Genomic DNA, 53,095 nt, shown 5'->3' on the forward strand with positions numbered 1-53,095 from the left:
AGTGCTTGGGGGAGATTGGCTAGGCAAGAAGCTGGGGTAATACTATTGTTTATAGAGTGGTGCGGTGTGGAAGTTTCATTTAGCTTTATTCTGTAAATACGTAAAAGCGTAAAAACGGAAATGTGCAAAAAAGGAAAAGGCTTTATGTCGTTAGAGGCGTTGTGGTTAATGATACGCAATGTATAGGGATCGTGTTTTCGAAGGTAGGAAGAACAACATAAATGGAAGGAGTGGCTTAGAGGAAGCGTGTGAAGAGAGAGAAAATGGGGAAGGCTGTATGGGAAATGCATAGAGTATGAAGTGTGGGGCAGTGAAGCATGTTGTGAATGGTGAGTGAAGAATGGAGAAGGTTTTTGAGAAAAGGAAGGGCTTCTGTCGTGGGGGAGTGGTGTTTATCTGAAGGGCGCATGTTTAAGGTGTGGAAGGTGAGGAAAAGTTGGAGGGAGGATGATTGTTCGTAAGTTGTGGAAGGATTAGTCAGAGGTGTTGGGAAAATGCTTTAGGGGAAAAAATTAGCGTAATTTCTTGTCACACTGAAACCAAAATCATCATAAAAATTGAAGGAAATTAGCGGGTAAAATTGGTGGAAAAAAAGTTTTGATTCTTAAGGTGTGGGATGACGTTTTTTGAGAGCATGGAAGAGTAAACTTGAAAAACCTTTCCCTTTTTGTGGAATTTTTATTCACAAACTTAAGAAAATAGGGTATGAACGCTGGAAATAACGCGCAGCTTAACAAAATATGTGCACTGTAAAGGAAATGTTTGTTTATGTCAAAAGAAGAAGTTTTAGAATTTTCTGGTATCGTTACTGAACTCTTACCTAACGCGATGTTTCGTGTGAAACTGGAAAATGATCATGAAATTATTGCCCATACCGCTGGTAGAATGCGGAAAAATCGTATACGGGTGTTGGCCGGTGATAAAATCATGGTGGAAATGACGCCTTATGATTTGACAAAAGGGCGTATTACATATCGCTATAAGTAGCATCGTGGGTGGCTTGCACTTTTTTCTAAAAGCTATCATATTATTTCTATTATTTTTTAACAGTTTTTTAGCTTGCTTTTCATCAGTGAAAAAAGAGGAGTGTTTGAAGAGCCTTGAAAAACTGTAAAATCGTTTCGGAAAAAGGATAAGGAGATCAATAGCGCTTAAAAGGGAGCGCTAAAGGGGCGCTTAAAAAGGGGGCGCTAAAGGGGGTGAGAGGGAAGTCAATTGTGAAGGGGTGGAAATGAGAAATATAAGAGAGTGCGGGGAAAAACGTTTGGCAGATACTCTTACAGAAGAAATTCATTTGGTGCTTGCCTCCGCTTCGCCAAGGCGTTTAGCGCTCTTGGCACAAATAGGGATTGATCCCCAGCAGGTTTATGCAAGCGATATTGATGAAACGCCAAAATTAAAAGAACATCCTGCAAACCTTGCCAAACGTTTGGCAAAAGAAAAAGCGCTGAAAGCCCAAAAAATTTTGCGCTGGTACAGTCAGAATGGTCAAGAAAAATTACCTGGACAGAAAATGATTATCTTGGCGGCTGATACGGTGGTGGCTGTTGGGCGGACCATATTCCCCAAACCAGAAAGCGAGGATGAGGCTTATGAATGTTTACGATACCTTTCTGGGCGTTCGCATAAGGTCTATGGTGCCATTTGTGCGCTCAATGAACGTGGAAAAATAACCGTAAAATTGGTTGAAAGTCGTGTTCGTTTTAGACGCTTAACCTCTGCCATGATGAAGGCTTACCTTGCTTCAGGAGAATGGCAAGGGAAAGCGGGTGGCTACGCTATCCAAGGAAAAGCAGGGGCTTTTGTTGTCCATATCACGGGTTCTTATTCTAATGTTGTGGGATTGCCTTTGGCTGAAACAGCCGATCTCTTGACCGCTTATCACTATCCACTTTTCACTCACTGGGCTGAACAAACGCATTAGAAAAACTTTAAGGTAAGATCACTGCAAGGTGAAAAGCAACAAAAAGAGAAATGCAAAAATGAAAAAAAAGCAACAGAAGAAAAGTTAATGAAGAAGCCAATGACAAAGGTGTGCCAAGAACAAAAAGAGCTAAATTTGCAAAAAGAGACCCGTCCTCCGCATCCTTGTCCTATTTGTGGTCAGATGTCACAAAAATCTTCTTATCCTTTTTGTTCCACACGGTGCCGAGCTATTGATCTTAATCGTTGGCTTTCAGGCTCTTATATTTTACCACCCCCACCACAAGTAAGTGATGAAGAAGAATAAAGGGGATATTCCTCTTGAGAAAGAACGCTAAAGCGTTTTTTGTGTGGGAACTGAAGGGGAGGCGCGCGGGATTATCCTATATCAATCTATTTAAGAGCTGGATTAACGGCTTGCTTATTATCGTCATTCGCAAAGACGCAGATTAAGTTCAATCAACGATGGAAGTTTTAATACATATCTAAGACTTATTCCCAAAGGTTTTGTTTACCATGGATAATTATAAATTGCTTTGTTGCATGAAGGTCGATGGTGCCTTGTTGCAAGAAGGTTGTTGGTGCCTTTAGGGTGTGAGGAAAAATTGATAGTCCAATCAGTATTGCTAAGGAAAAAGAGGGGCGCGTGTTTTGGTGCAAAGAGACGGGGCAATAAAAAATCGCTTGTTGGTGCTTTTGCTGGGTAATGGTATGGTGTCATTTGGGGGCTGGATTGATTATATCGTGATTTTGACCGTATCTGTGTTCACGTGGAAAGCTGATCAATATGACGTCGCTTTGATTGGAGCGGCAACATTATTACCTGGTATCGTTCTGTCTAAGCCAATTGGAATGTTGGTAAGTCACCGTTCTATGATCCATTGGTTGCGGGCGTCACTGCTGTTACGGGCACTCTGTACTGTCGGTTTATTGATGGCGACGAGTCTGCAAGGATTTATTATACTGGCAGTTATTCGAGCGACATTCAACAGTCTAGCCATGCCTGCAATTTCTGTTCTTAGTGCAAATTCGGTGCCTGAAAACGGACGGACTCGTTACTATTCTGTGCTTAACATGATCAATAGCGCAGCAAAGATGATAGGACCTGCTTTGGGGAGTACGCTTTGTCGCGTTTTTATCAGATACATATACTTTATTGTTTTCTGGATTTTTGACATTGCTAGGCTTTATCGTGTTTTGTTGTCTTGGTGCACAACCTGTCTCGTCACTCATGATAAAAACAGCGAATACCATAAAATCAAAGCATAGGCTTTATGGGACAACTTGGTATGCCTATGTGGCGGTGATGTTTGTATATTTTGCCATGATCTTTATGGTGAATAATCAGTTGCCTGTTATTCTTAGTGCAATGAAAATGAATAAACAAGCTCTTAGGATGCTGGTATCGGCTTCGGCAATCGGTAATTTTCTCTATGGGTTTTGGAGTGTGAAACAATCTAAGCATAAACCCCTTACAGGCAAAATATCAGAGTTGTTAATGCCGGCAATGTCAACAATGATTGGTTTTTTCATGATCTCAGTGTGCTTTTTTTACTTTGATTTACTCCGGATTGAGACTTTGTTGCTATGTTTTTTCCTTATTGGAATGGTTAGCGCTTACTTTTCCATATCTTCTAATGTTTATCTGGTAAGCAATTTCAATGAACAGATTGGGGTGGCTTCCGGATGGGTGCAGTCTATACAAAATTTAGCTATGTTGGTGGCTCCCTTTGTTGGAACGTTTGTTTTAGGTCACACTTCGGCTGGAAAATTGTTCCTTCTTTCTGGATTGAGTGGATTATTCTGTTTATTGGCTATCAGGATATTGGTGAACCGTTCTTTGTTAATTGTTCGATCTCAATGATTGGCTCATCAATGAAACAAATGTTTTAAATCATTTTTCTGAGATTTAGAGGACGTGGAGATAATCCAACATAGAGCAGCTTTTTCAACGTCATAGATTCAATTTTTGATTTTTACTTAGCCGCTTATATGTTTTTTTCGGGGCTTTGCCTTCTTGATACGGTTCCACTGTCTCGTAAACGCAATAGGGGGCATGGTTTTGAGCGACAATGTCATTTTTGTTTAACTCCGCTTTGCTACGAATAGTCAAACTTAAAAACTCAGCTGCCAATCCTTAATCAGCTTGACTTGAAGCAATAATGAAAACAGAAAACGAGGAGCTATAGTGTGAATTATCTTATATGCCGTAAAATATCATTCTTGGAGGTATGGTGATATCAGGTATGGGAAACTTTAGGCAGGGGGTATGTTAATTGTTGCTCTTTTTCCTAATCAGAAATCAACCACAAGATTGCTTTTTGTTTTTTCGGCTGGAGCTCTCTAAAGTTTTTCAAAAGAGTGTGTTCTTTTTCGCTATAGGTGTATTGGTCGTGGTGTAAGAGAGTTTCTTTTGTGGGAAGATCTTCTTTTGTGGCAATGTCTGCATAAAAAAAGCTTATAGGGATATCCAGTTTTTGGGCGATTTTGAGTAAACATCCTGCGCTTACACGATTGAAGCCTTTTTCATACTTTTGGATTTGTTGGAAACTAACGCCTAAATGGCTTCCTAATTCTTTTTGGGAAAGGCTCATTGAAATGCGTCTGTGGCGGATTCTTTTGCCTATCAGAATGTCGATAAAATTTGGATTTTTAGTTGGCACTTCAAGCCCCCCTCCGGTTGCGAGCGCCCTCGCATTGGTATTCCGGGAGTCAAAATACTGAGCTCTAGTCAGTTTTTTTGCTTTTAGTGCGGAAACGCACCTGGACATGGCAAAAACTCCCGGAATTCCGGGATACCCACAAAAGTGGGCTCATTTTACGCTAGAGCTTAGGGTTTTTGAATCCCTCTTGATCGCTGCGTAGACGACCAAAATTACACTTTAAGTGATAAAGTAATTTCAGGAGATTGGCAAGAAAAATGAAAAATTTTCTATTCTGTTATACCGTAAAACGGCGCTATTTGAAGGAGGAGTGAAGAGCTTGAATATTCAGGATAGGGCTTAATTTGTTGAGCCTGGTGAAGTGCTGTCTTTTTTGGGGGGTGGAGACTGTAAGGGTACTAGGCAAAAAGCTGGATTCGTTTTCAGAACAGTGTTTACAGAGCAGCGCGGGTGGTGATGTGGAAATTTTATTTGGCTGTTTTCTGTGAATGTGTAAAAACGTGAAACGTATATTCGTCAAATAATGCGGAGGATTTGTACTGTGTGTATGCTTTTATCATGGCGTGGAATATGGTCAGAGAACTAGGGGACGCATTTGTGAATGGAGCGGGGAAAGCTGGGATGAAAAGGGGTGTTAAGTGCGTTTTCTGGAGAAAAGTATGTGGAGAATATTGGGAGGAAGGGCTTATTTGTCTTGTCTGATAAAGCGCGTCTTTTGAGGGGTGGTGATAATTATATGAAGTGATCAGTAGTCCTTCCCTAGATAAGAAGCTGGATTGTTTACGGACCAGTGTTTATCGAGCGGTGCGTGGGGTGGTGAATCTTTCGTTGGCTGTTTTCTGTGAATGTGTAAAAGCGTGAAAATGTGAATCTGTAAAAGTGAAGCGGAGGATTTATGGATTTATGTATTGTGCGTGTTTTGGGGTCACGTTGGGCTTTTGTCTGGCATGGATGGGGTGAGATAAATGGGGGGAGAACGAGCTTGTTAATCGAGGAGGGAAGCTGGAATGAAGAGTGCTGTAAGTCGTAAATGTTTGATGGGAGAGAAAAGGGGGGGCGTGGAATGGAGAGAGTGCCTATGGACAAAAGGAGGGCGTGGATAAGAGGTGGGGTGGTGTAAAGGATGCGTGAAGGATGGTGTGAGGGTGATAGAAGAGGGAGGTGAAGAGATAGAGAGGAAAGGGTGTGGGGCTTTGAAAGGGGGTGAGAATGGAGAAAATGCCCTGGAAAGTATGGAAAGTATGGTGATGTGGTGAGCTAAAGGGGATGAGAGCAGGGCTCGAAAAAATAACTGGGAAAGGGAGCCGTGGTGGGGAAATGAAAAAAAACTTCCTCACCCCCCAGTTGTTTTCAAAGGGGAGTGAGGGGGCTTATCAAGAAGAAAAAAGCTAGTTTCTTTTCATAATTTTCCAAGTTTTTCCATCAGACATATACATAATCTTTTGACCTGTGGTTATCTTTTGTGTGCCGTGAGTGGTGTGAAGCGTAGAACTGGAAGCCGCTAGATGATCTATAAAGATTGATTTCCACTTAAATAAATCAGGAGATGGCAAAAAGATATTGGGTGCCCAAGAACGATTTTTTGAACGAATAACGACAAGCTCTTTTTGTTTCAAAACGTTAGAAATTGTTTCTGCAGACAGATCTTTCCCATTGGAAATGGGTATTTCTGGTTTAGCAGTAGGCGAGGCTAAACCTCCAAAGTCGCTTATACTTGTCATGCAAAAGTTGGATGTACATGATGTTTGGATGAAGTCAGAATCTTGACACTTTCCTTGATTAGAAGCTTTCAGAATCGTTTCGTGTATCTTGTTTTGTTTTATGCCTTGAGGCTCAAAAAAAAATCGAACTTTGCGGACTTAAATCATAACAGGAGGAGAGATGTCTCTTCCAACGAGAATGGTCTTCAACAAAACTTGAAGATTTACGGAATTGGCCAAATGTATTTGGTACTTCTATGGTCCCAATATTCACTTGTTTACCCGTTATAAAATCGACTACTGTCGCTGTAACTAGATTTCCATTTTGGAATTCAAATTTATTTCCCCAGAAATAGATGGAGTTAGGCCCACCATCGTAATTTACTTGCTGGGTGAAAACAAATACATCAAATGATGCATTTTTAAGCCATTCATGCTCTATTGTAATAACTTTGCCGGCAAAAATGGCATAGCTTGGTTTACTTATCAGAAGGAATAAAAATATTAAAAGAATTTTTTTACAGTATTGTACATACTAAAACTCCTTTATCTTGATAAAGACAGTGTAAGTTTATAAGTATTAAAGCTTATATTTAATGTTTTGTTAAGTAAAAATAGAAAAATACTTTTGATTTTTACTCTAAACTATAGGCTGTAAAGACTGCTTTGTTTGAAATGTTTTTGCATGCTCCTTTCTGCTGTTCAAATTTAAGTTTTAATAGTGGAGTTTGTGGGTGAGAGTTTAAAAAGGGGAGTGATGATGTGGGGTATAAGAAAAGTTGCGGTTTTTATTTAAAATGATAGCGTATTTTTTTTCTCCCTCTTGCTATGAGGCTTGTAGAAACCCATATTCTTTTTAGCACTATGGTTCTTCTTCATGCTGCTTTTTTCGCGGTGTTTTTAGAGGATGGATAATCCTTTCTGGATGTTTCTTGTGTGGAATATTGGAGAGGTTAAAGTGTGGTGGTGGCTTGAGATTTAAGGAAAAAAAATGAACTTGGAAAAATATAGCGAACGCGTGCAGGGTTTTTTACAATCAGCACAAAATAGCGCTCTTGCTTCTGATCATCAGCAGTTTATGCCGGAGCATTTCCTGAAAGTGTTGTTAGATGATTCTCAAGGATTGGCTGCATCGCTTATCCAAAACGCTGGTGGTGATCTTACTCTTATTCAAAAGGCGCTAAAAGAAGCACTTAATGCTTTGCCTAAGGTGCAAGGGGGAAATGGACAGCTCTATCTTTCGCAGCCATTGGCAAAAGTTTTCGCGCTGGCTGAGGATATTGCGAAAAAAGCCGGTGATCAATTTGTGACCGTGGAGCGCATGTTACAAGCGCTGATCATGGAAAAGACCGCAAAAACAGCCGATATTTTAACAAGTGGAGGATTGACCCCGCAAGCGCTTAATCGGGCAATTAATGCGCTGCGGAAAGGAAAAACAGCAACAAGCCCCCATGCCGAAGGACAATATGATGCCTTGCAAAAATATGCCCGGGATCTCACAAAAGATGCCCGTGAAGGAAAACTCGACCCTGTGATTGGGCGGGAAGAGGAAATCCGCCGCACTATTCAGGTGCTCTCACGGCGGACGAAAAATAATCCCGTGTTGATTGGTGAGCCTGGGGTGGGGAAAACAGCTATTGTGGAAGGGTTAGCTCTGCGCATTATCAATGGCGATGTGCCTGAAACTTTGCGGGATAAACAGCTTCATGCGCTGGATATGGGAGCGCTTATCGCTGGTGCAAAATATCGTGGGGAATTCGAAGAGCGCCTTAAAGCGGTGCTGGCAGAGGTGCAAGCTGAAAATGGACAAATTATCCTCTTTATTGATGAATTGCACAATCTTGTTGGCGCTGGAAAATCTGACGGTCCTATGGATGCTTCTAACTTGTTAAAACCTGCTCTTGCACGCGGAGAACTCCATTGTGTGGGCGCTACTACGCTCGATGAATATCGAAAATATGTCGAAAAAGATGCTGCTTTGGCACGCCGCTTTCAACCTGTCTTTGTACCTGAACCCTCTTTGGAAGATACTATTTCTATCTTGCGCGGTATTAAGGAAAAATATGAACAACATCACAAAGTGCGCTTGGCTGATAGTGCTTTGATTGCGGCCGCGCGTTTGTCTAACCGCTATATTACGGATCGCTTCTTGCCGGATAAAGCTATTGATCTTATCGATGAAGCGGCGGCGCGGTTGCGCATGCAGGTCGATTCAAAGCCGGAAGAACTCGATGCTGTTGATCGGCGTATTTTACAGTTGAAGATCGAACGGGAAGCTTTGAAAACAGATGTCGAGCCAACAGCAAAAGAACGTTTGAAAAATGTGCAGGAGGAACTGAAAACATTGGAACAACAGTCCGCTGAGATGACAAGTGCTTGGCAGGCTGAGAAACAAAAATTAGGGCATGCTGCTGATTTGAAAAAACAACTCGAAGAAGCCCGTAATGCTTTGGCTATTGCACAGCGTGATGGACAATTCCAACGCGCTGGAGAGCTCGCTTATAGCGTTATCCCTGAACTCGAAAAACAATTGAGTATCGCGGAAAATGATGACCAACAAAATCATCTCGTTGAAGAGACGGTCTCTGCTGAACATGTGGCGCGGATTGTTTCGCGCTGGACCGGTATTCCTGTTGATCGAATGCTGGAGGCAGAACGGGAGGCGCTGTTGCGGATGGAAGATGAAATTAGCAAACGTGTGATTGGGCAGGGAGAGGCTGTTCAAGCTGTTTCTCGCGCTGTACGCCGTGCGCGCGCAGGGTTGCAAGATCCTAATCGGCCCCTTGGATCTTTCATGTTTTTGGGTCCTACCGGTGTGGGGAAAACCGAATTAACCAAAGCTCTTGCCGCTTTTCTTTTCCAAGACTCCAATGCCATGTTGAGCATCGATATGTCGGAATATATGGAAAAACATGCTGGGGCGCGGCTGATTGGGGCACCTCCTGGATATGTTGGATATGAAGAGGGGGGGGTGCTGACGGAGGCTGTACGTAGAAGACCTTACCAGGTCATTCTGTTTGACGAAATTGAAAAAGCACACCCTGATATTTTTAATCTCTTGTTGCAAGTGTTGGATGAGGGGCGCTTGACCGATAGTCAAGGGCGTACCGTTGATTTTCGCAATACCTTGCTGATTATGACCTCAAATCTTGGTGCTGAGTTCTTAACTGCTTTGCCTGAAGGGCAAACCGTTGATCAGGCAAAAAATGATGTCATGAATGTCGTCAAAGCCGCTTTCCGTCCGGAGTTTTTAAATCGTATCGATGAGATTATCCTTTTTCAGAGGTTGCAACGCAAGGATATGGAGGCTATCGTTGATATCCAGATACAACATTTGCAAAATTTGCTCAATGAACGCAAAATAACTTTGCAAATCGAGCCAGAGGTGAGAAAATTTCTTGCCGATAAAGGCTATGATCCGCTCTATGGTGCGCGTCCGCTTAAACGGATTATTCAAAAAGAAATTCAAGATCCACTGGCGGAAAATATCTTATTTGGAAAAATTCACGATGAGACAACGGTGAAAATTACAAAACAAGGAGATCGGTTGGAATTTTTGCCTGAAGATTAAGTGTGGAAAAATTCACGCTATAAAGGGCGGTGATAATCTTATTATGCGATAAAACACCGCTCTTTGAGGCGTGCTGATTTAGAAAAATTCACGATGAAACAAGCGGTGTTTTATTGCAAAGCAAAGGGAGTGGTCGGTGTTTTTGCATGTTAAATGAGTGTTCTCGAATATCGTAGGATTCTTTTACTTCTGGTTGTAGTGAAAGCTATTTTCTTGCAATGTTATAAGTGAAGTCACAAGCGGGATTGCTTTATTGCTTTGTGCGTAAAAGCGTTAAAGAGAAATGCCGTTTATCCGCCGTAAAACACTGCTCTTTGAAGGGGTGTGGGGGAGCTGGTTTGAATTTGACTTAAGGATGTTTTGTTGTTTGATATATTAGCAAATAACGTTGATCGTTGCTCTTTTTCCTAATCAGAAATCAACCACAAGATTGCTTTTTGTTTTTTCGGCTGGAGCTCTCTAAAGTTTTTCAAAAGGGTGTGTTCTTTTTCGCTATAGGTTTCTTGATTGTGGTGTAAGAGGTTTTTTTTTGTGGGAAGATCTTCTTTTGTGGCAATGTCTGCATAAAAAAAGTTCATAGGAACTTCTAGTTTTTGAGCGATTTCCAGTAAACATTTGGCACTTACACGATTGAAGCCTTTTTCGTATTTTTGGATTTGTTGGAAACTGACACCTAAATGGCTTCCTAATTCTTTTTGAGAAAGTCCCATTGCAATGCGTCTATGACGGATTCTTTTGCCTATCAAAATGTCGATAAAATGTGGATTTTTAGTTGGCACTTCAAGCCCCCCCTCCGGTTGCGAGCGCCCTCGCATTGGTATTCCGGGAGTCTAAAAGTACTGAACTCGAATCAGTTTTTTTGCTTTTAGTGCTGAGAAGCACCTGGACATAGCAAAAACTCCCGGAATTCCGGGATATCCGCAAAGCGGGACAAATTCATGTACGAGTTTTCGGGCTTTTAGCTCCCTATTTGACCGCTGCGTATACGATCAAAAACACAGGTCAATTCATAAGGCAATTTCAGAAAATTGGCAAGAAAAATTAAAATAATATCAAAGACTATAAGATTGGGTACTTTTTAAAAAAGTGCGAAATATGGATTTTTAGTTGGCACTTCAAGTCCCCCTCCGGTTGCGAGCGCCCTCGCATTGGTATTCCGGGAGCCTGAAAGCACTGACCTCGAATCAGCATTTTGCTTTTAGTGCCAAAGCACCTGGACATAGCAAAAACTCCCGGAATTCCGGGATATCCGCAAAGCGGGACAAATTCATGTACGAGTTTTCGGGCTTTTAATCCCTATTGATCGTTGCGTGGACGATCAAAATTACACTTTAAGTGATAAAGTAATTTCAGAAGATTAGCAAGAAAAATCAAGAATTTTCTATTCTATTATGCCGTAAAACACTGCTCTTTGAGGGGTGTTGGTTTGAATGTGACTTAAGGGGAATATGAATGGAATAATGTTGATTAGTGCGCTGTTGCTTAATCAGAAATCAACCACAAGATTGCTTTTTGTTTTTTCGATTTGAGCTCTCTAAAGTTTTTTAAAAGGGTGTGTTCTTTTTCGCTATAGGTTTCTTGATTGTGGTGTAAGAGGGTTTCTTTTGTGGGAAGATCTTCTTTTGTGGCAATGTCTGCATAAAAAAAGTTCATAGGAACTTCTAGTTTTTGAGCAATTTCCAGTAAACATTTGGCACTTACACGGTTTGAGCCTTTTTCATATTTTTGGATTTGTTGGAAACTGACACCTAAATGGCTTCCTAATTCTTTTTGGGAAAGCCCCATGGAAATGCGTCTATGACGGATTCTTTTGCCTATCAAAATGTCGATAAAATGTGGATTTTTAGTTGGCACTTCAAGTCCCCCTCCGGTTGCGAGCGCCCTCGCATTGGTATTCCGGGAGTCTGAAAGTACTGAGCTCTAGTCAGCTTTTTGCTTTTAGTGTTGAGAACACCTGGACATAGCAAAATCTCCCGGAATCCCGGGATACCCGCAAAGCGGGATAAATTTATGTGTCAAGTCTTCGGGTTTTTAATCCCTATTGATCGTTGCGTAGACGACCAAAATTACACTTTAAGTGATAAAGTAATTTCAGAAGATTGGCAAGAAAAATCAATATGCTATAAAACGGTGTTATTTGGAGGGGGGATGATATCAAGTATATCAATTTCCACATTTAGGTGTTTTTTAGAGTGTGTGGTGAATATTTTTGGCTGGGCTTATCTTGTCTGGTCTGATGAAACAGTCTCGTTTGAGGGGGACGTCTGAAGACTGTAAGGGGTACTAGGCAAAAAGCTGGGTTCGTTTATAGACTATTGTTTATAGAGCGGTGCGGGGTGGTGAACCTTTCGTTGGCTTTGTTCTGTAATGATGTAAAAGCGTAAAAATGTGAATCTGTAAAAGTGAAGTGGGGGATTTGTGGATTATATATTGTGCGTGTTTTTGGTCACTTTGGGCTTTTGGGGGCGTGGAATGTGGTGCGAGAATTGGGGGGACGTGTTTTCGTCAATGGAAGTTTAGAGGAAGAGGGGTGTTAAGTTGTTAAGTGTGTGATGGGAGAGAAAAAGGGGAATGGAGGATGAAGAGAGTGTGCATGGATAGGAGGAGAGTGTGGGTAAGGCGGTGGCGCAAAGAGATGCGTGAAGGATGGCGAGGAGATAGGGCTTGATTTGTTGAGCCTGACGAAGTGCTGTCGTTTGAGGAGTGGTTGGGTGCAAGCTTTATTTTGTGGGGAAAGCTGCTTTTTGACGTGGGATTGTAGACTAGTGCTGGTTGGGAATTTTCATTCTTTGAGACGTGGGGTGGAGGTCAATGTAATAATATGGAAGATTGTGATCTAATAGTTTTTACATTCTTTCTTTTTTTAAAGATATTACTTGATATTAGAGTAAATGCTTATATCAATAGGAGTATTTCTTTAAAAATTTTCACTTAACTTATTAAGCGATTTATTAGAATAAAAGACTCTTCTGAAGTTCATATCACCAATTGTATCGAAGGAAGTGTAACTTTAAGTGTAGCAAAGTTTAACATCGGATGGTTGATATGAATTTGTTTTTAAAAAAGAGTCCTTTAGCTCTTTTTTGCTCTCTCTTTATTTCTAAAGTTGGTGATTATGCTTATGAAGTTGTTTTTATTTTACTTGTCTTAGAATTAACAGATAACACCTTTTTTACAGGTCTTGTGTATTTTTTTCGATTTATCCCTTTTCTCTTTTTTGGCCCTATAGGAGGTTGGTTAGCGGATAATTTTTCTTTGAAGAAAAATATGATCTTAAGTGAAGTTGTTAGATTATTAGCTTCATTATTCGTTCTTATAACCACTATAACAGGAACTGCGCATATCATTGTTCTTATTTTTGCAGCAATATGTACAACGATAGGAAGAAGTATTTTCCAACCAAGTTTTCAAGCTGCTATTCCCCGAATGTTTTCAATAAAAGATCTTACAAAGGCCAATAGCATTGCTCAAATTATCATGGAAACTGCATCCGTCATTGGCCCTTTGGTTTGTTCCCTACTGCTTTTTTTAGTAAATAAATCGGCAGTACTCATTTTTGATTTTTTTACCTATTTTATATCTATTATCGTGTTATTTAATCTCGTGAATTTAGATTCAAGCGAGAATAAGCCTTTCAATTTTATAAAAATTTATCGAGAAACCGCTTCCTATCTTCAATATATTTCTACTGAAAATAAACATTTATTCATTACGCTCGTTGGTTCGTCGTTTGCTATTCTCTTTACGGGTGCAATTTTAAGATTTTTAATTCCAGCTTTTATTCTTTCTGTAGGTGGAGAGGAAAGATTTGTGAGTTATATTTTTTCTCTCATGGCTGTTGGAACTATTGTTGGTGGTTTGTTCTATAGTAAAATTATATTAAATGTTACATCGTTGAAGCTCATGATATTTTGGCTTCTTTATGGGGTTATCCTGTTTGTTATGCCTTTAGCTGCTGGACTTTATTTAAAATTCCTTCTCGTGTTAGCATTTGTTCTAGGATTTATTGGTGCCTTTGTGGATATTGGTTTAGTCTCAGCTATTCAATTATATTCTCGTCGTGAAGATTTTGGTAAGAGTTTTGGAACCTTTTCAACGTTAGCGAACTCTGCGGAAGCAATCTCTGGCTTTATTGCTGGACTTTTGGCTCTCGTGGGATTATTAAGCTCTTTTTTAGCTATGTCCGCATTAATTATTTCCACCGGAATTATTGGCGTTGTAAAAATTAAGAAAAATAAAGATGTAACACCCCTCAACACGACAGTCGATGACGACCATTGATATATTTGATATCTCCATGCCGTTTCTTTTTTCTAAAGACGGTTCGCTAATTATCTTATTCATGAGATAAAAACACAGCTCTTTGAAGGGGGTGATCTGAAACGAATGAGTGGTCAGTGGTGGAAACTTGCTAGGCAAGCATTTGAATTCTTTACAGACCGTTGTTTATAGAGTGGTACGGGGCCGGTGAACCTTTCCTTGGTTTCGTTCTGTAATGATGTAAAAGCGTAAAAATGTGAATCTGTAAAAGTGAAGCGGAGGATTTATGGATTTATGTATTGTGCGTGTTTTTTGTCATGATATGGAGGGGTGAGAAGGATTGGGGGAAGTGTCTTCGTAGGAATGGAGGGGAAATGAAGGGTGCTGTGCGTTGGTTTATGTAATGCAACACACCATGAAAGTAAGTATACATATACTATATGTATACTACATGCTTTACATGTGTTTTTTCGTACTTTTAACATATATATTTTGTGTCTTAAACATAAGCTTTGAGTACTATGAGAGATGGTGGTCGTTTTTTTAACAAGCGAGAAAGTGATTAACTAATGCTTGATAGTAAAGCAGTATGTTGTTAAGGCTATTCTTTGAAAGGAGGCTCTTATTTCTGGTGTAGGAGCTTTTCAGAAGAGAATGCAATTAATAGGGGAGTTAAGATGTCAAAATATTTATTTCCGTTACCGCTTGTATTGGTGGCTGGTTGTGCATCTATCAGTAATTATTCATCAAGTTATGTCAGTTCAAATATTACGAAAGATGATGTAAAATTAATTGCTAACGATTTTGTTCGTAATCTTAAAAAACCTTTACCGCCCGCTACAACAACACTTATTGTGAAAAAAAATAAAACAGAAGACAACTTTACTCCTGTATTTATTGATCTCTTGCGACGGAATGGATATAACGTAATCTATACAGATCAACCAAACAAACAGCAAAATGGTGTAATCTTGACTTATCAAATAACGCCAATAAAGACAGGTATCCTGTCTATGGTTTCTTATGATGAGGTTGGAGTAACGCGTTATTATATCCGCACTTATAATAGATGAAATCCCTTTGCCGGTTTGTCTCAAAGAAGTAGATAATGAAGAAATGTGTTTCAGGGGAAGTGTTGGGATTGAATTAATCAATAAAAATTTGCAGATGTGAAATTGCATATTCAGACGATAGTTATTCGTAGTCTCGTTTACAATTTCAGTGTTGTAACGAAGAAAGATGTCGTTTTATCTGTTTGCAATTCTTCATGTTCTGTCTCAGTTATATAGCGCTTTTATCGTTTCTGTCTTATAGAAAATTACTTTCTGTTCTACGGCTCTATATGCCAATCTAATAGTCAGATCTGATCAATCAAATTCATATGAGCTCTCTACAGAAATCTGTTGTTTGAGATTGTTGTAAAGGTGTTTTGTTTTTATCAAATTATCGCGTGGTGGTTTGGGAGTTTCCTTTGGCTGCGTTCTGTAATGATGTAAAAGCGTAGAAATGTGAATCTGTAAAATGAAGCGGAGGATTTGTGCTTTGTGAGAGCTTTTATCATGGCATGGAATGTGGTGGGAAGGATTGGGGGAAGTGTCTTCGTGAATGGAGGAGAAAGTTGGGATGAAGAGTGTTGTTGAAGTGCGTTTTCTGGAGAAGAGTGTGTGGGGAATGGCTGTGAACAGATTGCAGAGCTGATGTGTAAAGAGATGTGAAGAGAGAAAAATCTCGTGGTGGGCGTTTATATTCTATGCGGAGCTTAACAATTATAGTTGCATCTATATTTGTATGGGGGATATCCGTGAAATGGGTGTGAGAAGCATTGAGAGGTGTTTTTTTAATAAGTGGGTGAATGAGCAATACAATGAAAGCCTATTTAGGGGGAAGCCCATTTAGAGGGGGAAGGCTATTTAGGAAAAATCCTATTTTAGCTCTTGTTGTTTTAGACATTGTGTTTTGTATGAGGGGAATTTTGCAGGAAAGGGTGTTTTGAGGGATGTGGCTTCCTTAAAGAAAAACACAAAAATATAAAAACTTGACAAGGTAAATGTAAAAAGGTATCATAATGATACAATCGGAATTGTGCGTTTAAATCAGAAGAGTCTTTTGATAAGATTCTGTGAGAGGGGTGGGGATGTTTTTCCAAGGTTTTGGTGTTTGTTATCCTATGATGTTGTAAACCGGTGCCTAAACCGTTTTTTGAGATATGGTGGTATCAGGCGGGCAAGGCTTTAGGCTGAGGGGAATATTGGCAACGGATGTCGATTGATGGGCTTTTGCTTAATCAGAAATCAACCACAAGATTGCTTTTTGTTTTTTCGGTTTGAGTTCTCTAAAGTTTTTTAAAAGGGCGTGTTCTTTTTCGCTATAGGTGTCTTGATCGTGGTGTGAGAGATTTTCCTTTGTGGGAATATCTGCTTTTATCGCAATATCGGCATAAAAAAAGGTAATGGGAACTTTTAGGATATTGGCAATTTCTTGTAAGCGTCCCGCGCTTACACGATTGAAGCCTTTTTCATATTTTTGGATTTGTTGAAAACTGACGCCTAAATAGCTTCCTAACTCTTTTTGAGAAAGTCCCATTGAAATGCGTCTGTGACGGATTCTTTTGCCTATCGAAATATCATTGAAATGTGAATTTTTAGTTTGCACTTCAAGCTCCCCTCCAGTTGCGAGCGCCCTCGCATGAGTATTCCGGGAGGTTGAAAGCACTGAACTCAAATCAGCTTTTTGCTTTTAGTGCTGACAAGCACTTGGACATAGCAAAAACTCCCGGAACTCCGGGATACCCACAAAGTGGGGTAAATTAATGTTTGAGTTTTCGGGCTTCAACTCCCTATTGATCGCTGCGTAGACGATCAAGGCACCTTTTGAGTGATAAAGTAATTTCAAGGGATTGGCAAGAACAATTAAAAGATTTGGAAAATGAGAGCATTTTTTTGTATCTTAAAAACTGTCTCATTATCTTCTTATGCCTTATGCCTTATGCCTTATGCCTTATGCTGTAAAATATTGTCATTTGAGGTAGGGTGAGATGGGGGCATTAGAGGCAAGGATATGCCGTCGACGGATCTTCAAGCATATCAATAATTCGGGCATATCAATAAGGTGCTTTTTGTGAGAGTGTCTGGATATTTGAGGGTAGGGATTATCTATCCGTGTCTGGTGAAACAGTATCCTTTGAGGGGTGGTGAGGGGTGTTTTCCAAGTGCAACTGTACGCGATAAAAATTGAATTGTTTACAGACTCTTGTTTATTGAGTGGTGGGCTGGTTTGGAAATTTCATTTGGCTACTTTCTGTAAAGATGTAAAAGCGTAAAAACGTGAATCCGTAAAAGTGAAGTGAAGGATTTATGCGTTGTATGTTTTTGTCTTGACATGGAATGTGGTCGGAGAACTAGGGTGCGCGTTTGTGAATGAAACGGTGATCTGTGAAGTCAATAAGGGGTATTTGGTTGGCAAGAGGCTGGATTATAGTTTACAAACTGGTGCGGGATAGAAGATTTATCCAGTGGGGAAATCTGTTTTTTGAAGTGGAATTGTCGACTCGTACTTATAGGAATTTTTGCTCTTTCAGGTGTGGTGATCTGAAATCAGTAAGAAAACCCGCTGGATAAGCTAGCTGGATTGTTAACAGATCAGTGTTTACTCAGTGGTGCATGGGGTGCTGATGTGGGCGTTTCGTTTGGTTTTTTTCTGTAAATATAGAAAAGCGTAAAAACGGTGTCCGTAAAATGAAGCAGAGGATTTGGGCTTTATATGGGCTTTTACTTAATCAGAAATCAACCACAAGATTGCTTTTTGTTTTTTCGGTTTGAGTTCTCTAAAGTTTTTTAAAAGGGCGTGTTCTTTTTCGCTATAGGTGTCTTGATCATGGGGGAGAGCATTTTCTTTTGTGACAATATCGGCTTTTATCGCAATATCGGCATAAAAAAAGGTAATGGGAACTTTTAAGATATTGGCAATTTCTTGTAACCGTCCTGCGCTTACACGATTGAAGCCTTTTTCATACTTTTGGATTTGTTGGAAACTGACACCTAACTGGCTTCCTAACTCTTTTTGAGAAAGCCCCATTGAAATGCGTCTGTGACGGATTCTTTTGCCTATCGAAATATCATTGAAATGTGAATTTTTAGTTTGCACTTCAAGCTCCCCTCCGGTTGCGAGCGCCCTCGCATGAGTATTCCGGGAGGTTGAAAATACTGACACTCGGATCAGCTTTTTGCTTTTAGTGCTGAAAAGCACTTGGACATAGCAAAAACTCCCGGAATTCCGGGATATCCGCAAAGCGGGATAAATTTATGTACCGAGCGTTCGGGTTTTCAACTCCCTATTTGACCGTTGCGTGGACGATCAAAAACACAAGCCTATCAGTAAAGTAGTTTCGGAAGATTGGCAAGAACAATTAAAAGATTTGGAAAATGAGAGCATTTTTTGTATCTTAAAAATTGTCTCATTATCTTCTTATGCCTCATGCTGTAAAATATTGTCATTTGAGGTGGACTGAGAAGAGGCTATTAGAGCAGGGATATGTCGTCGAGGGAGCTTTAAGCATATCAATAATTCGGGCATATCAATAAGGTGCTTTTTGTGAAAAAGTGTGGGGAATATTTGGGGGTAGGGCTTATCTATCCGTGTCTGGTGAAACAGCATTCTTTGAGGGGTGGTGAGGGGTGTTTTCCAAGTGCAACTGTACGCGATAAGAAGTGGGATTGATCAGTGCTAAAATTTTGTTCTTTGAATGGCGGAGAGAGCAAAAATATTCAGGGTGAAAGTTGCTTATAGAGCCTTATGAAATACTGTCCTTTGAGGTCTAGTGATCTGAAATTAGTAGGGGAATCCGTTAGAGTGAGAAGCTGTGTTGTTGACAAATCCGTGTTTACAGAGCTGCGTGGGGTGGTGGTTTGGAAATTTCGTTTGGCTACCTTCTGTAAAGATGGAAAAGCGTAAAAACGTGAATCCGTAAAAGTGAAGTGAAGGATTTATGCGTTGTATGTTTTTGTCTTGACATGGAATGTGGTCGGAGAACTAGGGCGCGCGTTTGTGAATGGAGCGGAGAAAGCTGGGATGAAGAGGGGTGTTAAGGTGTTGACTGGAGAAAAGTGTGTGAGGGAATATTTTAGGGCAGTGCTTATCTGTCTTGCCTGATAAAATTGCCTTCTTTGAGGTGTCGTGATCTGAAGCTTATATTTTAAGGGTGTTGGATATATTGGTGAGGGATGTTGACGGGTGCGCTTTTGTCTAATCAGAAATCAACCACAAGATTGCTTTTTGTTTTTTCGCTTCGAGTTCTCTAAAGTTTTTTAAAAGGGCGTGTTCTTTTTCGCTATAGGTGTCTTGATCGTGGTGTGAGAGATTTTCCTTTGTGGGAATATCTGCTGTTAAAAGGTCCGCATAAAAAAAGTTCATAGGAATCTCTAGCTTTTTGGCAATTTCGAGCAAACACCCCGCGCTTACACGATTTAAACCTTTTTCGTATTTCTGGATTTGTTGGAAACTGACACCTAAATGGCTTCCTAATTCCTTTTGAGAAAGCCCCATTGAAATGCGTCTGTGACGGATTCTTTTGCCTATTGAAATATCATTGAAATGTGAATTTTTAGTTTGCACTTCAAGCTCCCCTCCGGTTGCGAGCGCCCTCGCATAAGTATTCCGGGAGTTTGAAAGCACTGAGCTCAGTCAGCCTTTTGCTTTTAGTGCTGACAAGCACTTGGACATAGCAAAATCTCCCGGAATTCCGGGATACCCGCAAAGCGGGATAAATTTATGTACTGAGCGTTCGGGCTTTCAAATCCCTATTTGACCGTTGCGTGGACGATCAAAAACACAGAACTATCAATAAAGTAGTTTCAGGAGATTGGCAAGAAAAATTAAAATGTTTGCTGTACGGTTATACTGTAAAATAGGGATGTTTGGGGGCGGTAATCTGATGTTAGTAGGGAATTTATTGGGTAAGAGGTTGGATTATAGTTTAAAACCGGTGCGGGGTGGAAGCTTTATTTAGCAGAGGAAAATTTGCTTTCTGAAGTCGAATTGTAGATCAGAGTTTATCTGGCGTGTTTGATGAAACACCATTCTTTGAAGTGTGAGATAGCCATATGAAATAATCAGCAGGGGAATCCGTTAGAGTGAGAAGCTGGGTTGTTGACAGACCCATGTTTATAGAGCAGAGCGGGGTGGTGATGTGGGCGTTTCGTTTCGTTTTTTTCTGTAAAGATGGAAAAGCGTAAAAACGTGTATCTGTAAAATTATGCGGAGGATTTGGGCTTTATGTGGGTTCTTGTCTTTTAGGGTGTGGTCTCATTTTTTATTGTTGATGGCTTGTTAAATTTTGTTGCTGATTTTCATGTCATTTTTTGTGTTTGAAGTATTGGTTTTTCTTTAGTTGGAAGGAACATGATGATGGTAGATGAACATTGTCTTCCCTTACGTCGAAAAGGGCGTAAAAAAACAACTTTGAATAAAACAACAAAGCGATTTAATGAAGCTCTTTTGACAGCCGCTGAGCAGGCTGGATATCACTATGGTGAGGATGGGCTGGTGTCTTATCTTCAATATCATGCGTTGAATAATCCTGTTCCTTTTTTTTCGCTGCTGGCAAAAGTCTTGCCTCTTCAGGTTACGGGAGAAGCAGGGGGAGATGTTAAAACAGTTTCGCGTATCGAGATTGTACCAGTGAAGCCCCAAAATACTGAACCGGAGAAGCCTGATACTTCGGTCACTGAGGCTTGAAGCTCCAAGAAAATGTTGGGTTTTGGCACATGATGTTTAAGGTATATCGTCTTTGAACGGGGTATGCCTATTTGAGAGCTTATGATTTAAGATGCGGTGAGGGGCTGAGTGCTTTAGGCGTGTGAGCTGTGAAGTTGTTGGGCTTTGGTGGGGGATGCATGAGGACGTGGACTGGAGGAGACTTCGGTGCATATGGTGTTTTTTGGGGGGTACATGGTGTCTGGGGTGGTCTGTGTGAAGCGGCGAGGGCAAGATGCTTTTATGGCGATGTGTGAGGGGCGCGATACCTGAAAGATGTTGGGGAGTGCTTGATGATATTTGCTGTTTTGGACCTCTGGTGAAGGTTTGGTCTTTTCTCGTTATTATAATAAGGGAGATGTTAAAACAGTTTCGCGTATCGAGATTGTACCAGTGAATGCAAAAATACTGAACCGGAGAAGTGTGATACCTCGATAACTGAGGCTTATGATATTGAAAAATGTTAGGCTGAGGTGGATGATGTGGGGTGATGTCTTGGAAGGGGGCTGCTTTGGTGATTACCTATCTTGAGGGGATTGAAGCGGAGGCTATCGTGCTTGTAGGCGCTCGTGATACTGGGAAGGGGCTTTGGTGAATGATGCTGTAAGGGCCCGTGTGCTGGAGGGAATTTGGTGCAGGGTATTTGTGTGGTGGATATGGAACAGTGTTTTGATGGGTGGGGGGCATGAAACTTAAGAGAAGTGTTATGCTTGCGGGATGCATGTGTTTTGGTGGGGGTATCTTGGGGGATAAAGTGTGAGGATTGGTGATGCTTGAGAGGCATGATCTTGGAGGATGTTGGGCTTTGGATATGCCTGAGAGCCATGTGCTGAGGCTATGATTTGGTTGGGGGATACTGTGCTTGTTGTTGGGGGATAGACAGGCGCGGTGTTTGTGGGGGTGGGACTTTTGTGCCTTGGGGGCTTGGGGCGCATAGGTGGGGGCAAGGGGATCTCATGCAAAAAAGTGAAATTTATTGAATATTAGGATGAAGAAAAGATAAAGCGCTGCTTTTGAGAAGGGCGTTTTTCGTTCAATTGCTCTTTTCGTTCAATTGCTCTGGGATCATTAAACTTGGGATAAGCAAAAGGGTGCAGCGCAATTATTGCTAAAGTATGAAAATTTATAATGACAACGGTTCAGAAAATTTCTCAAAAAATTGAGCAGAAAACAGCTCAAGTGGCTCTTATTCCAAAGCTTATTCCTATTTTTACTGGAAATGCCGATGTGCGAGCCGCTTGGGGAGGACGCGGTTCTGGAAAAACACGTTCTTTTGCTTTGATGTCTGCCGTGGTGGGATATCGCCATGGAATGGCTGGAGAACGCGGGATTATTCTTTGTGCACGGCAATTTCAAAATTCTCTTAATGAAAGTTCTTTGGAAGAAATTAAACGCGCTATCGAAGCTTATCCTTTTTTACAAGATTATTATGAAATCGGCGATAAATATATTAAATCAAAAGATGGACGGATTGTCTATGTGTTTGCTGGACTTGATCGAAATATTGCAAGTATTAAATCAATGGGACGCGTTTTCCTTTGTTGGGTCGATGAAGCCGAGCCCGTGACAGAAACTGCTTGGCAAACACTTATTCCAACTTTGCGCGAAGAAGGAAAAGATTGGAATGCAGAATTATGGGTGACATGGAACCCATGCCATGAAAATGCACCCGTGGAAAAACGTTTCCGAAATGTCGATAATCCTCATATCAAAGGGGTGGAAATCAATTGGCGTGATAATCCGCAATTTCCTGAAAAACTCAATCGTGATCGAATGGACGATTTGCAGCAAAGACCAGAGCAGTATAACCATATTTGGGAAGGCGAATATCTCCAAGCTGTCCAAGGGGCTTATTATCAGAAATGTCTTCTGGAAGCCGAAATGGAAGGGCGGATTACCACTGTTCCACGTGATCCTTTGATGCAGGTGAGAATCTTTTGGGATATCGGGGGAACAGGAGCAAAGGCCGATGCTACCGCATTGTGGGTGGCGCAGTTTGTTGGACGGGAAATCCGAGTGCTCGATTATTATGAAGCTCAAGGACAGCCTCTCTCAGAGCATGTGGGCTGGGTCTTTCAAAGGGGATATGAAAAGGCTCTTATGGTTTTGCCTCATGATGGCGCAACAAAAGATCGTGTCTATAATGTGAGTTTTGAAAGTGCCCTTCAACAAGCCGGTTTTCAAACCAAAATAATTCCTAATCAAGGAACAGGCGCTGTGAAAATGCGTATCGAAGCCGTAAGGCGGTTGTTTCCTGCACTATGGTTTAATCGTGAAACGACATGTGCGGGCAGAAAAGCGCTTGCTTGGTATCATGAAAAGCGCGACGAACAGCGCAATATCGGACTAGGCGCTGAACATGATTGGGCAAGCCATGGGGCCGATGCCTTTGGACTGATGTGTGTGGCTTATGAACAGCCAAATGCTAAAGCGCGAAAAAAACCTTATCGCTCGTTTCACCATTCTCAAACTTCATGGATGGCTTTTTAATGAATATGTCTACAGATTCTTCTTTTAATCAAATCGAAACGCTTGAAAATCAAGCACTCTTTAAAAAACTTGTGGGTTGGTATCAGGATGATATTGATCATGTCGAAAAATGGCGAAAAAATGCCCAGGAAGATTACGATTTTTATAATGGACGGCAATGGAATGAGCAAGACTTGGCTGTCTTGCACGAACAAAACAGACCGGTCATGACTTTTAACCGTATTGCGCCTTTAATTAATGCCGTGATTGGGGCTGAGCGCAATAATAAAAGGCAAGTGCAATTTATTCCACGACAAGAAGGGGCAGCTTTTGCGAACCAGATTCTGACAGGGGCGGCTGAGTGGTTTCGTGATGAAGCCGATGGGGAATACGAAGATTCTGATGCCTTTCAAGATGCAATTATTTGCGGAATGGGGTGGACAGATACACGCCTTGATTATGAAGAAGATCCACAAGGAAAACCAATTATTGCACGGCTGGACCCTATGAAAATGGTCTGGGATGCAAGTGCTGTTAAGCCTAATCTTATTGATGCACAACGCTTATGGTATATTGATGAAAAACCCCTTGCTGTGGCGCAGGAAATGTTTCCCCATGTTCATTGGAGCGATCTTAATGCTGATTGGGTTAAACATCAGAGTTTTTTACATTCAACCAGCGATGGGATGACACAAAGTTATCAGTCCGAGAGGGGGTATCAAGGAGAAGAGGGGAGCGGCTATCAACGTCCTAAAATGGTGACATTGGTAGAATGTCGCTGGTTTGAACGCGAGGTGGTTTATAAAGTTCTCGAGCCTCTAAGTGGAAAGTTTGTCGATTATTCAGAGCAGGATTTCCAAAATTTAAGCAAAACCTTTCCTCATGTCCAGGCAACAAGGTTGAACAGAAAAATTGTCAAACGGGCATTTTTAGGTAGAAAGCTGCTTGAAGCGCCTGATAAGCCCTTGGTTCCACCCAATCAATTGGGATGGGAGTGTATTACCGGTACTTTTGATAAGTTAAGCCGGCAATTTTACGGAATTGTTAAGCCAACAAAAGATCCGCAACGGTGGGCAAACAAATATTTTAGTCAAGTGATGCATTTGCTCAATAGCCAATCAAAAGGCGGAATTATGGCAGAACGCGATGCTTTTGATGATGATCGCCAAGCCGTCGAGAGTTGGGCTAGAGCCGATAGTATTACTTGGTTGAAAAGTGGTGCTGTGTCTGGGGGAAGAATCCAGCCTAAACCCGTGGCACAATTTCCGCAAGGGTTTTTCCAATTGTTTAATGAAGCAAAGAGCGCTCTCGAACAGGTGACGGGGTTGTCTTCTGAATTTATTGGGACGCGAGCTGTCAATCAGCCTGGCATTCTTGAACAACAACGGCGACAATCGTCACTTAATCTTTTGGCTTCCTTTTTTGATGGGTTGCGTCGATATCGGCAACGACAGGGAAAAATTATTCTCTATCTTATTCAAAATTATCTGTCCGATGGGCGGTTGGTGCGTATTGCCGGTGATGAAAATGCCCAGTATGTGCCGCTGACACGCGAAATGGTGACAAGTTTGGAATATGATATTGTCGTTGATGATGCACCAACAAGTCTTAATGAAAAAGAGCGTACTTTTGCACTGATCATGCAATTGCTTCCTTTGATGCAAAATTTTGCAACGCCTGAGATTATGCTCGATCTCTTACGCTATTCGCCTTTACCGGCTTCACTTATTCATAAAATTGCGATAAAGGCGCAAAACTCTTTTCAAGAAGAGCAAAATGCCTCAGCGCAGATGGGGAATAATGTGGGGGCAGACCAGATAATGCAGATGTTGCAGACAGTAAAGGCTCAACAATAGGACACTTTGTCATGAGTGACTTCTGAAAACGCCATATATCATAAATTGCTTATCGATTTTCGTAGTGCATGGGCTCCCTTTTCTCAAAAGAACTGTTTTGTAGGGCAGGACTGTTGGGAAAAGCAGGGTGGAGAGGGAGAGTCTTGCCGTCATGTGGGGTGGAGAGCATTGGGGGGAATGCTGGTGCTAAATGATGAGAGAGCATTGAGGGGATAAATGCTTATGGAGCTGTTTTATCTGAAAAATTTGATTTTATTGTTTAAAAAAAGAGAAGGCTAATGTCATGGATCAAGAACACTTAACGCCGGCAGAACAAAACCAATTGAAACAAGATTTTCTGGTCTCAACACAAGAGGGAGAAAATGGTGAAATTGGAAGAGAAGAAAAAACTCTTGAAGATAATTTTCAAGGGCAAATGCATCAACAACAGGACTTTTCGCAAAAGGCTGGAAAAGAGGTTCAAGGGGGAGAAGATGCTGCGCCAGATCCACAAAAAGACTTTATGGGCTATATGCAATGGTTGGGAAAAACACTCCAAAAACAAGGGCTTGTACATGAAAAACAACAGCCTTCTCTTGCTTTGGAAGCAGAACAGTTGCATGCGTTTTTTCAGCAGTCTGTTGCCAGTGTTAAACAAAAGCATGATGATTTTGATCAAGCAGCTGATTTTATTTATGAAACGCGGGCTAAACAGTTGGCAGCTTGTGCTTCGCTCTATCCTGAGATGGCAGATCCCAAAAATATTGATGCGTTGATTGGTGATGAGTTGAAGCAGATCTTGCGCGATTGTGCGCAAAAAAATCAAAATCCGGCTGAAGTGATTTACTCTATTGCACAAAAAATTGGCTACACAAATGTTCCCAATAACATGGGTGAAAATTTACAGGAAAGACACAATTCTGCACGTACTCTTGCTGCTTATAACGGTTTAACGCCAAATGGTCCGATTTCTTTGGATATGCTTGATAAAATGTCAGAAGCAGAGTTTAGCGCTTGGGTTTCTGAACCTAAAAATAAAGCTGCTTTTAATCGTTTAATGGGGGGAAGAGAATTTTAAAAACAAGAATTTGAGGGGGGGCGGGAAAGTTAAGAGGCTTTTGGCGCAGGAGAATGCGGGGGAGTGTTTTTTGCGGGAAAGTTAAGAGGCTTTTAGCGCAGGAGAATGTGGGGGAGTGTTTTTGCGGGAACGTGGAGCGGCTTTTGGCGCAGGAGAATGCTAGGGGATTTCTCAAAGCACGGATGTGGTGAGGAGAGCTCTTATAAGGGGGAGGTAGACGCTAACAGAAATTAGATAAAACTCACAAACAACCTATTCACCATTTGAAATGAAATGTGGTGTTTTAACAACCGGCGCTTTGCCGGGTTTTTTATGTCAATAAAACTTTTAGAGGACAAAATGACTGTAACTTATATCGGACTTAATGACCCAATGGCAGTGCGCACATGGTCTAAATTACTAAACCAAGAAGTCTCAAAGGCACTTCCAATTGCACCGTTGATTGGAAATGATTCAAACAGTATCGTACAATTAAAAGATGAAACCACGAAAGCAAGTGGGGATGCCATTAGCTTTAATTTGCGTGTGCAGTTGCTAGGCGATGGGGTGAGTGAAGGGCAGACATTGGAAGGCAATGAAGAAGCTTTACAGTTTCTCAATGATCGCTTGGCAATTAATGAACTCGTTCATGCCGTGCGTGTCAAAAATGAGGGAACGATTGATCAACAACGAATTCTTCATGATTTGCGCACCGAGGCAAAAAATGGTTTGGTTGATTGGTATGCAGATCGTCTGAGTATGATGTTCTTCATTCAAGTTTGCGGGTATACCGCAAAAACAATTAACTTTGAGGGACGTACGATTACTCTTAAACCTGTCCATTATGGGTTTAATGCGCCAACGGCACCAACCAATAAACGCGTGGTACGTCCTAATGATAAAGCAAAAGATGAGGACTTAAAAGAAGACGATGTTTTTGATCTCAGCTTGATTGATAAAGCTGTCGAAAGAGCTAAATTGGCAAATCCTAAAATTAGACCTGTGCGGCTCGATGGGGAAAATGTCTATGTGCTTTATCTACATCCAACCCAAGTGACACAATTGCGAAGCAATACAGATGCGGGGCAATGGCTCGACATTACCAAGGCAATCTATAGTGGAAGTCGTATCAAAAATCCGCTCTATGATGGATCGTTGGGCATGTATAATGGTGTGGTTTTGCGCGAAGCTGAACATATTACCGAAGGGGTTGAATCTGGGACTGCTAATAAAGCTGTGCCAAATGTTCGTCGTGCTGTTCTGCTTGGTGCGCAGAGTGCTGTGATTGCTTTTGGTAAAGATCGAGGGGCAACACGCTATAAATTGGTGGAAGAACTCTTCGACTATGAAAGAGAATTCGGGGTCGCGGCAAAAACCATTATTGGTATGAAAAAAACTTGCTTTACCTTGCCAGGAAGTACGCAAGGGGCTCAGGATTTTGGCACTATTGTTATTCCAACTTATGGAGCACCCGCTTAAAGAGAATTTTTGCTCTCTTCCCCCAACAAGAGGGATCTGTTGGGGGAAAAATTTAAAATGCTTCCAGAAACAAGGACAGGCTTATGACCACTTTATCCACTGATCCCCAAAATCTAAATCTTACACATTCAGACCATTCTAAAACTTTTGCTTATATGGTCGCGCTTATTCAAGATGAAATTGATGATACAACAGCGGAATATTCCCTGCAAATTCAAGATTCAATTTTTACGGCTTTGCGTTTGTGTGAACGCGAACCCTTTTTCTTTAATGAAAAAAGAGAAAGGACGTTTAAAACACAAAGTGGTAAAACATGGTATGGGCAAGAAGAGGGGGTTTTTATTGAAGCAGAAAAGAGTTTGGAGGGTGTCTTTTTAGAAACAAAGAATGCAACACCAACAAAGTTGTTTTTTAAGCCCTTGGAAGTGTTGCATCAACAATATGGTATGCATCCTGCGCTAGGAACGCCATTCTTTTATACGTACCTTGATCAAAAAATAGGACTCTTTCCAACACCAGAACATGTGGAAACTGTACAGCTTTCTTATGCTCCTGTTCATTTTGCCGATGAACAGCTGAAAGAGGATGATAACCCTTGGTTGATTTATGCTTTTGATCTTATTAGAGCACGGGCGAAATATGAACTTTATAAAAATATTCTTAAAGATCCTGAATATACCGCCGTTTCTTTCAGAGATTTTCAAGAACAGCTTCAAGCTTTGCGCATTGAAACATCGCGCCGAAAAGGTTCTTCAAAGATTCGCCCAATGCGTTTTTAAAAGACTTTTTTCCAAATCGTTTATGGCTGGCGTTGAAGGTTGGTTTGGCACTGGTGGCTAGTTTGTCGCTTATGGCTGGATTGCGCCGTTGGGTGTGGATGGTGAAGGGCTGGTGGATGGCGTTGGGGTGGCCATTATTGATGGTATCGTTTTTTCTATGAATTAAACAACTTTAGGTTGTTTGTTTGGTTGAATTTTATGCCTTTAGAGTTTTAAGGGCTTTTGTGGTTTTTTTATCAATAAGCCTTGGTGTTTTGAATGGCACTGGGCTCTTCAAAGATTTTATGGGGGTCTTGATGGCTTTTTTCCCAATCGCTGATTATCGACCCGATGTGGCGGATATCAATGGAATTTTTACCGATGAACTTGTTAATGTGCTCCCGGCTGATGGCTCCTATATCCCTATGCCAAGTTTTGAGCCTTTATCAGAGCCTTGTCCGGAGCCAATCTTAGGCACTCTTGCGGTTAAAACAAAAAATGGGGTTTCTATTATTGTCGGGACAAGAGATAAAATCTACTTACTTGATAATACAACAATGAACTGGAAAGATATTAGCCAAAAAGGAAAATCTTATCTGGCTAATGTTGATGCTCCGTGGTCTTTTGCTTTGTTTGGTGATTTGATCATTGCGGTGAATGCCAATGATAAACCACAAGTGATTGATATTAATCATGATAAAACATTTAGAAATTTAGGAGGAAATCCACCACAAGCAGGGATTGTTCGAGTTTGGGGAGATTTCGTTTGTTTGATGAAATTAACCGAGCATCCAAGAAGGGTTCATTGGTCTGGATTAAATGATGCTGAATTTTGGACCGTGGGGAAAAAAAGTTGTGATTATCAAGATTTTCCTGATGGCGGATTCGTCCAAGGGGCAACCGAAACAACAAATCCAATTATCTTTATGCGTTCTGCAATCTATGCTGGTTCTTTTATCCCTGGCTCTAAGATTATTTTTAGTTTCCAAAAAATCCACGATAAACGAGGTGCAAAAAATGCTGAATCAATTGTTTGTCGGGGCGATTTAGCATTCTTTGCCGATGAAGGTGGTTTTTATCAAATAACAAATGAGGGACAGATTATACCCATTGGGTTCGAAAAAGTGGATCGAACGATGACTGCAAAATCAAGGCAGGATAATCTGTACACTCTGTCTGCTGCTATCGATGGGGTGTATAATCGTGTTTATTGGATGGTTGATTCTGATGAGAATCTTCATAAACGTATCTTGCTCATTTATGATTGGGGATTGCAAAAATGGACAAAAGCTCTCGTCGATATCAAAATAATATTGCCTATTTTCTTAGCCGGAACAACCCTGGAAGGTCTTGATTTTGTGACTAAGAATATTGATGATTTGTCCTTTTCTCTTGATAGTAAAGCTTGGAGAAATGAATCGCCTATTCTGGGGGCATTTGATCAACAGGGAAGACTGGGTTCGTTTTCTGGGTGTCCTATGGCTTGTGTCGTGACATCACAAGAAATGGGGCAGACAAATGGCATGATAACACGGGTGAAAAATATTATGCCTCAAGTCAATAGTGGAAAGTTTTATTTGTCTGTGGGAATGCGCTTTCGACAATCTCTTGAAGAGGAAACTGTTTGGTTGCCAGAAAAACAGCCCTCTTATAATACTGGACAAATTCATTGTCGCGCAAGGGCACGGTTTTATCGCTTTAAATTGCGTATTCCTGAAGGGGTGAATTGGACTCATGTCACTGGATTTGATGTGGAATTGACGCGGGCCGGCATGCGATAGGCATGCCCTTTTGTAATACCATGCGATAGGCTCAAGCCTCTATTATTAAAGAACAAATGCCCCATAGGCTTCCCAAACCTTTATAAACAAAGGCACAAGGTGGTGCGTTATGTTTCATGCTTTTCTGCGATAAAGGAAAAATAGGCTGCACAATGGTTTATTTTTATAAAGAAGAAAGTTCCTCCTTTGTTGTGACAAAGGGATGATGGAGACTTTTTTCTTTTATTGTGCGGGGGGCATGGAATGCGTGAAATGCGTAGGGGGATGTTATTTGAGGGGAGATGAGTGACAAAGCTAAAAGAGCCAAAGTTATGATGCAAGAGAGTCAAGATTTGTATTCTGCTCATTTGACAGAGCAATGGCCATGGGAAAAAATAGCTCCCTATCAAGAGGCTCTCAATACTGCATTGAAAAAATATGTTCAGCGCTTTCCGGATGATGTTTGTTTGGAAAAAATTGCTGAAGAAATCGCTACAGGACAAGCACAATTGTGGCTGGTCTTAAAAAATAAAATCCAATTTAGTGCTTTTGCAATTACCAAAGTTGAAATAACCCATACGGGGAAAAAATGCGTCGTTCTCTCTGATCTTGCTGGAGAGGGAGGGCTGAAATTGGTCAAGTTGATTGATGAAGTCGAAAAATGGGCGCGAACAATTAATGCTGAAGAAATGCACATGTTTGGAAGAACTGGATGGGCGAAAAAGCTCGCTCATCACGGATATTCTCGTAATCTTATTCAATATAGAAAGGTTCTGAACCCATGAGTAGAAAAACCACACCTCAAGTGCAAACAACAACACAAACAAATGCTCCACCTGCTTGGGCGGCTGATATTCTTAAACAAGCCAGTGCTGATGCACTTGGACTTTATAATAAGGGAATTGGCGGAAACGTTTATCAGGGAGACAGAGTCGCTGGTCTTAGCAATATGACAAAAAATGCGCTGACCGGTTTACAACAAGCAGCAGGGCTCTATAACAATCCAACGGTAACGCAATGGTTGAATGCCCCAACCAACAGCGCTACAAATCTTTCCGGTATGGCTAAGGGAAGCTGGATTGGAAGCAATAGCAAATTTAATACTGCATTGCAAAATGCTCTGAATAAAACGTCCGATGCAATTAATCAATCGATGTCGGGAGCAGGACGTTATGGTTCTGGGGCTCATACTGGTGTGCTGGCCGATGAGTTAGGCGCCTTGGCAACAAATGCTGCAGCACAGCAATATAATCAAGATATTAACAATATGATGAATGCCAACCAGATGATTGATCGCTCTCAGAATGATCAAGTTAATGCAGCAAATAGCTATTATCAAGGACAGAGTAACGTGCAAAGCAATGCTTTGAAAGGGGGTATGATTCAAGATATAAACCGCCAAAATGTCTTAGATGCTGAACGCCAAAAATGGTCAGAAAAAGATAATCAAGATTGGAACCGATTGCAAAGCTTGTTACAGGTAGGAACACAGGCTGCTGGAAATTACGGAACGACTTCAGGAAAATCCACGACAATGCCTTCTGTGACAAAAGATCCATTGCGTGATGCGCAGCAAGTACTTGGATTGGTCGGAGGAATTTTAGGGCTTTGTGATGTGAGAGCAAAAGAAAATATTATCCCTGTGGGGCAGAAAAAGGGATATCCACTTTATACCTTTAATTATAAGGGAAATCCACAACGTTATCAGGGCGTTATGGCGCAAGACGTGTTGCGTGTGAAGCCGGAAGCTGTTTATGTCAATGCAAAAACAAAATTATTGCATGTTGATTATGACAAAATAGGACTGAAAATGGAGAAAATGAAAGGGGAGAAAATACCGGCATCTAAAAATAAAATTGCGGCTTTCTTTTCTTCATTTTTTGCTCGTTTTCCCTTTTTGAATAAAGAGTATCTTCTATGAGTTCGATTTATGATTGGTCAATTGTTGCATCAGAAAATGCTTATGTCGACGAGAATATAAACTGGGCAGAAGGGCAACCGCCAAGCACAGTCAATGATAGTGCTCGCGCTATGATGCAACGCATCAAAGAATATTTGTTGGATAATGGGGGCGTGATTGAAACACAGTTTACTTTCGATGTGAAAAATGAGAGAACGTCACTTCGTTTGGCAACAAAGTCTTTTTTTGAGACTTATATGGATGGCATTGTTGTGCGCTTTAAAGCACAAGGCGTCAACAGAGGAATAACAAATATTTCTTTAAATCATTTGCTACCACGACCAACTTATATGGCAACGCCAGAGGGTATTATGCCTTTAAAGGGCGGAGAAATTCAAAAAGGGGGGCTTTATGAAATCGTCTATACGTGTGATATTGCCGGAAAAAATGCTGATGGCTGGTTTTTAACCAATCCTACTATAAAACTTCCTGAAATTCCGCCCTTTCCTCCTTTGCCTGAAACTTTTTCTTCTGGATTTATCGGGACTTTTGCTACAGAAAAAATACCCTCTGGATGGTTACTGTGTGATGGTAAAGAATATTCGCGAAGGAACTATGCCAATCTCTTTGCTGTTCTGGGGGAAACATGGGGAAAAGGAGACGGGAGAACAACATTCAATGTTCCCGATTTGCGTGGAATGTTTTTACGGGGGCTCGATAGTGGAAAAGAAATTGATAAAGGACGTCGCTTGGGAAGCCGACAAGAAGAGTCTTTTAAATCTCATACCCATGAGGGAAAAACAGATTCAACAGGCAAACATCAGCATAGTTTGGCAATGATTGACGAGGTAGTTTGGGATATGAATCACGGTGAATATTATAGACATCTGGCTCAAGTCTACAATAAAGATCGGTTAACGAAGGCTGCGGGAGAGCATGAACATAAGGTCTTGTTGCAAAAAACAGGGGGGGATGAAACACGCCCCGTCAATATGGCGGTGGTTTATGCTGTCAAAGCCTGAGAATGAAAGCTGTGTGAGAGAAAGATAAAAATACTTACAAAATATTTGTTATGAAAAAAAGTCTTATTGAATATAAAGTCTTATAGAATATTTTGTGCAGAAAGTTTTGAGGCGCTTTAGAAAAAACTGAACTCTCTTTATTATTTTATTTTTTGTGCTGCCTTTGTTGGATGCCTAAAGGTAAGTTTGCCTATTGTTCTTTAGAGGATCAAGACAGTGATTATTGAAGGTAGGAGTAATAGAGAACAAAAAAACTTTTTTTATTCATGTCGTTTTTGCTGAGGAATAAAGATTTTATCCAAAACACTCTCTCTTGTGGTATCGTGATACATTGTTTAAAGCATTGGGGTTAAAGCGCTGTGTTTAAAGCACTGGTGTGCGATGACAAAAAGCCCCTAAATAATTTTATCCTATTATGCTGTAAAACATCGTCATTAAAACACTATTATTGAAGCTGGTGATATAAGGAAAATAAGATATACAATACTTGATCCATTTAAGTATTGAAGAGACATATATTCAGGGGATGGCTTGCTTGATTGAGCCTTATGCAAGTGAATCATATAAGTGAGCAGCAGACGGAATCCTTTCAGAAGAGTTGGATTGTTTACAAACCGATTGGTGCTAAAATCTTCGTCCTTTGAGGTGGTGGGAAGAGGTCAACGGATATGTCTATTTAAAGCGAGAAAAGGCAAAATGGAGCGCTTTCTTTTTTGGCAAAGCGTGTAGGAAAAAAGCCACTTTTTGTTTTCAAAATGGATGCACTGTTGGCAAGAGCAGCAGGTTGGCGATGCGTTGTAGTACATGGTGAGTAATTGAGCTTCTCTTAGATGGCATTTTGTGCTTATCAGGTAATTTCTTGAAACAGGATGAGAGTGATACGAGAAAATCTGTAAGACAATAGTTTATTCCGTTGTGTTGTAAAATACCATTGTTTGAGATGCGGTTAAAATTTTATGCATGGGGTGTTTTTCATCTGTGCGTATTCCTAAAGCAGCGTTTTTTGTAGAGTAACTCTGGACAGGGGATACATTACAAGGATACATTTGAAGGGGGAAGCCAAGTCAAATCTGTTAGATAATAAGCCAGATTGTTTACAAACCATTGTTTATTGATTGGTATTATTTGAAGACCGGTGTGGGCTTTGTCCTTTTGGGGAAAGCTGACACAGCATGCAAGGTGATCAAGCATTTTTCTTTGGTTTCAGGTGATAAAATCAACATTTTAGGTGGAAAACAGACTATAATCTAAAAAATATCTTGTAAAAATTTTCGATGAGGAAATTTTTTTCAAAAGCCTTTCACATGATTTCCTGAGATTTCCTGAGATTTCCTGAGATTTCCTGAGATTTCCTGAGATTTCCTGAGATTTCCTGAGATTTCCTGAGATTTCCTGAGATTTCCTGAGATTTCCTGAGATTTCCTGAGATTTCCTGAGATTTCCTGAGATTTCCTGAGATTTCCTGAGATTTCCTGAGATTTCCTGAGATTTCCTGAGATTTCCTGAGATTTCCTGAGATTTCCTGAGATTTCCTGAGATTTCCTGAGATTTCCTGAGATTTCCTGAGATTTCCTGAGATTTGCAAGAGCCGTACAACGGAAAAAGATATGCAAATGCTTAATACGCGTTTAGCTTATCAAAAAGGGGGATATAATGGCACTTTTTCCATTTTCTATTGCTGATATTGATGATCCGGAATGTATTCGTGTGGTTCTTTATGCTAGCGGAAGAATGGGACATGCTCCTTTGAATGCTCTGTTGAAGCAAACACGTCAAGATCTCCAATGTTTTGATAAAATACAGACTCAAAATATTCTCCAACTTACACAGCGTTTGGATATTTTAGAACAACAATTGAAAACGATTATCAAAGATCTTGAAGATGTGAAACACAAACAAGACGCTGAAGAAGCGGATAAAAGTAAAACGATGGGTGATTAACCATCTCGATTTGTGTCTCTATGGGATTTAGCTCCTTTAAAGCAGTGAGATAGATAGTTGTGAACAAGATAGTTATTTGCCTGTCCATAGAGCATTTATTTTTTTGATCAACCAAAAATGAAAAAGAGGTATTCTATAATGAAAAAATTGATTTTAATATTTTTAGCTTTGTGTCTTACTGGACCAGCTTCTGCACGTTTGTGGACTATTTCAGATGATTGTTCAGATATCGGCGGAACAATGGTTCGCTCACAAATCATCAATAATATTTCTGTCATTCCATATAAAAATTTGCAAGGGGTAAATATTCTCTCTGTTTTAGAAACGAGGCCTACAGAAGAGCCAGAAATGTCAAAAATTGTAGGAAGAACATTTCATATTCAAAGTCCTGAGATTGTTGAGCTGGCCTATAGAGCTTACAGTACATCGCAATTCGTTGATATTTGTTACAGAAGTAACTATTCAATCAATGTTATTCGAGGGCTGAGAGTGCGTGATAATTAAGCGTATTATCTGTATTCGTTGTGACTTAAATAGGCGATGCTTGGAAAATGGTCAATCTTTTACACTAAGGCTATTTTAATCCTAGCAGTTTTCTGATTTACAGTTTTTACTCAGAGTATAATCGTTCATGTTTTACAGAATTCATGAGTTATCGGTATTGAGGATCTATCTTAAGATATTCAACTACAGTTGGTTCTATTTTAAACTGAGTGATTTTGTATCAATCGTCGTTTGAGCTTAGATGGCAATTTCATTCTAGCGTTTGGTGTTAGACAGATTTAAGCTTAGTGAGGCTGTAAATACGTGTCTTAATTGTCTTTGTTGACAGTATGCCGCTTGCGATAGGCAATAAATCATAGACACATTTTGAATCCGTAGAATGCACGTACATTAACAATGGCAGACATTGTCAGTGGTAGATATCGCCAATGGTAGAGCTTGTGCATACGGTGTTTTGTTGTGTGCATGAGTCATCATTCACGCGGCATCAATAAGGGAAGGCTTTGCTGTAGCGCCTGTAAAATAAATCGTGCAACAGCGGGGATAGAGGTAAGAATAGACTGAGATAAGGCAGTCTTATCACGGGCTAAAGCTGGTTAAAATTCTCGTCTTTAAGGAGGCGAGGAGGTTAAAAATATCCATTAGATTGCATGGGGGTGCATTTCATGTCCGTTGCAATAAATTTAAAAGAGGTAAATTATGAAAAGCTTTTTGAAAAAAATATCCATCGTTTTGGTGATAATAGCATTAACAACAGGTGTTTCTCATGCTGGAGTTTATGAACAAAACGGTTATCTTAATTCGGTTCAAGTCGTTAGCGCAGGAGCACAATGTCTCCTAGAGCTCAGATACGGTATCAGCCCTACTTCAGACATTCAAAAAGGTGTTTGGGGCTGTGATAACATTGTTGGAAAAAGTATTTTGGATTTGGCAAAAACCGCAGTCATTTTGAACAGAAAAGTAATGGTTATTTTTGAAGCGGGTCATGTGCCAGCAAAAAGGGTTTTAGCCATCACTTTAAAATAAGATCAATAGGGGTTTTTCTCCCTTTTTATATCTGTAACGCTTCAAGAGGTTACAGGTATAAAATATGGAGTGTATATCAAAGGTATAAAAATGTTTCAAAGAGCATTCTCAGTATTTTTAGTGACAGTTTTATTTTTTTTCTTTTCAGATGTAAATCTGTCATATGCTATTGATCCTCCCCATATGGTTTTCCGTATAGATGATCGCTCTCCATCTGTTATATTCTTTGGAGGAGGTTTTGCCCCTTGGGGGGATGATCAGGATATCATACATCATGTAACTGGGCACTCTCTTGCTCAACAGACTTCAGCATTTGTGTCTACAACTGCAAATATGGATGCAGTTTACAGAATGGCGCGGCAACAGATTGCTAATAATCCTGATGAAACGTACTGGCTATATGAAATTATTCCAGATATAAATTTTTATTATGTTCCTAACTCACTCTTTGATACTGCCATGTCTGCTGACAACGTTGTTCAACATGAACAAGTTATGGATCTTTATTATGCATATTTATGGCAGGATGAATGGGCTTCGCTGGGGGCAATCAATACAAATCATATATACTCTGCAAGAAGTATTATGCGGCAAGCGAATGGCGATATTGTCATTGGTCCTAGAACCTTTAATTCTCTTTTTGTTGCCGCTCCATCACAAGTAAATTCGGGGACACTTCCTTCACAAGATTACACTTTTTTATCAGCTTATTATTCTGATAGCGAGGATGCGTTATCTCCAATGTCACTGGCATTTCTTGTAGAATCCTGTAACAGCTCTTCATCCAGTGGTCATATGGAGCGTTCTGGGGATTCTTCCTGCAGCACATACAAACATTCTGTTGATGATATTATGTATAAAATGAATCTATGGTATGAAGCTCTTTAAAGAATTACAGCTATATCTTGCTATTTAATCAAAAACAAAAAAGTAGGAAGATAGCGCATTTCTGTTTTATTTGATTGGTTCTGATGCGCATAGTGCGTAGGGCAGAGAAAATTTTTCGGTATTATGAAGTGTGATAGGGGTGCTATAAAGCATAGGTGTGACATCATCAAAAATGGAAGCGTTGATTTAACAGTATTTGTTTACCTCGATTAGAAAATCCGTTCTTTTCTTTGTTTGGAGTTTTACATCAATAATTTCTTATCTTGTTGTCGTGCTGCTTTTTGAGAGTGCGGTGATAGAAGGCATGTAAGTTTTATATATTGAAGTGTTTGTGTGTGGTGAATATGGGGAGTGTTTTTTTCGTCATGTGATGAACTCTTCGGGCGGTGGGGATTTTGTCCATAAAGCGTCATAAAATATCGCTTTTTGTTCTATGGTGATAGAGATCCCATGAGGGGAAAAGACAAAGGGGAAAGTCAAGTGGATTTTGTGAGCCAATCATGTAAACTGGAACGAATTCCATGCGGATATAAATCAGGTTCTGTTTGTTGCATATAGCGCTATTTGTTGCATAACTTGTGATAGCCAATTCTCTAAATAAAGGGATTTGACCGGTAGCAGAAAAAAGGAATCATTACGAGACAGTAAGTGTGCTTGTTTCAGAATGTCTAATGCTTTTGCATGACAAAGGAACGCGAAACTCTGTCACGCCTTCCTTTCATATTTTCGAGTTCAGGGGTGTCCATATATTTTCTTCAACTTGATTTTTATGCATTGGACACAAGGGAATTGGATGCAAGGGAGTTGAAGGCTAGGGAATTGGATGCAAGAGATTGAGATATAAGAGATTGGGATGAACATTTTTGGGATAAGCAAAGCTAATATGTTACGCTCGTTGTTTTACAGCGCGTTTGATAAAAAGCTAGGACATCTTTCCAATCCATTATGTGTGTAACTTTAAGGCGTTGTTTTCTTAAGAGAGTGCAGAGCTTTTTTTGTTGCTTGTCAATCAACATCAAATTTCAAAGCTGTAGCATGTTTGAGAGAAAGAAGAATGAGAGCCTTACGGATTCAGAAGGGCAAAACTCTCTGAGCGATTCCAGCTTTTGTAAGCTAGACTTTATATATGCCAGATGAGGGCTGTATTTGAGTGATTTCTGAAATAGGAAGACAACCTTATTGAGAAAAAATATAAAGTCATATCAATCACTCTTCGGACTATCATCTTTTTCCTTTATAATTTTCAAAACTATCTATAGCAATATTATTTAAATAATGAAGATAATGCCTTATGCTTTTATGTATCGTGTGTCTTCTTGGGATCATGCCTCTCACATAAAAACAGAATGCCTCAAATATTAAAATATTATTTGTCTCCGAATATACATTTATTGCATATTCATGGACTTGTTTTTAAAGAGATATCCCACTCCCAAGTCCCTTTTACAAGAACACTCGTCAATGGTATAGGGGTAAAGCCCCTATGAAATGTATAAAACTTATAAGGTAACTCCCTCATCTTTATGCTTCATAAAAGTGCAGGTTGGTACTCTCATATATTTTTCCAGTTTCCAATGTTACGAAAGCCTTGGTTCGTGAGACGATTCATAAGAGGCATATGCCTTTTTTGTACAGTTTTTAATCCACATACCAGCTCCGCTTGTAACTTGCAAGCGACATGGTTTTGATCGTTCCAACAGAAAACAAATTTAGGATGAGAGAATCCTGTGGTATTAGGGTTTCTCATTCAACGTGCAAAACAATAAATACTCTTTATAAATCAATATGACATGTCTTAAAGAAGACGAATTGTTTATAAAGCCGCATGGATGAAGAATCTTCGTCTTTTAAGGTGGTGAAAGAAAATCATAATCCCTATTTTTTCATAAAGGGCATGAGAAAAGTGTTTCATAAGAATTATATACGATAAGAATTATACGATAAAAAAGAGAGTCTTTTGACATAAGAGTCTTGATCGTTTGCGGCTATAACCTGTATTGTGTACACAGATACTTCTATCATTTTTTGCTGTAAAAGCTTCTCTTGGGATATTAAAGGGTACAATCTTTATGGAAAAAAGAATCCGAGCAAGACAAAAGGCTTATTTCAAAAGATTATATCGCAAGATTGCTTTTGTTTGCATAATACTTTTTTGTATAGTGTTTTTGTGTTTTGTTGTTGCAAAGGTGGTTAGTTATTTTTCTTCTCATAAAAAAGTAACACAACAAGCACCCGTTGAATTGGTTATTCCTGTTTTTGATCTACGCGTATATTGCAAGGAAATTTCTGCTTCCGTTATGCCCGATATGAAAAGAGAGGTTTATCAGCATTGTCTTAATTTGGAAAGTGAGGCCTATTTTGCTATTCGTGAAATGTGGGATAAGCTTTCTGATAGTGCTAAAAAACAATGTTTGACGAGGGTCCGTCCTGGGGATGGAAATTATTTTCTCTTACGAGACTGTTTTCTGAATGAAAGAGAAAATAAAACAGGCAAAAGGCGCAATTACTTTTAAGTTTTTATATGGAAAGTTAAAAGGATGCGAATTTTGATGAAAAGATAAAAACCTCTTAAATTACTATCTGCCTCAAGAGCAGTAGAAATTTGACTTATTTATCTTGTTATATCGCACTTCTTATTTAAGGTGTGGCGACATAAGGTATGGATGGCTTCCTTGAAATGTTTAAGGGGGCGTGGTGGAGTTTCAGGAGGATTTGTTGCGCTTTTTTAAGGGAAATAACGAGTGTGGGAAATCCATTTCGTGATGGTTCTGGTGAATGGTATAATGGTAAAACCCTTATGAAATGTATAAAATTTATAAAGAAAGTTCATCTTTATGGTTTAAAAAAGAGTAAGCCGGTACTATCTCACACTTTGCTCGCTCCCAATGGTGCCTCTCGACAACCCTTTCGCCTTAGAGACGGTTCATAAGAGGCACTTTTTTATCGTTTTTACTCCACGCAGGTTTTCCCACATGTAACATGCAAGAAAAAGAGATTGATTCAACAGCAAACTGATTGAGGATGAAAAATGCTACGGTATTAAGTTTTCTTACTCAACACAAAAAATATGAATTATCATTACAGATCAATTCAGTGTATGAATTTTATAAGTATTTTCATTGTTGACAGATCAGTGTGATTTGAGAACTTGCCTTTTTTGAGGGTGTAAGTCAATAGACATGACAAAAATGAGTAAAAAAACATTCCTTTTATAAACATTTACGGCTTCTTCATGCGTAAAGCGCTGTGCTGGGTTTAAAAATGTGCTTGTTTTATAATTCTAGTTTTCTTTATCAGAAAATTCTTTATCAGAAAAGATAAGTTAAGTAAGGAAATACGTTAGGCCATTCTTATTGATAGGCTTTGAGGAGGGTATTTTTTTGAGAAGAAGCTGATTTTTAAAAAAGTGTGACATATTGGTCGTTTTTTTCATAATTTGATATTTTTTTGTATTTAAATATTTTGTTTTTAATCTCAATTTGTTATAAATAAAAACTGTGATTAACTTAAAAACTCTATGGGTTAAAATAAAAATTGATAGTATCATTGACTTGTTTGGGAAAGAAGATTGATCTCTTGGTGATTATAGGGCTTGAATAATACTTCGTGTTAATCTATCTATAAAAGTTAAGAGGTTTTGTGAGGCGATCGTGGATTATCGCTCGCAAGGGGTTGCTTTAGCGATGAAGAGAGGCTATATTTATAAAATAAAGAGGTTCGCGCAGTGACTCGTTGGGAGGGAAGTGCTTAAGAGTTAAATGCACGAGGGGGTAGAGAATATCGGCGTTTTTAGGAGCGGTGGTTTTAGAGCAAAAAAGGAAGCTTATACTATTCTCTGGCAGGAATTTTTTCTTTGTCAGGGGTGTTATATGTGTGTTTTCCTTTTTGTTTTCCACAAGATAATTATTTTTTTAGTGAAATATGGTTTATTTTAAAAAAAACACTTGGCATTTTACGTGAACATCATTAGGTTTCTGCTGTTTGACAGAGAAAAAGGGAATTTTTGATTTACGATTTCCCTGCTGTTTTGTGATTTTCAAGAAAATATATGCTTTTATCAATATCAGTAGGGTTCGTTTGAGTGAAATAAACGCGGATAGCTTGATAATCGTATGTTAAACATGATCAGCATTATCAAAAGATAATGCAATGAGGAAGCGTCAATTAAGACACACATAAGACAAACACTCCAAAAAGGGATAAAGATGAGGCCACAACAAAATAGACGGGTACGCGGTCGCAATAATAACAATAATGGTAATAACAATAATAATCGTCGCGGTCCTAATCCGTTGTCTCGCAATTATGAAAGTAGCGGTCCGGATGTTAAAATTCGCGGGAATGCTCAGCAAATTGCCGATAAATACATAAGCCTTGCGCGTGATGCACAAGGTGCAGGCGATCGTGTTATGTCGGAAAATTATTTACAACATGCCGAGCACTATTTGCGTATTATTTTAGCAGCAACTGGGCAAATGTCTCAATCGGTTCGGCGTGATGAAAATCGTGGTGATGAAAACGAAAATCGTGATGAAAACAATGGGCAAGAATGCGGTGAAATAAATCTTGATGGTGAAAAAAAGGATGCTGTCGAGGGTGATACAGATGTATTACAAATGTCGTCGCAAAAAAATGGTAATGACCAATATGATAAAGCGCAAAATGGGGATGCGCGAGAAAACGCTTTAGAGGCTCTATCGGATGAAAAAACAGATCAAGAGCACTGCCTCTCTGAGAAAAATGTTGAACCTGTCAAAAAAATACGTCGTTCTCCTCGTCGACGTACTGTACGGACTCAAGATGAATCATCTCTTGAGCTTTCACTTACAACAGCAGAAAGCTCTAGCAATGGAGATGCATCAACAGCAACAAAAACAGCAACAAAAGAGGATTCTTCTTTGCCTGGATTAGGTGAGGAGATACAGAGAAAACCACGCCGTCGCCGAGTGGTCAATCTTGAGGCAGAGGAAAATGTTTAAACCTGAAGGGGGCTGTGTAAGCGCGCTTGTGTGGTGATGTTATTGGTATCATGATAGTAAATTATAATATGCTCAAGAAGCTTCTTGCGCTTTCCTTGAGTTTTCACGGGGCAGTATCAGGAACTTAACGAAGGCTGTTGGCAGAAAAGATTGCCTCTTTGCTGAGATTTAAGTGAGGGGATATAAAGAAAACCACATCCGTGTATTTTAAGAGTTAGTTCTTGTATGAAGAACGCAATGTCGTTGTTTTATTTAATTCACACTTATATTTAATATTATTCAATGTATTCATGCCCATTTCGCGCTGGTGTTCATGAATTCTATCATGTGAAATCCATCGGTTATCTTTGCTTAATAAAAGATGTAAGCTGGGCGTTATTGCTTTAATTTTCAATGTTGCAACAGTTCTTCTTTTGATACCGGATCATTCATAAGAGGTATTTTATTCATCGATTTCCTTGCTAGGATATGTGAGGAAATGATTTTGATGAGCTTCATCATAAATAGATTTGAGATGAGAGAATCTTACAGTATTTGAGGTTCTCATTTGACGTGCAAAATAAATCATCACTATAAATTAATATGTTGAATTTTTGCACTCAAGAAGAGGTATTTCTTGCACGTTCATTAGCTTTTCCCAAGTGATGTCATTTTCTTAAAATGGGAATGCGTTGACAGAAAGGTTTCTTCTTTTCCAAGATTTAAGTGAAGGGATACAGTAAAAAACGCGCCGTCGCCCGTGTGATGAATATTTAATGATTATCACATTGATTTATAATAATAATTCATTGTTTTGAATGTTAGGTGAGAGCCCCTAAACCCCTAGAATTCTCTCATTTCCAAATTTGTTCCATGTTGAATCAACAAAAAACATTCGCTTGCACGTTGCAAGCGGGGGAGAGCCCGTGTGGATAAATTTGTATAAGAAGGAATAAAAATGGCTCTTATGCACTCTCTCTAGCGCCAAGGATTATCGGCAACACCCACGCGCTGGCAAAGCGTGTGATAATGCCGGCTTGCAGAAAATGTTTAAACCTTCAAGGATGCTATGTCAGCGCTTATTGATGTTAGTTTGCTTAATGAGGCATTATCTTCGATCTCTCTTTTGTTGTTTCAACAGAAAGAATGGAGACAAGTGCACCGGTGTGATAATTGTAAATCATAAATTTTGTTTGTCCATCAGGGGTTAAAACTTTCAGTACAATATTGTGTTCTGAGAGGCTTTGCGACAAAATCTGTGTTTTTTCCGGTAGAGAGAGCGTATGATGGATAACGTGTGGGTTTTTGCTGAGAGAGGAAGATAGCTCTGTTTGTTTTGGCGCTGATCCGGTTTTTATCACTTTATAAACAATTAAAAACAGTACAGTTAGAATAAGGAAAAGCGTTATTAAAACGGAAATAATCATTAAACCCATAAGTTTTTTTCTTACTCGTTCTACAGCAGGGTCTAAAGGGAGATCTTGAGGCAGAGAATTTTGCTCTGTGTGATGGTCTTTTGAAGGTTGCATTCGCTTATTATCCATCATGTCTTTCATTGATTATTTTTTTGAGATCTGATGGGTTTATGCTTTTAAAGTTTTTTGTGCAAGAGGTTTGTGGAAGAAGAATGCAAAAGAGGAAGCGATGTTGGTAAAATATCTTCTTTGTGTACTGTAGACAGCTTGTTCTTTACGTTTTGGCTTTTAAGCAGGAAATTTCCATGGTTTGTTACAGACCAGATCAAGTTTACTTCTTGTTGATGTAATTTGGGGTGTACATTTATACATTGAGCAAAAATTTGTTGTCCATAAAATGCAAACTTTTTTGTGGACGGGACCATGGCCTGTTCACAAGCTTGAGCCGTGGGATAGATTTTAACCATTGTATTGTTCGAATAGCAACTATTAAAATCATCTGTACATGAAACTAATAAGAGGATAAAAACAAGGGGATTCATCAATTATTTTCCAAATGACAGGTTGACAGCGCGGACTCCAATTTGTCAGCCTAGGGGCTTCTTCACTATTAAACGGTTTTACAGTTTTTTGGTTCCCCTTTGAGATGCGGGTTCTATAGTGAATTAATCAAAGTCATTGGCTTGCACGTCATAAAAGGGTGTGTGTGGGGGCTCTATGTTGGTGGGTAATATTTGAAAAAAGACTGAAATGCCTCTTATGGAGGCTCTCAAAGGTCAATGGCTGTTGTAACATGAGAGACAAATGGTATGATGATGCTCAGCTACTACTTTTATGAAGAGAAAAGGGGTATGAAGGTAAAGAAGGATGTGGCGTAACAAGGGGCGGTTTTGATGGTTCACTTTACGGGGGCTATTATATCTTATTTACAGATACTGTTTTGAAATGAGCGTGGATGCGCTGAGAAATATTAAAAAAGTGCGTGAATGAGGGACACAAGTGTATTCTGTTTTAGGATGCCCTATTGTAACTGAAGAGGATATCTCCATTAAAGAATGCGATAAATAAAAGCATAAAATGTGTAATTTACATCAATTAATTGTCGTTGTCGTGGAGGCTTTAAGCCCGTAAATTTGAAGAGTGATGATGGATATTAGCTTTACTCCTTGAAATTTCATATTCTGCCAAAATAAAATTATATACGCATTGCGAAAATTACACAAAAAGAGATGGATAATAGCCTCGCTTTTATTTTGCATATAAAAGCTGAAACGGTTTGCTCTTTATCGTTTTGGTTTCTGTTTTAAAATATGCCGGTTATATAAGGGATGGAAGTTGATTGACAGCGGGAATGGATTTTATGTGGCTTTTAGTTCTCATCGTTAAGGTTTTGGGGAACTATTGGGGGACTATAGAGGTTAGTTTAAAGAGGTTGGAAAATATCTTTGTGCTTAATAAACAGATGAGACATTTTATTAAAAAAGGGGAAACTTCTCTTGTTTATTGTTTGAAATGCTCTTTTAAGAAAAAATATCAAAATAAGTATCAGGAACAGAGAGGCAATAGACAATTCCTTCTTGTGTCAATTTGAGAGAAGCTGAACCATTCACGGAAATGGGAACGATTTTTTCGAGAACGGCACTACCAAAACAGGCTTTTTTATTGTTTGTGGGAGGGATGCCGGATTCAAAATTTTCATGCCAAGTGATGATAAGTTGCGTTTTGCCATTCAGTTTTGTTTCGATTTCACAGCGTACACAGATGCTCCCCTTTTCTTGGGAAAGGGCTCCAAAAGAAAGAGAATTGACAATCAGTTCATGAAAAGCCAAACCGATATGCAAAGCGGCATTGGGAAAAAGATAAGGATCGACGCCTTCAAGTGAAAAACGTTCTGTTTCTTTCATAAAATAGCCTAAAGCCTGCGTTTGGACCAATTCGCGAAATTGAGCACCGCGCCAATCTGAATCAGTGATCAGATCTTGAGAATGAGAAAGAGAATGAAGACGACCTTGAAATTTTCGTAAAAAAACCTGAAGAGATTCAGTATAGCGGGCGGTTTGGCTGGCAATACTTTGAATGATCGCTAGAAGGTTTTTAGAACGGTGACTGACCTCGCGAAGAAGGATTTTAAGCACTTGTTCACGGCGGCGTAAGCCGGAAATATTGACACCGGTGGTGATAATCCCAATAATGTCTTCGTTATCATTGCGGTGGCAATCAATAGAAAATTTGTACCAAATCTCTTGTTTATTTGTATCTTCAAAACGTGCCTCAACAGTTTGCATTTTGCCACTCGCTAAAACTTGCAGTTTGATGGTTTCCATATTGTCTGCAAGGTCAAGCGAAAAAAAGTCGTTGTCACGACACCCAACCCGCCATTTATTGTGTAAATGGTGTGGTAAGTTTTCAGCCCATAAATAAACCAGATTTGTTGCCTGATAGAGAACACAAATATCAGCACCACGAATCGCTTGCATGAGCGCACTCATATGAGATCTATCCATGGGGGACTTTGAAAGAGGCGTAACGATCATAATTTTAAGATGTTACTCTGTTCTAAGCCGCTTTAGAAGCATTCTCTTGAAAAAATAAAGCTTGGGAAATAAGTGCTTTCACCATATCAGGGTTAAAAGGTTTGGTCACTAAAAAAGTTGGTTCTGGACGCTCGCCGGTCAGTAGCCTTTCGGGAAAAGCCGTGATGAAAATCACCGGTATACGGTCATTTTTCAAAATCTCATTGACTGCGTCAATACCTGAACTGTTATCGGCTAATTGAATATCAGCCAAAATCAACCGTGGTTTTTTCTTATGATACATGATGACAGCTTCATCACGCGTGCGCGCTATTCCTACAACATGATGACCTAAGCTTTCTACCATTTGCTCAATATCAAGTGCAATAAGAGGTTCATCTTCAATAATCATTACTTCAGTGGCAATTTGTTGAGAAATATCAATGGATGCTTGGTTGAGCAGCTTACGGAATTCTTTCGTATCCAGATTCATGATTTCGCTGGCTTCTTGTTCATGAAATCCTTCAACGGCAATGAGCAAAAATGCTTGGCGTGCGCGGGGCGTGAGATAGGATAATTTGGCACTGGTTTTTTGTTCAAGACCAAATTGGGGCAGGGGTTCAGGGATGTTTGGTGTGGTTTGGTCAAAAAGATGGCAAAAAAGCCAATAGGTACCAATTCGGTCAGTGGAGGCTTTGGGAAAAATGGAGATGTCGGCAATGAGTGCTTCCAACATCGCTGAAACATAAGCATCGCCAGAGGATTGGCTACCGGTGACAGAGCGGGCAAAACGCCGAAGATAGGGAAGATGCGGGGCAATGCGCGTTGATAATGACATAATTTATAACTCCTTTGACCTTTCAAGCATTTTGTTGGTTGAAATTCTCAACCGATAAAAAAGTTCCTTGATTTGTATGGAACTTTTTACCGGCAGCTATATTTACAACCATAAGGCGAAAAATTCTTCGCGGTACTACTAGTAATATATGGATTAGGGGGATGAAAAATGAACGACCGTGATGAAAAAAATCTCACCACACAATTTAGAGTTGGAGATGATCTTCTCGGGGTCAATAGCGAAATAGCACGGAAGTTACGTCAATTTTACATGGAAATTCAAGAAGAAGCACTGCCACGGTGTTTGCTTGAGCTTTTAGAAAAGTTGGAGCGCGCAGAGCAATTTGGCTTAAACAATGTGGAAAAGGTTTGAATCCTTTATGTCAAAGTGCGCGAAAAACTTTAAACAAGAACTCCTTTCTGTGTTGCCGGCTTTACGAGCTTTTGCTGTTTCTTTAAGTGGCAAGCACGATAAAGCCGAAGATTTGGTCCAAGATACTGTTATGAAGGCATGGGCTAAGCAAGATAGTTTTGAGATGGGAACTAATCTTAAAGCTTGGCTTTTTACCATTTTGCGCAATGAATTTTATAGTCAAATGCGTAAAAAGGGAAGAGAAGTTCAAGATACCGACGGCGTGTTTACTCAAAATGTCGCTGTTCATCCTGCTCAATATGGATCACTTGATTTGCAAGATTTCAAAAAAGCCTTAAATTTGCTTTCTGCCGATCAAAGAGAAGCCATTATTCTCATTGGCGCATCGGGGTTTTCTTATGAAGATGCTGCGGCTATTTGTGGTTGTGCTGTTGGAACCATTAAAAGCCGTGTGAGCAGGGCGCGTAATCGATTACAAGAACTTCTTAAAGTCAATGGTGAGTCTGATTATGGTCCTGATTCTTACTCAGCTGGAAGTACATTGTGTTCATTTAACGGCTAAAAAAGCATAATAATTATGATTGATAGCCTTGTTTTTTTTATTCCCGTTATAGCTATTACAGTAAAGTCAGTATCTGAGGGAATTCAGAAGTTTGGCCTGTATCTTTAAGAACACAAGAAAAGCCTGTATAAAACTTTCTCACGGGCTTTAGGTTTTATGTTCCATAAGGTTGCCTTCCTTTGTGCTGAAAAATGACGACTTTCAAGTTCGCCAATGGACATTCTATGACAACAAAAACAAATTTGATGCCTCAAATGCCTTCTTCTGATGCAACGATATCACGCTGGCGGTGGGGTGCGATTGTTGTTTCTCTTGTTATGGCTCTTTTGGCATCGGTTTTTATTATGTTGCTTTCAAATGCCGTTGATCGAGAAGTTGCACAGTTGAATACAAGTTCAGAATTGCGCGAACAGGCTGATTTAGTCCTTATTAGCCTGATTGATATGGCTGTTGCTGACCGCAGCTATGCAAAAACGCGCAAGGCGGAAGATAAAATACGTTTTGAAAATGCAGAGCGGGAGTTGGGGAATATTCTCGACTATATCGCACTTATTGTTTATGCGCATCCGCAGTGGTATAAATGGTTTACGGCTTTTAAAGAAGAGGTTGAAGCACGAAAAGCCTTTATGAATGCCCATATGCGTGCTCTTGATGCGATTCCTGAACAACCTTCTCAACCTTCTCATGCGGACTCTTTGGAAGTATCAAAGATTCCTGTAGCACGTTTAGCTCAATTGATGACAAGCTTTATTAATGGGGATGATGTGGTGCGACAAAAACAGCGTGAGGGTATCGCATTGATGCGGGCGGCTTTGACATTGGCGGCTATTGTTTCCGTTGTGAGTACCTTTATTTCTGCCTATTTTGTTATTAATCGTTTTCATCGTGATATGCGCTCTTTAAAATTGTATCAATTGCTGCTTCATAGTGAAAATATCGCTCTGGAAGCCCGCGTGAAAGAACGAACACAAGAATTAGAAAGAGCACGTAATCACGCTGAAAAAGAACGCCAACGGGTTGAAATATTGTTGCAGGATGCAAGCCATCGTATTGGCAATTCTCTTGGGACGGTGTCTTCTTTGTTGGGGCTCCAGTTAAACCGGAGCAAAAATGAAGAGGTCCGTGCTGTTCTAGGGGCTGCACGTGATCGTATTCAGACAATTTCTACAGCACATCGTCGTTTGCGCTTAAGTGATGATATGGAAACGACACTATTGGCAGAGTTTCTCAGCTCTGTTGTGCATGATGTCGAATTGGCAGTCCCTTTTGAATTGCGTGAAAACATCACCATTCACACCAACTTTAAAGATTATCGCCTGTCTTCAAGAGATGCGACAACACTTGGAATTATCCTTGGCGAGTTGCTAACCAATTCCTTAAAACATGCCTTTCCTGATCAACGGTCTGGTCATATTTATATCTCCTTTGGTCCCCAGAAAGATGGACAATTGATGCTCATTGTAGAAGATGATGGCGTGGGAATGAAAAGCCAAACTTTAAAACAAAAAACAGGACTTGGTCGTGTGGTCGTGGAACAGCTCTGTATGCAATTTGGTGAAAAACCTCTATTTGAAACTTCTGCTTTAGGAGGTACAAAGATTGTCATTCCTTTGCCAAAACTTAGCATGAATAGTTCAAAAAAAAGCTCTGACTGATTTTTTAAAAGGGTAAATTTTCTCTTTGCCAGTGGCATGCTGCCTTTGATTCATCGTGAAGGTATGGGGAGGGCATCTTTTCACAAGAAGAAGGAAAAATACGGCTTCAGTAGCGCGAACACAGCACCATTCATATCAGATTGTCAATTGCCTTCAAGAGAAACAACTTTGCTTCTTTATCTTTTGGTGTATGTTTGATTTTCTCTCTTGTTGTTTTTTTGCTTTGTTGACTCCGATGATCGGCTTTCAAAGTTCTCCTTTCTTAGAGCTTTGAAGTGCTTAAGTTAAAATTTAAATTTATTTTGAATAAGTGCTCCTTTAAGCCAATCGTAAGCTCTATTGCTTTGCAAAAAGATTGTTTTTTCAAGTTTTGTTATTTTTTTGTAAGGCATGTGAAACTTTAAATATAGGGTATTTTTGTAAAAGTGTGTAACAAATATTCTCAAGGATAACTTGCTCAGAAAGTTTATGAAACACCGTTCTTTATGGCTATGAACAGCATAAGCATTCAACAAGTGGAATCTATTCAACAAGAAGTCGGGTTGTTTATAGAATGATATGGATTTTAGAATCTTCGTTCTTTAGAAAAACTCACCTTTGATTTGAGATTTTATTGCATGACAAATAAGGACGGGCTATCGTTTTGATAAAATAAACAATAAAGAGTTAGCCTTTTGGGGTTTCATATTTTTCACTTTTCTATTGTGCGTAAACCTGAAAAGGGGAGGGCGTTTTATTTTTAATCATTGTGATGCGACCTTGGGTGGTGGCATCTTTCGGCAAATTCTTTATAGATATTTAAAGTGCGGAAATCTCTTTAAGAAAAATAAGCGCTAAAGCATATTTTTAGATGTTTTGAGTCGTAAAAATGCAGATGCTTTCATGCTTTAAGTTTCTTCGGAGGAGGTTATCGGGCTGTTGATCAAGGCATCAATATTGTTTTTTTCTTGTAGGAATGTTTGTAGGTCTTGATTGGTTAAGGCTTTGCTATCCGGTATACGAATGCGCATGGGATCAACTTTGACGCCATTGACAATGATTTCAAAATGACAATGGGGACCGGTTGCCATTCCTGTTGTTCCAACATACCCAATGATTTGTCCTTGTCGTACTTTCACGCCTGGTTTGATGTCTGGTGCATAACGGCTTTGGTGTGAATAACTGCTGACATATCCATTGGCATGTTGAATTTCTGTGTGATTTCCATAGCCACCTGTTACACCTACTCTTGTAACAATACCATCTCCTACAGCAATAATGGGTGATCCTTTAGGAGCAACCCAATCAACTCCTGTATGCATGCGCACATAGCCTAAAATAGGATGTTTGCGTGGACCAAAGGGAGAGCCAAAAATGCCATTTGGTGTGGGTTTGCGCAGCAAGAAAGGCTTTGAACTTTTCCCTTCAGAATCATAATAATCAACGCTTCCATCTTTTAATTGATAACGGTAATATTTATAAGTTGTATTCCCAAAAGTTGCACTAATATAACGAATTTCTGGATCAGCGTTTTTGGAGGGTTCTTTGGCTTTCAAATTCTTTTTACCGTTTTCGTTTTCTTTATCGCTTTGTGGTACGGCATAAAATATTTCGATTTGATCATTGGGGGTTATCGGACTTTTCATGTCAATATTGGTGGCAAGCAGACGAATAAGACGATGAGAGAGAGATTGTGATATATTATGGCTTAGCAAAGCACTATAGAGTGCATCATAAGCTGTTGGTAATTGCGCACTATTGATATAAGAATGCGGAATACCATTTTGAAAAGCCGTTTTAAGAGCTTTAGACATTTTAGGCTCTGTGCTTTCAATGAATTGGCCTTTATCATTCAGGGCAATGGTGAGAATATGATGCATCCCTTGATAGATACTTGCGCGTACGAGATGATCTTCTTCACCAGCTTGTGTCACGATACCAATGCGTAAAAGGCTTCCCTCTTTAAGGGAATCGGAAAGGCTTATTTTTTCTAGCGTTTTTACAACCTGGTCAATTTGCTTTTTTGTATAACTGGTTTTTTTGAAAGCATCGGCTATCGTTTGTTTTTTACGAATAGGAATAATATCTTCAACATAGTTTTTCGTCAGATCGATACGGTGACTTTGAGGAGAAACGGTTACATTTTCTTGAACGATTCGAACTTCAGGGGATTCTGTGCTTTGGGAAGGGGAGGATACATCTTCTAATTTTAAAGGATCAATCAATGTGAGAACTGAAAGAAGTTCGGAGCTCTTTTCTAAAGTAAATCCAGCTTTTTGCACTTCTTGTTGTGCCTCTTCATCTGTCAATGTGTCGCTGTCATCAAAATCGAATTGATTTACCTTAAAATCATAGCTGCGTAAGGTGAGTTTTGTTTCAACCTTTGCACCGTAAATCTGCCCAGAATCTTCTTGTGGTGCGATATTTTGATTTTTAGAATCACTGGCAAGAATGCTTAAAGAATCAAATTTTGGATAACTATATTTCTGGGGGCGATTTTCGGCTAAAGCCATACGAATCCATTCAAAATGTTGTGTTTGAATGACTTTTTCATCGCCTTTTTTTTGTAGAATCGATAGTTCAAATTGACGTTTTCTGTCAAAGCTTTGCCGTGCATGGGTGGGAGAAATACGATCACCTTTATAGCCATTGGCCTCAGGGTCTTGTGATTCTGATAGGTTTTCTTGCGTAAACCATTGTGGCGGTGTTACCAATCGCTGTTGTTCATCAAGAGCCGTAAAAAGTGCAATCCCCATAAGAATGCAGGAAGTGATTCCTGTCAGAATGGTTCCCGTAAGCCAACGAGCAGAGACCTGTCGGTGCGCAGGCCGCAAACGCTTGACGACAAGAGCAGGATCTTGTCCAGGATCGTTTTTTTGTTGTTCGTTATCCCACATAGATTTATAAGAGTACTTTTCAATATTAAATAAAGAAAGCTAGATAGATAGCTTAGCATGCTTCTACAGGAATTTGATTCTTTTTACAAATTACAGATCATGCGATTCTCTTTATACAGCAATGTCTTTATAAATCGTATCTGCGCAGAAAATTTTCCCTATTAAAGTAGCATAAAACAAGCGTTATTGTGATTAACTCATTCCTAGGCAACTTCCTATTTTTATGCATTGCAATGGGGTGCTATATTTTACTTTAAAGGCGCCATGCTCTCTTTGAACTCCTTGCTGTTTTCATGTTTTATTTTTATGAAGGCAGATTTTGCCAATAATATCTTGAAATAGGATTTTTTGTTTAATATTTTATTGGTATTGTTTGGGGCATTTTATTTAAAAAAAATAA

At 39.8% G+C, this 53,095-nt stretch carries 45 protein-coding genes; 32 read left to right on the forward strand and 13 right to left on the reverse strand.

Going from position 1 to position 53,095, the window contains the following annotated elements:
• Positions 1-768: 768 nt before the first annotated feature.
• The 5 genes from infA to ACFIMX_RS09540 all read left to right on the forward strand — a co-directional run bounded on the left by infA (position 769) and on the right by ACFIMX_RS09540 (position 3,787).
• Positions 769-987, forward strand: a complete 219-nt coding sequence (infA, locus tag ACFIMX_RS09520) for a translation initiation factor IF-1 (protein ID WP_004857577.1) — start codon at positions 769-771, stop codon at positions 985-987.
• A gap of 244 nt (positions 988-1,231) precedes the next feature.
• Entirely contained in the window at positions 1,232-1,924 is a 693-nt protein-coding gene (locus tag ACFIMX_RS09525) for a Maf family nucleotide pyrophosphatase (RefSeq protein ID WP_375639401.1), read from the forward strand.
• Positions 1,925-2,011: 87 nt separating this feature from the next.
• Positions 2,012-2,230: a DNA gyrase inhibitor YacG gene (gene yacG / locus ACFIMX_RS09530; protein ID WP_375617977.1), complete on the forward strand. Its 219-nt coding sequence runs from the start codon at positions 2,012-2,014 to the stop codon at positions 2,228-2,230.
• Positions 2,231-2,577: 347 nt separating this feature from the next.
• Positions 2,578-3,192 carry an MFS transporter gene (locus ACFIMX_RS09535; RefSeq protein WP_375694395.1) on the forward strand — a complete coding sequence of 205 codons (615 nt, stop codon included), beginning with the start codon at positions 2,578-2,580 and terminating at the stop codon, positions 3,190-3,192.
• Positions 3,116-3,787, forward strand: coding sequence for a hypothetical protein (locus ACFIMX_RS09540; protein WP_375694379.1), 672 nt, complete (start codon positions 3,116-3,118; stop codon positions 3,785-3,787). Before ACFIMX_RS09535 ends, ACFIMX_RS09540 begins: the two co-directional genes overlap by 77 nt.
• A 427-nt stretch (positions 3,788-4,214) precedes the next feature.
• Here ACFIMX_RS09540 and ACFIMX_RS09545 read toward each other — a convergent pair whose 3' ends face one another.
• Complete coding sequence (locus ACFIMX_RS09545; RefSeq protein WP_375694396.1) at positions 4,215-4,586, reverse strand: helix-turn-helix domain-containing protein; 372 nt, start codon at positions 4,584-4,586, stop codon at positions 4,215-4,217.
• 1,106 nt (positions 4,587-5,692) lie between these two features.
• Here ACFIMX_RS09545 and ACFIMX_RS09550 point away from each other — a divergent pair.
• Positions 5,693-5,842 carry a hypothetical protein gene (locus ACFIMX_RS09550; protein ID WP_375694380.1) on the forward strand — a complete coding sequence of 50 codons (150 nt, stop codon included), beginning with the start codon at positions 5,693-5,695 and terminating at the stop codon, positions 5,840-5,842.
• A gap of 132 nt (positions 5,843-5,974) precedes the next feature.
• Here ACFIMX_RS09550 and ACFIMX_RS09555 read toward each other — a convergent pair whose 3' ends face one another.
• Positions 5,975-6,307: a hypothetical protein gene (locus ACFIMX_RS09555; RefSeq protein WP_375639399.1), complete on the reverse strand. Its 333-nt coding sequence runs from the start codon at positions 6,305-6,307 to the stop codon at positions 5,975-5,977.
• Between the two features lie 970 nt (positions 6,308-7,277).
• Between ACFIMX_RS09555 and clpB the strand changes: the two genes are divergently transcribed.
• Positions 7,278-9,857, forward strand: coding sequence for an ATP-dependent chaperone ClpB (gene clpB / locus ACFIMX_RS09560; protein WP_375694381.1), 2,580 nt, complete (start codon positions 7,278-7,280; stop codon positions 9,855-9,857).
• Between the two features lie 407 nt (positions 9,858-10,264).
• Here the strand turns inward: clpB and ACFIMX_RS09565 are convergent, their stop codons facing one another.
• Entirely contained in the window at positions 10,265-10,636 is a 372-nt protein-coding gene (locus tag ACFIMX_RS09565; RefSeq protein WP_375694397.1) for a helix-turn-helix domain-containing protein, read from the reverse strand.
• Between the two features lie 703 nt (positions 10,637-11,339).
• Positions 11,340-11,711, reverse strand: coding sequence for a helix-turn-helix domain-containing protein (locus ACFIMX_RS09570; protein WP_375694382.1), 372 nt, complete (start codon positions 11,709-11,711; stop codon positions 11,340-11,342).
• Between the two features lie 1,191 nt (positions 11,712-12,902).
• On the opposite strand from ACFIMX_RS09570, the gene ACFIMX_RS09575 reads away from it, so the two are divergent.
• Entirely contained in the window at positions 12,903-14,138 is a 1,236-nt protein-coding gene (locus ACFIMX_RS09575) for an MFS transporter (protein ID WP_375639984.1), read from the forward strand.
• Positions 14,139-14,794: 656 nt separating this feature from the next.
• A complete protein-coding gene (locus tag ACFIMX_RS09580; RefSeq protein ID WP_375617983.1) occupies positions 14,795-15,190 on the forward strand; it encodes a hypothetical protein in 396 nt (131 codons plus the stop codon).
• A 1,207-nt stretch (positions 15,191-16,397) separates the two neighbouring features.
• On the opposite strand, the gene ACFIMX_RS09585 is transcribed toward ACFIMX_RS09580, so the two are convergent.
• Positions 16,398-16,769 (reverse strand): helix-turn-helix domain-containing protein, encoded by a 372-nt coding sequence (locus ACFIMX_RS09585; RefSeq protein WP_375617984.1) that lies wholly within the window; start codon positions 16,767-16,769, stop codon positions 16,398-16,400.
• Between the two features lie 706 nt (positions 16,770-17,475).
• On the opposite strand from ACFIMX_RS09585, the gene ACFIMX_RS09590 reads away from it, so the two are divergent.
• A complete protein-coding gene (locus ACFIMX_RS09590; RefSeq protein WP_375694383.1) occupies positions 17,476-17,616 on the forward strand; it encodes a hypothetical protein in 141 nt (46 codons plus the stop codon).
• Positions 17,617-17,888: 272 nt separating this feature from the next.
• Here the strand turns inward: ACFIMX_RS09590 and ACFIMX_RS09595 are convergent, their stop codons facing one another.
• Positions 17,889-18,260, reverse strand: a complete 372-nt coding sequence (locus ACFIMX_RS09595; RefSeq protein WP_375639978.1) for a helix-turn-helix domain-containing protein — start codon at positions 18,258-18,260, stop codon at positions 17,889-17,891.
• A 447-nt stretch (positions 18,261-18,707) separates the two neighbouring features.
• Here ACFIMX_RS09595 and ACFIMX_RS09600 point away from each other — a divergent pair, with 447 nt between their 5' ends.
• Positions 18,708-18,833: a hypothetical protein gene (locus ACFIMX_RS09600; RefSeq protein ID WP_375639977.1), complete on the forward strand. Its 126-nt coding sequence runs from the start codon at positions 18,708-18,710 to the stop codon at positions 18,831-18,833.
• Between the two features lie 525 nt (positions 18,834-19,358).
• On the opposite strand, the gene ACFIMX_RS09605 is transcribed toward ACFIMX_RS09600, so the two are convergent.
• Positions 19,359-19,727 carry a helix-turn-helix domain-containing protein gene (locus tag ACFIMX_RS09605; RefSeq protein ID WP_375639975.1) on the reverse strand — a complete coding sequence of 123 codons (369 nt, stop codon included), beginning with the start codon at positions 19,725-19,727 and terminating at the stop codon, positions 19,359-19,361.
• A gap of 792 nt (positions 19,728-20,519) precedes the next feature.
• On the opposite strand from ACFIMX_RS09605, the gene ACFIMX_RS09610 reads away from it, so the two are divergent.
• The 15 genes from ACFIMX_RS09610 (at position 20,520) to ACFIMX_RS09680 (ending at position 37,506) form a co-directional block, all read left to right on the forward strand.
• A complete protein-coding gene (locus tag ACFIMX_RS09610) occupies positions 20,520-20,849 on the forward strand; it encodes a hypothetical protein (RefSeq protein ID WP_375639983.1) in 330 nt (109 codons plus the stop codon).
• A gap of 1,146 nt (positions 20,850-21,995) precedes the next feature.
• Entirely contained in the window at positions 21,996-23,357 is a 1,362-nt protein-coding gene (locus tag ACFIMX_RS09615; RefSeq protein ID WP_375694384.1) for a PBSX family phage terminase large subunit, read from the forward strand.
• A complete protein-coding gene (locus ACFIMX_RS09620; RefSeq protein WP_375694385.1) occupies positions 23,342-25,192 on the forward strand; it encodes a portal protein in 1,851 nt (616 codons plus the stop codon). Before ACFIMX_RS09615 ends, ACFIMX_RS09620 begins: the two co-directional genes overlap by 16 nt.
• A gap of 15 nt (positions 25,193-25,207) precedes the next feature.
• Entirely contained in the window at positions 25,208-25,408 is a 201-nt protein-coding gene (locus tag ACFIMX_RS09625; protein ID WP_375667465.1) for a hypothetical protein, read from the forward strand.
• Between the two features lie 67 nt (positions 25,409-25,475).
• Complete coding sequence (locus ACFIMX_RS09630; RefSeq protein WP_375694386.1) at positions 25,476-26,249, forward strand: hypothetical protein; 774 nt, start codon at positions 25,476-25,478, stop codon at positions 26,247-26,249.
• A gap of 339 nt (positions 26,250-26,588) precedes the next feature.
• Positions 26,589-27,707, forward strand: coding sequence for a N4-gp56 family major capsid protein (locus tag ACFIMX_RS09635; protein WP_375617989.1), 1,119 nt, complete (start codon positions 26,589-26,591; stop codon positions 27,705-27,707).
• 83 nt (positions 27,708-27,790) lie between these two features.
• Positions 27,791-28,486: a hypothetical protein gene (locus tag ACFIMX_RS09640; RefSeq protein WP_375617990.1), complete on the forward strand. Its 696-nt coding sequence runs from the start codon at positions 27,791-27,793 to the stop codon at positions 28,484-28,486.
• A 296-nt stretch (positions 28,487-28,782) separates the two neighbouring features.
• Positions 28,783-30,246 carry a hypothetical protein gene (locus ACFIMX_RS09645; RefSeq protein WP_375694398.1) on the forward strand — a complete coding sequence of 488 codons (1,464 nt, stop codon included), beginning with the start codon at positions 28,783-28,785 and terminating at the stop codon, positions 30,244-30,246.
• 281 nt (positions 30,247-30,527) lie between these two features.
• Positions 30,528-31,010 (forward strand): hypothetical protein, encoded by a 483-nt coding sequence (locus ACFIMX_RS09650; RefSeq protein ID WP_375694387.1) that lies wholly within the window; start codon positions 30,528-30,530, stop codon positions 31,008-31,010.
• Positions 31,007-32,146: a tail fiber domain-containing protein gene (locus tag ACFIMX_RS09655; RefSeq protein ID WP_375694388.1), complete on the forward strand. Its 1,140-nt coding sequence runs from the start codon at positions 31,007-31,009 to the stop codon at positions 32,144-32,146. The genes ACFIMX_RS09650 and ACFIMX_RS09655 overlap by 4 nt, the downstream gene beginning before the upstream one ends.
• Positions 32,143-33,147 (forward strand): phage tail protein, encoded by a 1,005-nt coding sequence (locus ACFIMX_RS09660; RefSeq protein ID WP_375694389.1) that lies wholly within the window; start codon positions 32,143-32,145, stop codon positions 33,145-33,147. The genes ACFIMX_RS09655 and ACFIMX_RS09660 overlap by 4 nt, the downstream gene beginning before the upstream one ends.
• Before the next feature lie 1,653 nt (positions 33,148-34,800).
• A complete protein-coding gene (locus tag ACFIMX_RS09665; protein ID WP_273791311.1) occupies positions 34,801-35,088 on the forward strand; it encodes a hypothetical protein in 288 nt (95 codons plus the stop codon).
• A 138-nt stretch (positions 35,089-35,226) separates the two neighbouring features.
• A complete protein-coding gene (locus ACFIMX_RS09670) occupies positions 35,227-35,592 on the forward strand; it encodes a hypothetical protein (RefSeq protein ID WP_375617995.1) in 366 nt (121 codons plus the stop codon).
• A 699-nt stretch (positions 35,593-36,291) separates the two neighbouring features.
• Positions 36,292-36,618 carry a hypothetical protein gene (locus ACFIMX_RS09675; RefSeq protein WP_375617996.1) on the forward strand — a complete coding sequence of 109 codons (327 nt, stop codon included), beginning with the start codon at positions 36,292-36,294 and terminating at the stop codon, positions 36,616-36,618.
• A 90-nt stretch (positions 36,619-36,708) separates the two neighbouring features.
• A complete protein-coding gene (locus ACFIMX_RS09680; RefSeq protein ID WP_375617997.1) occupies positions 36,709-37,506 on the forward strand; it encodes a hypothetical protein in 798 nt (265 codons plus the stop codon).
• A 242-nt stretch (positions 37,507-37,748) separates the two neighbouring features.
• On the opposite strand, the gene ACFIMX_RS09685 is transcribed toward ACFIMX_RS09680, so the two are convergent.
• Positions 37,749-37,919 carry a hypothetical protein gene (locus ACFIMX_RS09685; RefSeq protein ID WP_375633301.1) on the reverse strand — a complete coding sequence of 57 codons (171 nt, stop codon included), beginning with the start codon at positions 37,917-37,919 and terminating at the stop codon, positions 37,749-37,751.
• 1,656 nt (positions 37,920-39,575) lie between these two features.
• Between ACFIMX_RS09685 and ACFIMX_RS09690 the strand changes: the two genes are divergently transcribed.
• The 3 genes from ACFIMX_RS09690 to ACFIMX_RS09700 all read left to right on the forward strand — a co-directional run bounded on the left by ACFIMX_RS09690 (position 39,576) and on the right by ACFIMX_RS09700 (position 42,485).
• Positions 39,576-40,019: a hypothetical protein gene (locus tag ACFIMX_RS09690; protein ID WP_375610680.1), complete on the forward strand. Its 444-nt coding sequence runs from the start codon at positions 39,576-39,578 to the stop codon at positions 40,017-40,019.
• A 230-nt stretch (positions 40,020-40,249) separates the two neighbouring features.
• On the forward strand, positions 40,250-40,435 hold the full coding sequence (locus ACFIMX_RS09695; protein ID WP_375694390.1) for a hypothetical protein: 186 nt from the start codon (positions 40,250-40,252) through the stop codon (positions 40,433-40,435).
• Positions 40,436-41,711: 1,276 nt separating this feature from the next.
• Complete coding sequence (locus tag ACFIMX_RS09700; protein ID WP_375694391.1) at positions 41,712-42,485, forward strand: DUF4167 domain-containing protein; 774 nt, start codon at positions 41,712-41,714, stop codon at positions 42,483-42,485.
• A 1,076-nt stretch (positions 42,486-43,561) separates the two neighbouring features.
• Here ACFIMX_RS09700 and ACFIMX_RS09705 read toward each other — a convergent pair.
• From ACFIMX_RS09705 to ACFIMX_RS09720, 4 genes are all read right to left on the reverse strand, one after another.
• Positions 43,562-44,008, reverse strand: coding sequence for a hypothetical protein (locus ACFIMX_RS09705; RefSeq protein WP_375618011.1), 447 nt, complete (start codon positions 44,006-44,008; stop codon positions 43,562-43,564).
• Positions 44,009-44,055: 47 nt separating this feature from the next.
• Entirely contained in the window at positions 44,056-44,421 is a 366-nt protein-coding gene (locus ACFIMX_RS09710) for a hypothetical protein (RefSeq protein WP_375618012.1), read from the reverse strand.
• Positions 44,422-45,399: 978 nt separating this feature from the next.
• Complete coding sequence (locus tag ACFIMX_RS09715; protein WP_375694392.1) at positions 45,400-46,413, reverse strand: sensor histidine kinase; 1,014 nt, start codon at positions 46,411-46,413, stop codon at positions 45,400-45,402.
• A gap of 22 nt (positions 46,414-46,435) precedes the next feature.
• On the reverse strand, positions 46,436-47,230 hold the full coding sequence (locus ACFIMX_RS09720; protein WP_273791319.1) for a response regulator: 795 nt from the start codon (positions 47,228-47,230) through the stop codon (positions 46,436-46,438).
• Positions 47,231-47,398: 168 nt separating this feature from the next.
• On the opposite strand from ACFIMX_RS09720, the gene ACFIMX_RS09725 reads away from it, so the two are divergent.
• The 3 genes from ACFIMX_RS09725 to ACFIMX_RS09735 all read left to right on the forward strand — a co-directional run bounded on the left by ACFIMX_RS09725 (position 47,399) and on the right by ACFIMX_RS09735 (position 49,819).
• Positions 47,399-47,602, forward strand: a complete 204-nt coding sequence (locus ACFIMX_RS09725; protein ID WP_375610684.1) for a NepR family anti-sigma factor — start codon at positions 47,399-47,401, stop codon at positions 47,600-47,602.
• 7 nt (positions 47,603-47,609) lie between these two features.
• A complete protein-coding gene (locus tag ACFIMX_RS09730; protein WP_375611691.1) occupies positions 47,610-48,164 on the forward strand; it encodes an RNA polymerase sigma factor in 555 nt (184 codons plus the stop codon).
• Between the two features lie 224 nt (positions 48,165-48,388).
• Positions 48,389-49,819, forward strand: a complete 1,431-nt coding sequence (locus ACFIMX_RS09735) for a sensor histidine kinase (RefSeq protein WP_375694393.1) — start codon at positions 48,389-48,391, stop codon at positions 49,817-49,819.
• Positions 49,820-50,706: 887 nt separating this feature from the next.
• Here the strand turns inward: ACFIMX_RS09735 and ACFIMX_RS09740 are convergent.
• A complete protein-coding gene (locus ACFIMX_RS09740; RefSeq protein ID WP_375694394.1) occupies positions 50,707-52,695 on the reverse strand; it encodes a M23 family metallopeptidase in 1,989 nt (662 codons plus the stop codon).
• Positions 52,696-53,095: the final 400 nt, after the last annotated feature.

The sequence above is a fragment of the Bartonella sp. AD24XZML genome (assembly GCF_042196485.1).
GTDB lineage: Bacteria > Pseudomonadota > Alphaproteobacteria > Rhizobiales > Rhizobiaceae > Bartonella.

Coding starts and splice junctions, on each gene's coding strand:
- infA (WP_004857577.1), top strand. CDS start 769: ATGTCAAAAGAAGAAGTTTTAGAATTTTCTGGTATCGTTACTGAACTC.
- ACFIMX_RS09525 (WP_375639401.1), top strand. CDS start 1,232: ATGAGAAATATAAGAGAGTGCGGGGAAAAACGTTTGGCAGATACTCTT.
- yacG (WP_375617977.1), top strand. CDS start 2,012: ATGAAGAAGCCAATGACAAAGGTGTGCCAAGAACAAAAAGAGCTAAAT.
- ACFIMX_RS09555 (WP_375639399.1), bottom strand. CDS start 6,307: ATGACAAGTATAAGCGACTTTGGAGGTTTAGCCTCGCCTACTGCTAAA.
- clpB (WP_375694381.1), top strand. CDS start 7,278: ATGAACTTGGAAAAATATAGCGAACGCGTGCAGGGTTTTTTACAATCA.
- ACFIMX_RS09575 (WP_375639984.1), top strand. CDS start 12,903: ATGAATTTGTTTTTAAAAAAGAGTCCTTTAGCTCTTTTTTGCTCTCTC.
- ACFIMX_RS09580 (WP_375617983.1), top strand. CDS start 14,795: ATGTCAAAATATTTATTTCCGTTACCGCTTGTATTGGTGGCTGGTTGT.
- ACFIMX_RS09610 (WP_375639983.1), top strand. CDS start 20,520: ATGGTAGATGAACATTGTCTTCCCTTACGTCGAAAAGGGCGTAAAAAA.
- ACFIMX_RS09615 (WP_375694384.1), top strand. CDS start 21,996: ATGACAACGGTTCAGAAAATTTCTCAAAAAATTGAGCAGAAAACAGCT.
- ACFIMX_RS09620 (WP_375694385.1), top strand. CDS start 23,342: ATGGATGGCTTTTTAATGAATATGTCTACAGATTCTTCTTTTAATCAA.
- ACFIMX_RS09630 (WP_375694386.1), top strand. CDS start 25,476: ATGGATCAAGAACACTTAACGCCGGCAGAACAAAACCAATTGAAACAA.
- ACFIMX_RS09635 (WP_375617989.1), top strand. CDS start 26,589: ATGACTGTAACTTATATCGGACTTAATGACCCAATGGCAGTGCGCACA.
- ACFIMX_RS09640 (WP_375617990.1), top strand. CDS start 27,791: ATGACCACTTTATCCACTGATCCCCAAAATCTAAATCTTACACATTCA.
- ACFIMX_RS09645 (WP_375694398.1), top strand. CDS start 28,783: ATGGCTTTTTTCCCAATCGCTGATTATCGACCCGATGTGGCGGATATC.
- ACFIMX_RS09650 (WP_375694387.1), top strand. CDS start 30,528: ATGAGTGACAAAGCTAAAAGAGCCAAAGTTATGATGCAAGAGAGTCAA.
- ACFIMX_RS09655 (WP_375694388.1), top strand. CDS start 31,007: ATGAGTAGAAAAACCACACCTCAAGTGCAAACAACAACACAAACAAAT.
- ACFIMX_RS09660 (WP_375694389.1), top strand. CDS start 32,143: ATGAGTTCGATTTATGATTGGTCAATTGTTGCATCAGAAAATGCTTAT.
- ACFIMX_RS09665 (WP_273791311.1), top strand. CDS start 34,801: ATGGCACTTTTTCCATTTTCTATTGCTGATATTGATGATCCGGAATGT.
- ACFIMX_RS09670 (WP_375617995.1), top strand. CDS start 35,227: ATGAAAAAATTGATTTTAATATTTTTAGCTTTGTGTCTTACTGGACCA.
- ACFIMX_RS09675 (WP_375617996.1), top strand. CDS start 36,292: ATGAAAAGCTTTTTGAAAAAAATATCCATCGTTTTGGTGATAATAGCA.
- ACFIMX_RS09680 (WP_375617997.1), top strand. CDS start 36,709: ATGTTTCAAAGAGCATTCTCAGTATTTTTAGTGACAGTTTTATTTTTT.
- ACFIMX_RS09685 (WP_375633301.1), bottom strand. CDS start 37,919: ATGACGCTTTATGGACAAAATCCCCACCGCCCGAAGAGTTCATCACAT.
- ACFIMX_RS09690 (WP_375610680.1), top strand. CDS start 39,576: ATGGAAAAAAGAATCCGAGCAAGACAAAAGGCTTATTTCAAAAGATTA.
- ACFIMX_RS09700 (WP_375694391.1), top strand. CDS start 41,712: ATGAGGCCACAACAAAATAGACGGGTACGCGGTCGCAATAATAACAAT.
- ACFIMX_RS09705 (WP_375618011.1), bottom strand. CDS start 44,008: ATGGATAATAAGCGAATGCAACCTTCAAAAGACCATCACACAGAGCAA.
- ACFIMX_RS09710 (WP_375618012.1), bottom strand. CDS start 44,421: ATGAATCCCCTTGTTTTTATCCTCTTATTAGTTTCATGTACAGATGAT.
- ACFIMX_RS09715 (WP_375694392.1), bottom strand. CDS start 46,413: ATGATCGTTACGCCTCTTTCAAAGTCCCCCATGGATAGATCTCATATG.
- ACFIMX_RS09720 (WP_273791319.1), bottom strand. CDS start 47,230: ATGTCATTATCAACGCGCATTGCCCCGCATCTTCCCTATCTTCGGCGT.
- ACFIMX_RS09725 (WP_375610684.1), top strand. CDS start 47,399: ATGAACGACCGTGATGAAAAAAATCTCACCACACAATTTAGAGTTGGA.
- ACFIMX_RS09730 (WP_375611691.1), top strand. CDS start 47,610: ATGTCAAAGTGCGCGAAAAACTTTAAACAAGAACTCCTTTCTGTGTTG.
- ACFIMX_RS09735 (WP_375694393.1), top strand. CDS start 48,389: ATGACAACAAAAACAAATTTGATGCCTCAAATGCCTTCTTCTGATGCA.
- ACFIMX_RS09740 (WP_375694394.1), bottom strand. CDS start 52,695: ATGTGGGATAACGAACAACAAAAAAACGATCCTGGACAAGATCCTGCT.